Here is a 54,879-nt window from a genome sequence, read left to right on the forward strand (position 1 = left end):
GCACCACCGATCTTGAAGTCGGTGGGGTTTATGGAGCGCTTACGGATCTGTTGGCTTTAGCCTCTCCAATTGCCTACTCCAGCCCCTGCCTGAATCGGTTGAGCGGGGTGCAGAAATACCCGCCGGCCAGGAGGAAGAGGCTGGATGTAAACGGACGCAAAGATATACAGATCCTGATAGCCGTATAAGTGCCAATCCTAAAATCTGTGGGGGTCCGAAAAAAGAGTAATATTTGTAATATCCTCTCCGAAAACCAGCTACAGCCCGCGTAGATAAAGGCCTCCAGAGCTTTTGAGGAAAGGCGATATTTAAGCGATAGGAAGGCGATATTATTACCTTTCTATAAAGCTATATTTCCATTCTTTAAAACCCAATGAATCCGGGGGTTTGGCAGAAATATTACTTTTCATATCGCTTCATATTACCTTCCCTTGTAATACCGAGAGCCCAGTAAAACCGAGGCCTCCAGACCCATTGCCACCCCGTATAGCTGATATCGCTCTTTTTGAAACGACCACCCTCCCCTTAAGAATCAATCTCAATAAAACGACGTTTTTTCATAGAGCCTTGGTCGGCTGCATAAAGGCGAACCAAGTTGCAGATCGTGTTCAGCTCTGTGAAATCCATCAAATTCGCTAAAGCCCCCGCCAGCCATGGCTTGCAGAGAATTCAGCCTCTCTTCGCACACCATCAATCTCCGTTCAAAAAAGATCGCGTACGTTTTTGAAAACCCTCCGAAATCCACGTTTTAAAAGTTTCCACCCAATGAAACCGGGCACTCCAGCGTTATCCCTTCCATGACCGTCTTGCGTGCCGCCGTGCAACCGCCCTGCACTTTCTTTCAAAACTTTGCAATCTGTGAAATTGCCAATCCCCTGCAGAGCCCCGCGGCCCGCTTGGGCTGCAGGTTCGTTTGCACTACATCCGGATTTGCACAAAAAAAGGACGCAAAGCCCGTCGGCGGGAGGGGGATAAGTGCTTTTTCCGAAGTTTTTTTTATTCTGACGGGGATTTTTTCGCAATTGACCTCATGCGGCCAGATCTTCGTCATTTACCGGTGTGCCTGGCTGATCCACCAGTTCTGGCGGGCAAAAAAAAACCGCCTTATTAGGGGCGGTTTTCCGCAAGCGCAGTTAGTGGCTGGCTTGCTTTCCTCACAGGGCACTTTATCAAAGAGCTCGGCCCGGCGACTAATGGCTTTACCTACTTAAGGTGGTCAGACTCATACCTGTCTGGGCAATGAGTTCAGCCACTAATTTCTCTCCTAGCATCTGGTAACGGTGCCTAGAGGTGTTTAAGGTAGACATCAAACGCCATCAAACAGGAAATCCAAGCATGCTGCCCCTTGACGAATTAAATATAACAATTAGACGACAGATAAATGGTGATACGTCAAACGTGGAGTACTTGCTTGATGGTAAGCCAGCAAGACACAAACTCTTGCTTTCTAAAAGAGCAAAGCAAGCAGGAAACTTTAAACTAATCCATAAAGACCTTGAGTACGTCGAAAAGTCATTAGCCATATTGACCACAATCAACAGTTCGACTTTTTTCAATATAGACAGTAACGATGATATAGTTAAGAGATCTTTGTTTACTTCCAGCGTAATAACATACGGAAAATGCTTCGCTACTGGCGAGCTTAGAGGCGTTAAACTTGACATATCATTCATCAAAAAAATCTTCACCCCAAAGCTACTATCACGACACAAGAATATAATTGAAATTCGCAACAAATATATTGCCCACGCGAATACAGAAACGCACGAAAAAGCGCACACATTTATCGCATTCGACCATAATCCACCACCTAACCGTCAACCCCGGACATATACCCATGCGGAGTTCACAGCAGCCCCGCCCCTTGAAGTTACTCATGAGTTCTTGCAATTAACCACACTCTTAAAAAATCGAATAGAAGAAAAAATACGAGAACTTCTTGACGCCGTAATGGAAGAGCCAGAAACTAAAAAAATCATCATAGAGCAGGCGATTGCAGATCTACAAGAGCACAGCGACACAAATGGAATCGTTTGGAGTTTTATATAGCATCAAAAATGAAAAACCCGCTCGATACTCTCGATGCGGGCTTGATATGGGTGAGAGCGTCAGGGGGACAATCCTGTCCTTACTGAACTACCGACAGCTGAAACCGGGCCGCCGAGCCGTGCGCTACGCGGCGTCTCCAAGGGGAATCACGCCCCTTAGTGTTAGTGCGCTGGAACTATTTGGTAGTGAGCCTATGACTCGACCGCTCTCATAAAAAACACTCAACGTATCTGCGATTGAAATCCCCTACGGCAGCGTCGCTGGGCTGGTATAGGTATCGCCGTAGAACTTACCGCCCACCCCAAAGGCCTCCAGGAACATGGCGTAGTCGATGGCTTCGACCTCGGCGTAATCGCGACCGGATGCGGTCAAGTCCTCCATATAGCCCCGGTAAATAATCCGGCTTGGCGCTTTGTTGACCATGCCGCCCGCCCATGCACCGTCAGTACCCACCAGCAGGTTGATGTCCGTACCAGCACCCGGCCCGGTACCCACAACGCCCTGCACCCCGATGGAACCAAAACGGTTGTAGGGTGCTGCCAAAGGCTGGGCAGGTAGATCGCCGATGACTGGATCAGGTTTACGGCCTAACAGAGTTGCCCCATTCAGCGGCGACGGCAGGCCGCTTTCAAAGTTGAACAGCATGTTCGCAGTGGTCGCCCCAATGAAATGCATCGGTGACTGTGAGGATGTAGCCAGCGACTGGCGTGTAATGCGCGACCAGATGGACGCGTAGTATTTGTGCGTAGGGTTGGCCAGCACGTAATCACGGATAGCCGTAGCTGCTTTGATCCGGTACTGCGGGTTGCCGATCTGACCACCCGCCTGAGTGATGATGCCGTGCACGCCACCCTTGGTGGTGCGTTCAGACTTCCAGTACGCGCTGTTGACAGTCCCGCCGCCCACCACCAGACCAACAGCACTTTCAGCAACACCCAAAAGCGCAGCTGCCTTGTTGGCCAAGACATTGGGGATCGCCGCGTTTTGCGCTGGCAAGCCTGCGAACGCCCCAAACTGATGGTTGCCATCAAACAGAAACAGCGAACCGGCTGACTCGATTCTGTCCCGCGTAATGAGCTTGGGGGCGCTGCTGTCCGTGATGGTCACGCCGCGCAAACGTAGTAATTTACCCATGGTTATACCCACTCCAATTCTATAAGACGTTGAAAGACCACATGGCCCAGGATCGTGTAGCCCGCCGCCCCCCAATGCGTGGGGTCGACCCGTAGCGAGCTGGGCACGGTTCCGTTTGCCATATCGATGATGTCCTGCGCCGTGGGCGTGATGCCCGCGTCGGCCAGGCCGTACTTGACCATGTACTGACGGATCGGAATAAAGCGCCGACCAAACTCGGCAAACCATTGCGCATCTTCGGCATCCTGAGCCGAAGTTCCACCCGGCTTTGAGATCACTAGGTAACGCTTATCCAAAGCGGTCATTTGCTGAATGAGGGCCTTGGCGTCCTGAATGGCGCGGGTCGTGTCAGGGCCATTCTGGCCAATCCAGATAAGATAGATGTCACCTCGTGCCTCGATTCCGACATCGAGATACATCGGCATCGGGCGATTGGCGACGACTTCGGGCCCTGCTGTCGCGCGGGTGAAGTAATAGGTCAGGACACCGCTGGATTCTGTTCGCGAAAATGTCCCGGGCACCGCCCCCAAGCGACCGGTGTAAGTGAGGTAGCCTTGCTTAAGAGGTGCCGGCATTTGTCCATTGATCGGTAACAGAGTGATTTCAAAGGGCGTGGTCGTCGCCGGAATCACCTCTGCCACTGGCAGCACCATAAATGGGTACCCCCCCATCCGCGCCGTAATGGTCACACTCGTCTCGCCGCCCACACCCCGGTTCGTCACCGTCCCGGGATGCCCTGCTGCCGTCAGCAGACTTTGCAGCACGCCCGTGTACGTGGTGCCGTTGCCCCCGGCACCCTGCGTCATGGAATCGCCGGGCGCCGTAAAGTTGGGCCCGGAAACCATCTTGAGAACGCCTTGAGTCCCGGCGTTATAAGTGGACGGCGCGCCGCCGATATCGCCTGGCAGCTTTTCGATAATGCACTTCATCGCGTAAGCGCTCGGCTTGCCGTCAGACCCCGCCTCCAACCACAGGCGACGATCATTCTCGTCGGCGATGGCAAAGGACTGATCATTTAACTCCGAAAGCGCCTCGATACCGACCGCCTCAAGGGACTCTGCAATCGCTTTTCCGGTAATGCCTTCTGCAAGAACAGGGGAATTTTCTTGCGTCAGGGTCGCGCCGATTTTACGCGCCGCATAAGGGGTTGGCCCCCCATCCAAACCGGCTTCAATCCACAGTCGATGATCGTTATCGTCCACCGTGGAAAGGGCATACCCCGTCAAATCAGAGTCCATTTCCTCAATGCCAATTTCTTCAATAGCCTTCGAGTTCGGGTAGCTATCCAATGGCTCCGCGACCCCACCGCCTTTATTTTTGTAAATGGCCACGTATTTGTTCGGCTCAGGGCTGAGCACCTGAAAGTTTTCACCGGGTGAAGTGGTTGCCAATCCGTGAGCGATATCGTCTTTAACCCCCCCTGAAATAACTGCAGCGTCTTGGGCGGTCTCTGCACGCACGGCTGCCGCTTCAGCTGCTTCGACTGTTTCGGCCACATCATTGAACTGCAAGTGCAAGCGATAATCTCTAGCGCCGCTTACCACTCGTACATCGTACAAACCATTCGGTGCTGCGAGCTGAACCAAACCGTTCTGATCCGCAAAGAATGGGTTCACTAAAGCAATGCCATTGGACTTCAACATTCCTGGTACCGGGCTTTCAGTACCGCGTTGGTACAGATAACAGACCGCACCTGGAAGCTTGTTACCCTGGTCGTCCTGGGCAAAAAAGTTCTTTAATTCCACTTTGTATTCCTTCGATTAAGCGGTGATGGGCTTCAACTGCTCGGCCAGCGCTATTGCTTCGGCGGCCTTGGCGGTGAATCCGTCGGCATCTGTAGGGCTGGGATTTGGTCCAGGCACATGGGTATGGCTGGCCAGCTGCAGGTTCATCTGCTGCACCAGGTCAATCAGATCGCAGAGCACCTGCAGGACGTTCACCCCTTCGGACCCCAGCCAGGTCTTCTGAGCCAGGCTGCGGCGAACGCCTTGAATTCGCTCCTGCAGGTCGCCACCGATCGCGGCGTTGTACTTGCGGCCCACCACCAGGTTGAGGTCGCGGCCAGTGGCCTGATGTAGGTCGTCCACGGCGGCGAGACTGGCGGACCCGGCCGAAAGCAGCTTGAGCGCGCCCAGTGCCTCGATCTTCTTGATGCCGCCGACCGACTCGGTCGAGTGGTCGTCGACCTGCAGCGTGCTGCTCTGGTGCCGCTCGGTGTTGTTTAGGCTCTCGATCTCACGCTCGATCGACTGGTCCCGGATCCGGCCGTCCGTTTGACGTAGCCAGCTACCATCGGCCTCCACACGCTGCTGAGAGGCTTCGCTGTGCTGCCAGACTTGGTCGCCCTTGGGTACCTTCGGTAAGCTCAGACCGTGGGGCAGGATCGTTTGGATGTACGGCTTGTGTGGCAACCCGTAGGCAAATCCGACCACCACCGTAGTGCCCTCCTCCGGAAAGCCGAAGAAGCCCATCTCATCCCCACCCAACGGCACGGGCAGCGGCACGCCGGACAAGGTCGGCAGATCGGTGTCGGGCTCACCATCGACGCCCAGCACCTGCAGGTCCACAGCGAAGCGCGGGCGAAAGTCGTCGCAGATCCCAGCGCCGGTCGGTGCATCAGCCACACCGACCACCCGGGCAAAGCGCGGCAGGTGGTAAGCACCGGAAAGTTCAGGGAATGCGCGCTCCACGGCGCGGACGATCACGTCTTCCATCGGATGCCCATTTGATTGCCGGACAGCGTCACATGCGTGATGCGCTCGCCCTGGTTGATGGTTGCACCAGGACGCAGCCCGGGAAGCGCCGCGATCATTGCGCTCTGGTTGCCCTGGTAGTCGTTGAACAGCTCCACCGGCAGCAGCAGCGCCGATCGAGCGCCGAAGAAACTGTGAGCCCAACTGCCCACGAATACCTCGCCGTCGCCCTGCTGCTGCCAGATGAAGTCATCGATGGCGAACACCTTGGCCAGCGTGTCCATCGCCTGATAACCGCCGGCCAGGTTGTAGAAAAATGGGGCCTTGGTTCGGGTGTAGGGTTGGTCCGGCACACGGAACTTCAGGCCGGTCTGGTTGCTGATCTCACCTAGGACCGTGCGCAGGTCGGCATGACGCAGGTTCATCGGCAGCGGGCGGGCCAGAATGCCAGCCATCTCGCGACAGACCAGAACCTGCTCCACCTGGTTAGCCTGGGCGCAGCGCTCCACATACCCGAGAAAATGCCGCTGCAGCGGGTTGTCGTTGTAGCCCAGGTCCAGGGTGACCAGACCCTTGACGGCGGCCGGTGCCTGGATGGTGAAGGTCGCCCGGCCCGGGCTGCCGAGTGTCAGGCGCACATCGTCCTGGACCAGGTGGTAAGCCTTGCCGTCAATGCTCAGCACTTTGTGCAGCTTCATGCTCATGAGCCGCTCCCCAGCCACTGATCGACTTTCTTCAGAGTGGCCTCGAAGCCCGTCAGGCTCTGGGTTTGCTCGCTGCCGTCAGTACCGGAGGAACCGGCGGAACCGCTCACGGCTTGCCCCGGGGCAGACTGTTGGGAAACGCCATTACCGGCCCGGCGGGTCTCGACGCGCTCAGGGTTCGAGAGCTTTTCGGCCAAGGTGAACTGGATCCGCCAAGCGGCCAGGGTGTCGTCTTCGCGAGCGCTGACCCCGTCCGTGAATTGCACCTGGCGCACACCGAAGGCAGCGGCGGTGTCGTTCACGACTCTATAGGTCTTGAGCTGGCCACCGCCTTCCGTGGCTTCGGCCAGGCTCATCAGGGTGCGCAGTTGCTCGGCTTCTTTGTACCGAATCGTCAGTGCCACGGTCAGCGTTTTCGGTTTGAACCCGTTGTGCGCGGTGTCGCTGTTGCTGGTTTGGCCGGACAGGTCACCGCTTTCGATGCGCAGGCTGGCCGTCACCTTGAGACCGATACCGCGGATCTGTTCACCGTCGAGTAGCAGCGTCATAGACCAACCAACTCCCGAACGAAACTCAAACCTTTGAGCGAACCCACCAGCAACACACCGGCGGACAGTGGCCATTCATGTCCTGGAGCGTCACCGGACAGCAGATCGCGGCGCAGCTCGGCCGCGTTGCCGGGTCCGAGCAGGCGGGCGCACATCGTGGATTCGGCGGTACCGCCGGCGAGCAGGTTCTTGAGGTCGGCCAGCTGCTGATCGCGGGCCTGCGCCTGGGAGGCCTTGCGGCTGGCCAAGGCCTGCAGATCGGATAACGGCGAGCTGTCGGCCACATAGCTTTCCAGCATGGCCAACTGCCCCGCCATGCTCTGGCTGGCGGCTTTGGTGATCGTGCTGCGTTCCAGGGGTAGCGTTGACCAGCGCGGCAAGGTTCCAGCCGAAGGCAACTCCCACTTTTCCGCGTCCAGGGCGAACAATCGTTCAGCGCGCCGCTCAGCCCGCTGCAGGTCCGCGATTGGCATCAGTGCATTGAATCGCCCCAGGGTGGCGGCGAACTGGTCGTAACGCGTGCCCATGAACATCACCACCAGGGCGTATTGCTCGCCGCCGGGACGGTTGTCGTCGCTGGTGTCCTCGAGCTTGGCGCCGAGGTGACGCAGCAAGTTGGGGGCCGACAGGTAGCGCTGTAGACCCACGCCATGGCCCACATCGCTTTGGAAGGGGGTGACGGTCAGACACAACGGTGCCTCGCTCAACGACTCGCTGAGCGCAGCACGGCCGGATTCGACCACGCCTGCAGCAGCGGCGCCGACCGGTCCGGGCTCGGTGGTGGCCAGTGAACCCAAGCTCAGCAACCGCTCCGTCGTGCTGACCAGCTCGCCGCCGGCCATCGTCTTGGCCGCGTCAAGATCGCTCAGCCACTGGGTGGCCTGCTCGGGCCAACGCATCGTGACATTGGTCCAGGTCATACCGGCATCGACTCCCATGTCAGGGAGTTGATCGCGTCCAGATCCTGCGCCAGGCGTGCGGCCTGCAGCTGCACGATCAGGTCGGCCACCTTCTGCAGGCGCAGCATTTTGAACTCGGTGAATTCGTCGCTGACCTGACGCAACTGGGCGGCGGTGTGAGGCCGGAAAACCTTGATGCCTTGCTCGTCATAGCAGGCATAGGGTCCGTTCAGGCCACGCAGGGCCATACCGGTGAGGTTGACCTGGTCGTCCAGTTCGGTGGAGTAGCAGTAGCGTTCGCCCAGGGCGGTGGACCAAAGCCCACCGGTGATCTCGCGCTGGCAGGCACTGTTCAAGGCTATCAACTGTTCCTGGTAGCGCAGCTCAACCACCGCCGGTATGTCGTCAATCCAACGGTCACCGGTCCAGATCTGCCCCGGGCCTGGCACTTCCAGGGTGTAACCAGCCGGCAACGCACCCAGGCGATCGACCACGATCGGGGCGCGGGTCTGGGTGTTGTAAGCGGTCAGCCCCTGATAGGAGTCGATCAACTGCCAGCGCTCGCCGTCCCAGAGCGCGGCCTTGCGTTCAGGGATGACCGGCGGCGCAATCTCCACACAGCGAGCAGGAATCAACCAGACATCGGGCTCAAGCGGCGAGGCATCAGCGGTGGTTTCGCCGACGTAAATACCCAGGTGATCGGTTTGATAGACGGTTTTGATGGTCATGACTGGGCCTCAATACTTGATGCAGGCGAGGTAGGCGGTGTTGATAGGCCGGGTTTCAGCGCCACCCGTAGCGTTGACGGTGATGGCATGCGCGTGATCGCCCACGGCGTTGATGGTGATGTTGTGCGCGTGCGCGCCTGCTGATGTGGTGGTGGTTGCAAAGGCGGGGGCGTCAGTCCCGTTCAGCGGGTTTCGGGGTTCTCCCGGAGTGCCATAGTCCGCCCCGTCCGGGGTGAGGTCGCCGTAGTGGACGTTGTGGGTGTGCGCGCCCTGGGAGTCGCTCGAAGCACCGTGTGTATGACCGCCGGCGCCGGCGGAGCTGGCGGTGTGCCCGTGGCTCTGGAGAGATCCGTCCTGATCGCTACCCACCAGGCGGCCCACATCGATACCCCGGCCGTCGTCCCCAAACCGTGGAAACTTGGCGCGTGAATCTCGAAGATTGAACGTGGTGACGCCGTCGCCGACGCCGAACTTCGTGCCGATCTTGGCGAACAGGCGGGCATAGGCCACACGCGACACGGCCGCCCCGTTCTCTTTGAGCCAGCCAGGAGGTGCCGTTGCCGTGGAGAACAGGCCAGTCATCCCGACCATTTCTTCATCCATGACCAGCCTGAGCGCCTGCAGCGCTTTGGTCGTTGCCAGGATCTCGCTGCTGTTCGACGTCGGGTCGTCGCTCTTGGCGTTGGGCAGTTCGCCCAGGTCCACGTCGTCCTTGGTGGTTGCTCGAGCACGCAACAGCGGATAGTCACCCACGCGGGCGGCGAAGTGCTTCACCAGTTCCTGGGTGATCGGCTGGCTGGTCCGCAGGTCGGTGATTTCGCCCGAAGTGGCCACGCTGGCCACCTCCACCAGGTAGTGCTGGACACTGTTGTTGTCCTGGTAGTCCGACTTTGCATCGCCGAACACCACCTGCCAGGTGGCGAGCACATCGCTGGCGACTCGAGTCAGCGACACATCCAGCCAGGCCTTGGCGGGCAAGGCGGGTAGCTGGGTCAGCACGGGTTCAGTCAGCTGGACCCGAATACCCTCGACATAGGCCACACCAGCCTTGAGCTGGAACAAGTCGAAAGCGTTGCGTTCCATCTGCAGGCTGTCGGCCAGGAAGCAGGCGCGGCCAAACACGTCGCGGTTGCTCAACCGCTCGCGAGCATCGATGCCAGCCAGTCGCACCGTGAAGTCATGCTGCCAGGTGCTCGCATCCACCACGATGCCAGTCAACGCTTGGGCGCCGGTGAACTCCACCAGGAAGTTGCGAGTGAGGTTGTTGCCGATTTGCTCCGGCGGGATGTTCTTGCGCTTCTGCTGCAGCGGCACGTAGGCAACGGCGAACAGCACGTTTTCAGCCGTCTCCAGACCGATCCAGTTGAAGTCCCAGTCGCCAATGTCGGAACTGACCATCAAGCTGTAGATCACCTGGCGCGGGCTGACATAGCCTTTGCGGTTGACGTTGGCGGTGTAGACGATCTGCGCGGCAGGCGGCTTGCCGGCGGCGCGATCGACCACACTGGTCGGATCCAGACCAGGCACGTTCGCCAGGACGAAGCGCGCAACCTCCAGGACTTCCTGCGCCCCTTGTTTCTGGGCGATCAGGCTTTCGCCGGCGAGGGTAATGCTTGCTCCCATGGGTGCTCCTAAAGGGGGTCAGTAACAATGGTCACGATGGCCAGCTCGTTGATCTGCACCAGGCGAGGCGTTTGCTCGTCCAGGGCGGCGATCAGCGTTTGCTGGTCATCGTTGAAGTGGGCCACGCCAAAGCTCAGGGTCACCGGGGTGATGGTGACGAAGTCATAGCGGCGACAGGTTCGGCCGTACTGCTGCATCAGCACGCGCAGCAGCACTGGGTTTTCGCTCAGTTGGCTGTCGGTCAGGTGCAACAGCACCACGTCCCAATCCAGCCCGGGCATGCGCTCCTCGATCTCGACATAGCCAACGCCCAGGCGCTGGAAAATCCGGACCATGCCGGCCGTGCTACCGGCATCGACGGCGTTGATGAAGGCGTACTTGACCCGCAACCGATACAAGCGCTCGGGCTCGCCGTGGAAGCGCTGGATATCGCGCTGCCAGGCCAGCAGATCGAGCACGGACAGGTGGCACGTCTCGGCGTCCAGCTGCAGCAGCGGCCAGTTCAGCCAGCCTTCGGCCTTGCTCCACCACGACTGCGCGGCGGCCTTGAGCTTGGCCAGCTCCGGGCCATCCAGCCAAAACGGCAAAATCAACTTAAGCACCGATGGCCACCTCGACTCCGGACAGGCGCGGGATGGTCAATTCCGAGATGATGTCGGCGTTCTCGAAGCGCAAAGAGTCAATGCCCAGGAACTGCTCATGCAGCTCTTCGCCCAGGCGGCTGAAAGAAAACCGCGACTGCGGGTAGGTGACAGTCGGCTGGTAGTCGATGGCCGTGCTCTCGCGAAAGGCAGCGCGGATGAACAGCTCGATATCGCTGAGCAGTGCGGCATGCTGCTCGATACCCACCTGGGCCTTCGGCCAGACCGTCAGGCTGATGGTGTGCAATGTCTCGGGCATCTGCTGCACCAGGAGGTCATCGCCGTGGCCATGGTTGCCCTGGTCGCGGATGTAAGCATTGATTGTTTCCAGGTAAGTCGCCGCCGGCGCATCCGCTTCAAACAGCACCAGGGCATTGGCGCTGCCGGGGCCCCGGGGCGCGTTGTGCTCGAAGTAGACGCCATCAGGCTGCACGCCCGGAAAGGAGGCAATCATGGCGCGGTACACCGCATCGGTGTGCCACTGGTTGACCGCCGAGAACTGGTTGCGCGTGCGCAGACGCAGATCGTCGTCGTGCTCGGTATCTGCCCCGGGCATGGTCAGCCAGCCATCGGCGTTGACCACCTGGACCACGCCCGGTACCGGCTCCGGCAGAATGGAGAAATAGCCCGGTGCCAAGTTGAAGCCGCTGCCGGCTTCTTTGGCCACGGCCGGAACCAGCAACTGGGCCGCCCCATCGGCAAAGGTCGCTGCAGCGCTGGTCAGCAGCTCGTAAACGTTGCCGTTGATGGCGATCGACTGCACCCGGGTGCCGGCCGGAACTTCCAGCGTGCCGGCGATCGCGCTGCGGGTGAACAGCAACAAGCCTTCTGCCTTGGTGGATGGCTTGCGGGTGACGTCCACCGCCCAGGCCAGCATATCCAGCCACGCCTTCTCAGCCGTTTTCACGAAGAAGTTCGGCAGCACGGTGGCTACCAGGAACTCGATCAACCACATCACTGGCTTGGTCACCAGAGCGGTGACTACCCGCCAGAACGGCGACCAGGCGCCGGTGTTGCTCAGCTTGCTGCCCTGGGCGACCACTTCCGCTTCCCAGGCCTGGCGAAGTTTCGCCTCGGTGGTCGGGATGCCGGCATCGGCCAGCGCTTGCTTGAAATCTACGTCGCTCACAACACCACCTCGACGGATCCGAATGCTACGGTTTTTGCGGTGACCAGGTACTGACCAGGGGATTGGGTGATGATCCGGACGGTGCCCGGTACCAGGCGTTCATCGGTCTCCACCAGCAGCTCCAGCTGCTGGATGCAGTCGGCCTGGCGAAAGCGATCGCGCTCGGCGACCAGCGTCACCAACAGCCCGCTTTCGCGGATCATGTGGGCAATGTCCTGGGCGATGCTGGCCCGGTCCTCGACCAGCACGGGCTGGTTGGACGGGTCCAGCGTCAGGTCGTTGTTGGTGATCAGCAGGTCGATATAGAGGCTCATCCGGCCACCCCCATGCTGATCATGTTTTCCAGCTCCATCGGGGTCATGGGCTTGGCCGTGTGGATATTCACGTTCTCCACATGGGTGCCCTTATTCTGGGTCTGGGTGGTGTTCTGGATGGTCTTGAGCAGGCCGCCCTGGGGTACGGCTGTCGGCCGGTTCGGCGAGAGGCTGCCCACGCTGCTGTTCATCGACTCCTTGGCTGCCATGGCGCGATCGCCACCGTCAGGCAGCGAATCGGTCAGGCTGCCCAGGTGCGCGTCGATGCTCACGCCGGGGATCTTGTTCAGCATCTCGACCAGGCCATTGATCGCGTTCTGGAAGATCGACGCGATGCCGTCCCAAGCAGCCTTGGCCATGCTGGACCAGCCCCCCATGCTGCCGAACCAGTCCGATACGGCCTTCAACTGGTCGACCACCCACTTGAACGCCTCCGTGTTCATCAGCGCGGTGGTCCAATCGTCCCAGTAGTAAATGGCGGCAGCCACGGCTGCGACCAGGGCGACAACGCCCAGGACAATCAACAGGACCGGGTTGGCCATTAGCGCGCCGTTGGTGAGCCAGATCGCCGCCTGCCACAGCAACATCGCACCGCGAACCAGGCGACCATCGCAATCAGCCCAACGGTAAAGGCCGCGATCATGACCACGTGATAGAGGAACATCGCGATACTTTTGAAACCGGTCCAGGTCAGCACCTTCCAGATGGTGAGCATGGACAGCCAGACCATCTTGCTGGCCCCCACGGTGAAGGTCAGCAAGGCCATACCAGCGATCAGTCCCAACACCGTCAGCACGGTGATACCGACCACCCGCGAGATGTTCGGGAACAGCTGCGACCAGCGCAGCAGCGTGCCGGCGATCCCCGTCAGGCGCTCCATCAGTGGCGCAAGCATCGGAATCAACGCCTGGCCGAAGACGATGCGCAATGCCTGCACCGCCGCACCAAACTGCTGCCATGGGTCCACCATGGCCTTGGCCATGCGTTCGGCATTCTCCAAGCCGCGGACTTTCCCCAACTGTTCGATGCCATTACGCAGCCGGTCAGTGTCCTTGGCCAGGGCGCCGATCACCTGCGCACCCTCCCCGCCAAACGCATCCATCAGCTTGGCACCGGCGGATGCGCTGGTAAGGTCGCCATACTTGCCTTCCAACTTGGCCAAGATGTCCAGCATCGGCAGAGCCTTGCCCTGTTGGTCGGTGAATTTCATGCCCAGCTTTTCAGAGGCCGCACCGATGTTCTCGAAGAACGCCTTGTAGCGGCCGCCGGCATCGCCGCCTTCCATGGTGCTGCTGAGCGAGCCGATCACCGCCATCTGCTCGGCCAGGTCCACGCCGGCGGTGGTGGCGATCGCGCCGACTTCCTTGAAGGCATCCTTCAACTGGGCGCCATCGGTGCGAAACAGCTGTACCGCCAGCGCTGTCTGCCCACCCAGCTTCTCTACCCAGGTGTTCTTGCCCATGGCGTCCGCCTGGGTCTTCTGCAGGTTGTAGAGGGTGCCGACGTAGTCGCTCATGGTGTCGGCGTCGGACTTGGTGGCCTTGGCCAGCAGGTTGCTGGTGTTGGTGAACACCGCCAACTGGTTGCCGGCCAGACCCTTGATCGCGCCATCGATCTTGTACGCCGAGGCCACAAAGGCCTGGGCGTTCTCGCCGTAGTCCACGGAAAACTGCAGGGACTTCTGCTGCAGCGACGTCAGCGCGTCCTCAGCCACGCCCAGGGAGCGAACCTCGCCCAGGGCGCGGTTCATCTCCAGGGCAGGCTCCAGTGATTCAGTGATACCCGTGGCCGCGCCCCAAACACCGGCCAGGCCGACGCCCATCTGCTTGATGTTCTCCTCGCTCTGATCAGCGAGCTCGGAAAAGCTCATCTTCACCCTGGCCAACGGCGCGGTAACCTTGTCAGTCAAGGCAAGGATGAAATCGAGACGGGAGCTGCGATCTGCCATGGTTCTCTATCCGTTAAACGCATGGGCAATGCCGTTGGCTACGGCGATTTCCATGCGTTTCCAGTGTTCGTCTTCCAGCCACTTGGCCGTACCCATGTTTTCGATCGTGGGTTCTGCACCAGGTAGCCAGCGATTGGTCAGGGCCATCAACTGGCCCAGGCCGTCTTCCTTCAGGCGCTCAGCGTGGCTGAGCGCTTTTTTACGATGATGTCGATGTCAGGGGCATACTCCTCGAGCAGAGAGCCCACCAGCTGCATGGTCATGACCGGGTTTTTCAGAAGCTCCTTGAGGGTGGCGCGCTCGTCCTGGTGCACAGTGCCGACCAGGAGGTTGTGCGAGGGCGAGACCTTGTTGTTGGCGGTCATGCTGTTGAAGTACTTGGTCACGTCCTGCGGGGTCAGGGTGAAGTTGAATTCCTGCTCGCCCACTTCCAGGGTGATTTCGCGGCGTTCGGTCATGGCTGTTGTTCCATTGGTTCAGGTTTAAAGGGGTCCACAGCGGCTATCGCTGACAAACCTTGAGAATGTGGTCCTGCAGGCCCAGCACCATCGATCGGGTCAGGGCGAGCTGGTTTCGGAGGGTGAAATAATCCGATCGAGCGTCTGCTGCGAGTTCGGCGGTTCCTGCATCAGCCAGGCTGCCGGCGCCGGAATCGGTGGGCACTGGGGCTGGGCAGGTAGCTTTGACGCGCAGCCGCTGACGGCCATCGTCAACAGCGCGCTGCAGGCGAAGGTTGTTGTCTTTCTCATCGTTTAGCTCCTGGGTACGCTGCAGGTCGATTGCATCGCGATTGGCCAACATCTCGCCGCTGACCTTGGCGGCCTCGCGCAGGCCGGTCAGTTCGTACTGGGCGGTGTCGAGTTCGCGGCGCGCTTCGTCGCGCTGATCGGCCACCAGGTCGAAGCCGACCCAAGCCAATAGCCCAATCAGGAGCACGAAAAGCACCAGGCGCACGGGGGAAATAGTCATTGAATGCAAAGCTCCGCTTCCGCCAAGCGCCGGTTGTGCAACCCAGGTACGAACAACTTGCGGCCCTGGGCATCGGTGACATACGCCCAGACCGGGGTTTTGCCATCAGCGCCCCAGGCCAAGGCCTTGCAGCCTTCGGCAATGCGTCCGGCGTTGATCAGGCCCACTGCACGACTGGCGCAGGTGCTGGGCACGCCCACGTTGTGGCCATGGCTGCTCAGCGCGTCAAAAGTGTTTTGACCGACCTTGGGGTTGGTCAGGCAATCGGCCAGGGCAAGCTGCCCTTTCTCGATCACCAGCTGCTCCACCTCAGCGCAACGAGCCGCTGACCAGTAGTCACCGACAATCACGGGATAAGGGCTGGTGTGGCGGGTGATGCCCTTGCACACAGTGGGCAGACCACGGGCCAGCTTGTCCGGATACACGACGTTTTGACCGTCGCCTTCCCACTTGCCCAGAAAGCCGATCAAAGTGGCGCTGGCCAAGGCAATGGCGCCGGTGGCGATCTTGTTGCGCAGGTTCATAACTTGCGCTTCCAGTCGCGCAGCATCTGACGGTACTTAGGGGCCAACAGCAAAATCTGCAGCACCATGTAGAGCGCGGTCAGCATGTAGGCTACTGCCGACCAGTCGACGGCACCTGTCGCACCGGTAGCAGCCACGCCGATTGCCGGTGACGCCTTTACGAATGCAATGGCGGTGTCCTGAGCGGCCTGATTCGTGCTCATCGGCGAACCTCTTTCTCAAAAATTGACTGGCATGGCACGCAACGCAAGATCCCGCCGAGCGCCTGGCGCGCTTTTGGGATCTCGCCGTCACAGTCCAGGCATTCGCTACGGCTTGGCCCGTTCGGGCGCGGCTGGGCCAACTGGGCGGCAATAGCCTGGTCACGTTGGCGTTGCTCCGTTGCCTGGGCGCGATCGAACGGGCAAGTCATCAGCTCAGCCCCTCAATCTCGGTAGAGTCGAGATAAGGCACGCCATTGATGTGGACGAAGTCCGGGCTGGTGACGTCGAACGGCACCTTGTGCTTGGACGTCTCCCCGCCTTTGGTATCGATGTTGAGCAGGCTCGATACGCGCAACTTGCAACCGAAGGCCTCCACACGCAGCTCGTCCACGGGGGTCTTGGCGAAGAACACCATGTCGAACGTTTCCAGCGCCCGGAAACTGCCGGCAGTGCGTGCAGCGTCGATCAACAGGTTGAAGTTGGCGGTGTCGAATTCCATCTCGCCGCCGGCGGCCACGTCGCCGTCAACGTGCCCATTGGGCACGCCTCGCGATTGCGCCACGGCGGTGTTGTCGGTGATATCCAGGGTGCAGGTTTGGACGTGAATCAAGCTGTCGCCCAGGTTCACGTCGAAGTTTTTGCCGCCAATGCGTGCAGACATGCGGGATTACTCCGAATCGTCGGTGGAAAGGTCGAGGGCGATGTTGGCCGTCAGATCCTTGGGGCAGTTGTGCGGCCGCAGCGTGATGTAGGCCTCGATCTTGGTCTTGCTCTGCCAGACCAGGACAATGTCGCCGTCCTTGGGTGGCTGGATCTCGCCGGGGAACACCTGGCCTGCGAAGGTCACGGACTTGGCCATGGCCCGCAGCGGCGCCATCAGCGCGCTGGTGTTGGCGGCCATGCTGTTGGCCGTGTTGTTCAGGCGGCGATCGCCCACCCGCTGGATCAGCAGGATCCGCACCTTCCGCGCCGCCTTGTCGGCCAGGCGCAGGTACTCGACCACCTGGTAGTCGCTACCTGGGGCATCAAGCATGTTGGCGTCGGCCCAGAACACGCCGGGATAGTCCGGATAGGTCTGAGTGACCGAGAAACGCGCAGTGTCCAGCTCGGCGCGGATCGCGGAGGGCAACGGGATCGACTCGGAGTCGACCGGAACAGCGCCCAGGCCAAGCACGGCACCGGTGGCCACGCGCATGGGGCTGTCGGCAATGCTCACGGCCGCGTTGGCCAGGCGGCCAGCCAGCACGCCCTGGTCGTTGCCGTGCAGCAGCGGCACGACACACACACGCGGTGCCGCGATGCTGTCGGTGATCTGGCGTTGTTCGGCCAGGTACTGCGTCCAGGTCTGCACCAGCTGGATACCGGCGGTGGCCGCAATCACAAAGGCGCGGCGACCGTAGGTGTTGTTCAGAGCCACAGCCGCGTCATGCATGGCGGTCAGCTCGGCACCAGTGGTCACCGGCTTGGTGATGATAATCGCCTCGACCGAATAGCCTTGCTGCTGAGCGTGAGTCAGTGCGTCTTGCCAGTTGCCATCGGCAGCGATCGGCGCGGCCAGGCAGGCCCAGCGGTCGCCACCATTGGCGCGGGCAGCGGTGACCTGGGTTTTCAGGCTGCTGTCGGGAATGCCCAGCTGGACCGCAAGGTCGCTCTGGGTGTTAAGCGGAATGAGCTGGCCGACGTTTTTAGCGCCTGGCCCGATGAAGAGGAAATAGCGCTCGATCTCGGTCACGGCACCTTGGCCGAGGTTGAGATTGTTGACGCTGACTTTGCCGAGTGCCATGCAGTGCCTCGCTAGCGGGGTGAGTTGAGGATTTGTTGCAGCACCTGGTTGAGCAGCAGACGGGTGTCGCGCTCAGTGCTTGCGCCGAGGAACTGGCGTTTGGGCAGGGTGATTTCCCAGCTTTGCTTGCCGGTTGATTCGGATTGTTCTTCGCTGAGGATGCGGATCAGCAGCCCGGCCTGGGCGTAGTTCACATGCTCCAGGATCCAGGCCACCGGGGGCCGGCTCAGACTCTTCTTGCCCGCTTGGCGCACCTTGAAACCCAACCGACGCAGGCGCTTGGCCTGCTTTTCGGTAGCAGCCAGGCCTTCAGGAACCCGGTTCCAGCGCTTCATCTGGGCAGCGGTGCGACGTTCGGATGTGCCGTTATGCTGCTGGGCAGCGACCCAGCTGGTCAGCGCATTGCGCCAGCCCAGGACAGCCTGGTCAGGCGTCACGCTGGTGACCTGCAGCAGCTTGCCCAGGCCGGCTTCCATCTTCTTCTTGCCCTTCCCCGGATTCTTGCGAGCTTCGAAGGGCGAGCCGTCCAGGTTCTGCTGGTTGCGGATGTTCTTGCGGCTCATGGTGCGTACGCGCTTGCTGACGTTGTTCAGCAGCCGCCGGCGCAATTGCGGCGGAAGACTGAGCAATGCCAGTTGCTCACGCACGCCCAGTTGGCCACGCACGTCCAGCTCAAAGGTGCTACGCGCCATGGGTGGCCACCTCGCCCTGCTCCGCGACCCAGAGGACAAACGGGATGAATGACCAGGTGGTGTCGAACGCCTCGATCTCGCCGGCCGGATCTTCGGCGAGATACTGCGGTTCAACGAACTCCAGGGTGATTTCGACGTCGGCCAGGTCCTGGTCGAGCATCTCGATGGCGAATGCCGGAGCGGCCAGATCTTCATCGCGATCGGGGTCATTGCTGGCCAGCCAACTGCCCACCAATGCCATCAGTCGGCCAGGGTGATCGGCGAAGCGCTCCATGATGATGACAGCGCGATAGCGCATATCACCCATGTGCAGACCGGCCACGTCCGGCTTCCAGATCAGCTCCAGGTTGACCTGATCAGTGAAGCTGTCGAGCTGCTCAGGCAGTACCAGTTCGCGCTCGATCAGGTAGGTGGTAAGCGCGCGCAGCTTGTTCATAGCAGCGCCGCCGTGATGCGGCCACGGCCCTGCAGCGTGCGGACGGCCTGCTGACTGAAGGCCAGGAAGGTTTCCTTGCGCTCGGGGTCTTCTTTGCCGGTGTTCTCGGCGATTTCCCGGCGGGTGACGGTGGCGAACTGGGGCAGCAGGCTGGCTTTGGCGCGGGTGTAGACGGCGCGCTTGTAGAGCATGACCTTGTAGGCGTAGCCAAATTCGGCAGAGGTAGCCACGCCAGCTACAGCCTCTAGGTTCGATACTCCAGAAACCTGCAGGACGGATTTCACGGTGGCCAGATCGGTGTTCACCTCGATCATGGCCGTGGTCAGCTCAGTGACCAGCAGCTCAACCAGGTACTCCGCCGGCAGGCGGTACCCCTTCTGGAACTCGGACACGGAGAGGTTCGGCCAGAAGCCGTCATTCTCAATTGCCTGCTCCACAAAGGTGGTGGGTTTCCCGGAAAAGCTCATTGCTGGGCACTCAAATAGAGGCGAGAAAACTGCTTCAGTGGGTCAGGCCATAAATGGTTGGCTCACATCCACAGTTTCTCGCCGGGGGGGGTAGTCGGTTATTCGGTGGCCGGTTTGGCCGGTTGTTTTTTCAGTGCACGCAGGCAGTTTTCGACGCGGGTACCCACGCCGGCACTCGGATACAACTCAGTGGCGCGTTTAAAGTGCAGTAGCGCGGTTTCCCACTCTTTGGCCTCCATGGCGCGGATGCCGATCAACTTGTGGCACTTGGCTGGAATCTGCTCCGTCAGATCCCATTCACCATCAACACGGGGCAACAAGTCAGACAGGTAAGGCTCCGGGCTGCGCTTGGCGTTGTATTCCGCGTAAGCCCAATCGATCACGGCATCTGCGACAAAGGTCTGAATGTCGCGGCGCTTAAATCGCTCAGGCATCTCCTGCCCCTGCTCCATCGCAAAGTCGGCCAGCTCCAGGCCGTCTTCGAACTGTTCGGTGTCGAACAGCCAGACCATCACCTGCACCAGGACGCGATTCGGAAAGTTCATGCCCGATTCGCAGTAGCGCTGTACGTATTCCTGGTACTTGGGTAGCAGCTCGTCACGCTTGAGCGATTGGCGCCCAGCCAAGCCCTTAATGGCACTCAGCCGTTCAAGGTCTTGATCCAAGGCTGCTTCCTGCAACATCAGATGCTTGCGGGCATTGGCCGGGCTGCTCAGGGCATCGGAAGGCGAGTACGCCACCGGTGCACCTGCAGCAGCGGCTACTGCAGCAACACCCACGGCCAGGGTGCGGCGCTTATGCGCCAGGGCCAGACTCACGCCACCAGCTCCACGTTTTCGGTCAGCGCGAATTTCTCCAGCTGCTCGATCACGTAACCTTCATTGCGGCTGTTGTAGTCCTCGACGCGGGAGCGTTTCGGGTTATCCACCGTCTGTTTGCGCCAGCTGGAGTCCTGGAAATAGATCGACAGGTTGTCGAAGCTGGTGACCAGTACGGCATTGACGGGGAAGAACGGCACACTGAACGCCGGCATGCCGCCATAGGTGGCGATCACCTGGGCCTCTTCAATGCGTTCTTTTTCGGTAGGTACATCGCCTTGTTTGGCGTAGAGCTTGGCCTTGTCGGCTGCCAGCAGGTCGGTACCAATGATTGCTACCAGGTCGCCACCGTCGCGAAGGCGCTCGTCCACCATTTGCTTGGTGTCGTGTACCAGGGCATCGAGGTTGGCGTAGTCGCCGCCCACACCCAGCAGCACCTTGCCAGCAGTCTTGCCTTCCTTGAGCACCTGAGCCGGGATCTGTTCGCGGGCCTGCTGCAGCCAACCCTTGTTCACGTCCTGCAGCATTGGGTTTGCGGCGATATCGGTCTGCGCGGCAGCCGAGGTGCCATGGAAACCAATCATGATGCGGTCGAGAGCGATCTGCTTTTGCACAGCCGCGGAATAACGCTGGTGAAAGTCCGGAAACTTCGCCCAGGCGTCAATTTTCGCGTATGGCATCCCCACATCGGATTCGGTGGAATGCAGTTCGTAAGTGGTCTGGTCCAGCGCCGAAACATCTTTGGCAATGCGATCAGAGGTGTTGGTGTTGGTACGGCCAGTGACCGGACCGGAAACACCGATGAACACCTTCTGACCTTTGATCTCGGTCACCGGGATGATGTTGATGCGCTGCAGGAAGTCCGACTTGGCGGTGATCGCGTCGTTCAGTTCCTGGGCAATGGTCGGATCGACACTGAATTGCTTGCTGGCCAGCTCAACACCGTAGTTTTCGGCGATATCGAGCAGCAGCTGTGCAAACATCTTGGCGCCGTACGCGCTCAGAGAATACGCCATATCAAAGCACCCGCTTTTTGGTGGTCGCCGCTGGACCAGTGGTTTTTGGCAGCTGACGCCCGGTAGCGGTGTTCTGCAGGGTGGTGAACTGCTTTTGCAGGTTCGACAGTGCGGCCAGCACGGCCTTGTTGGAAGCACCGCCGTTACGAGCGAATTCGCGATCTGCTTCTGCAGTAGTGACGATCTCGTCCACTGCAGCACTCACGTCGTCGATCGGGGCTTGATCGGGTTCTGGTGCATCTGCGGCTGCAGGCTCAATCACGGCCTGAATGCCGGCGGCGACAACCAGCAGCTGCGCCAGCAGGGCTTTTAAGGCCGTTGCAGTAGCTTCATCCATTGGGGGTTTGCTCTCGGTTGGGGGGTCGGTTTTGTCGTCGGCTGCTGGGGGCTCGACAGCGAAGCGCTTGAATAGGCTGGTGATCATCGTCGCCAGCTTGACGAGCTCGCCTTGGGGCTTTTCTTCATTCAAGTTGCCCAGCTCAACAGAGGCGGCGTAGTACGCGGCTTTGTTGGTGCGGTTCGAAAAGTACAGTTCCTGGGTGCCCAGGCTTGCCGGTTGATCGGTGACGGCCAGGCCGGTGAGATAGGCTTTGCCGGAGTTTGCGAAGTTCGGGAGGATCTCGACGCTGGTGAACAGTTTTTCGCCCTGATCGTTGAGCCAAAGCAGCTTTTGGTTCGGCTTGAGCTGGGCTTCTAGCGCAACTTGGCCAGGCTCCAGATCATCTGCTTCCTCCACCAGGCGCACCGCAAATACAGTGCCGTGGGAGCCGCTCCAGCGTTCGTGCTCGGCCCAGATCACAGCCGTGTATTTGGATGGTGAGTACGTCTCAGCGACATCGCGCAGTTCCTGGGGAAGGATCTCTCGGCCATCTACGGTCGGGCCGCTGGTGGCGACACGTTTCCAGAACGAAACAAGGGAACGGGGCATGGGCGATAACTGCGCTCAATCGGTGATTTGAGCCGCCACGATATGGAGCCGTTGAGCTCTGAACAAACGATTCAACTGCGCGCTCCTCCTATATTCGACTTATAGGAGGAACGCGGAATTTAACACCGCGTTTACTGCGTTTTCGCCGCATAGACTGCGGCCCATGCTCTACTCAACCGAAGTAAAAGAAGCCGCTAAACGCCTGTTTCTACGCCGCTGCAAGGCGAAGGAAATTCAGGCGCAACTCAACCTGCCTAACATCCGGATCGTCTACTACTGGATTCGCCAGGGTGGTTGGGAAGACATGCTGTCGGATGAAGAACCGCTGACGGCGATCGGCCGGCGTATCACCCTGCTCCTGGACAAGACCACAAGTCTGAGCAAGGACGATCTGAACGAACTGGACCGGCTGACCAGCATTCGCGAACGCCTTCTGAAACAAGCGGCCAAACCATCGCTGGCACCAAACTCAGACGGTCCGGTTGAGCCCCAAGAACGCCGCCAGGCCTCACGTGGGGAGCGCTCCGGTCGAAGGGATAGTGGCGAGAAGAAACGAGAAAAGAAGGCCAAGAACGATATCAGCGGCCTGACCGAAGTGGACTTCCTGGATAAGTTCATCTCCAAGATGTACCGCTACCAGCAGGAACTGTTCGCGGCCAAGCAAAACCCGCTGACCTGCCGGATCCGGAACATCCTCAAAAGCCGCCAGGTGGGTCTGACCTACTATTTCGCCGGCGAAGCGTTCATGGACGCGGTGCTGTCCGGCGACAACCAGGTGTTCCTGTCGGCCAGCCGATCGCAATCGGAGATTTTCCGCAGCTACATCATCCAGTTTGCCCAGCAGTGGTTTGGCATCGAGCTGACCGGCAACCCCATCACCCTCAGCAACGGCGCCGAACTGCGCTTCCTCAGCACCAACAGCAGCACCGCCCAGGGCTACCACGGCCACGTTTATGTGGACGAGTACTTCTGGATCCGCGACTTCGAGAAACTCAGCACCGTGGCCAGCGCCATGGGCACCCACAAGAAGTGGCGCAAAACCTACTTCTCGACGCCCAGCGCGGTGTCACACCAGGCCTATCCGTTCTGGTCCGGCGAAGAGTTTCGCAACAGCAAGCGCGGCAAAAAGGCCGGCGGCACCTGGCCCGTCGAAGCGGCGTACACCCAGGGCGCGCTGTGTCCGGACGGCCAATGGCGCAAGACCGTCACCATCCAGGATGCCATCGACGGGGGTTGTGATCTGTTCGACCCCGAGCAGCTGCAGTTGGAGTACGACGAGGACAAGTTCCAGCAGCTGTTCTATTGCAAGTTCATCGACAGCTCGCAGAGCGCGTTCGGCCTGAAAGACCTGGAGCGCTGCTACTCCGACCTGACGTTGTGGGAGGACTACAAGCCCGACGACGATCGCCCCTACGGCAACAGCCCCGTCTGGATCGGCTACGACCCCAGCCGCACTCGCGACGACGCCACTTGCGTGGTCATTGCCCCGCCACTCGAAGCTGGAGCGAAGTTCCGCATCCTGGAGAAGCACAGCTGGCGGGGGCAGTCGTTCAAGTACCAGGCCGAACAGGTCAAGAAGCTCACCGAGCGCTTCAATGTGCAGCACATCGGCATCGATACCACCGGCATCGGTTACGGCGTGTTCGACCTGGTGCGCGACTTCTACCCACGGACAACGTCGATTCACTACAGCCTGGAAACGAAAAACACGCTGGTCCTCAAGGCGCAGGACACGATCCAAGGCAGCCGCATCGAGTGGGATGCCGGCTGGACCGATGTTGCCCAGGCGTTCCTGACCATCAAGCGCGGCACCACCGGCAGCGGCCAGATCACCTACAGCGCTTCGCGCACCGAAGCCACCGGTCACGCCGATATTGCCTGGGCAATCATGCACGCCCTGGCGAACGAACCCTTGAACACGAACAAGCGGCGCCGGAGCCGCTACATCACGAGCGGAACCCATGCCCAACCGACGCAAAAAGCACCAGGTCAATCAGCAGCCACGCCAGCAACAGCCAATGCGCATGTTCACCTTCGGGGAACCCGAACAGGTGCTCAGTGGCAACATCGGCGAGTATGTGGGGGTGTTTCCCAGCGACGACGGCGAGATCTACAAGCCGCCAGTGTCACGCACGGGTCTGGCCAAACTGTTGCGAGCCAACGCGCACCACGGCGCCATTCCGAAGTTCAAACGCAACTTGCTGTTGCGTGAGTTCATCCCTTCGGACGGCTGCAGCGCTCAGACCATGGGCCGCGCAGGTCTGGACTACATGGTGTTTGGCGAAGCGTACCTCTACCGGGATACCAACGCTTTCGGCCAAGTCCTGGAGCTGCAGCACCTTCCAGCGATCAACATGCGGGTCAAGGTAGGTGGCGGCTTCAGAATGCTGCTGCCGGACAACAAGTTTATGGACTTCGAACAGGACGAGATCGAGCACGTCATGGACTACGACGTGGAGCAGAACATCTATGGCATCCCGGACTACTTGGGCGGTCTGCAGGCGCTACTGCTCAACGAAGCAGCCACCCTTTTCCGCCGGCGTTACTACAGCAACGGCGCGCACGCGGGTTACATCTTCTACACCAACGACCCGGATCTGACCGAGGAGGACGAAGACAATCTGCGTGCCCAGATCAGCTCCAGCAAGGGTGTGGGCAACTTCCGCTCGATGTTCGTCAACATCCCCAACGGCAAGGAAAACGCCATTCAGATCATCCCGGTGGGCGACTTCCAGGCCAAAGACGAACTGGAAAAGGTGAAGAACATCACGCGCAACGACGTGATCGCCGCCTGGCGTATGAACCCCGCACTGGCCGGCATCATCCCGGAAAACAACGCCGGCTTTGGTGATATCGAAAAGATCGATCGGGTGTACACCAGCAATGAAATCCGGCCGATCTGTCAACTTTTCGACCAGGTGAACGACAGCTTGCGAGGTGACAGGCGAATTAGCTGGAGAAATCCTGATTATGCAGATGATTCAACTACATCCAGTGCTTAGCTAAGAGATTACCACTACATACTGTGGCAATATAGCGGCGATTGGTTGCCCTGGGGAGGGACACAATGCGAGTTACATGCAAATGCGGACACAAGGGCCGGATCGCTTCGCGAGAGCAGTTATCTGAGGATTTTTCGAAGCTGTACTGCCAGTGCCTGGACGCAAAGTGCGGGCACACATGGGTCGCGAATCTGACGTTTTCACACACATTGAGCCCATCGGCTCAGTCATTCGAAAGGATGTTGTTTGACCGCTTGAGGGATATGCCCAGGGCAAAACAGCGGGAGTTGTTTGAGCAGCTTGGATCACAGGCGGTGGCGTGAGGCGCAAACGCCGACTCAAGGTTGTCGGCGATCGGTTACATGGAATGGGCTATCAGCGATCGGGAATATCAGCTGATGGCGGGTTCTTTGGGGTTGGTCGCGAGTACTTTGGACATCCGCTTGAGTTGAAGTTGCTCCGGCTCATTCAACAGGCGGAACAGGCGGATAAGGCGACGTTCAATTTCTGACAGATCCAGCCATTCGAACTCATTGGTTTCAACGCTGACGAGTTCAGTTTTCGTGCGATCCAACATGCTTACTACTCCATAAGGTGCATTGCTGAATCGACGTTGACGGGGCTGGATCGGGCTTTAGTACAGGGGGTCGACGAATGACATACATGATTTGTTACAAGTTAATTCCGATGACGGGCGGCGTCGTCGGCCATGGCTTGCAGGAAACGACGAATCGCCTCCTGGTCGAATGGTGTGATGCTTCTGTATTGCTTTACCAGCAGGTCTTCGACGTTGCTGAGAGCGTCCACCGCCAACGTAGTGCGCAAGCCATTGAGAATATAGGGGACATCAAAACCGAACTGGCTCGCGACTTTGCTCAGGTAAGACGCTGTCGCATCACTCGTTCCAGCTTCGTAATTGGCTTGGGTCCGTTTGGCTATTCCAAGCGCATCTGCAATCTCGTTCTGCGTCAAAGCGCAACGCTTACGTTCTTCCTGCAGTCGGGAGCCTATCTCTTCGGAAAGGTGCAAAATTTTTCATCTCTTATATTTACAAATGCATCGTAGTGCATCATTCTGCATCTCACACCACATGAAAATGCACGGAACTGCACTATGCCTAACTCAAGCATCACCGAGCAAGCCCGACAACAAGCGCGTGAAACCTTAGATAAACGTGGCCAATCCGCAAAGGACTTTGCTGAACAGCATAATCTGAATCCCAGCACCGTTTACGCGGTGCTGAGTGGCCAAAGCCGTTGTCGCCGTGGGGAGGCACATCGCGCCGCCGTACTACTTGGAATCAAAGACGGCGTGATTGAACAGTAATGGTGCTGAGCCACAGGGAAAACCAGAACATGAAAAGTTCAGTTCTAAAGACTCGCCGGGAAGTAGTCAGCGCAATCATTTGCAGCTATCCAGGTGGACGGGAATGCGCTGCAGCACGGATCGGCTTGGCATTGAAAAAGTTCGATAACCACGCTTACGAGAACAACAACAGTCGCCCGCTATCAGACGCCCAGCTCTATCAGTTGGAGCAGGAGGCCGGCACTCAACATCTCCCAACGTACATCGCGACGATGTATGGCGGTTTGTTCGTTCCGGTGGCGGATCCCGAGAGCTTGGACAACGTGGAGATGTACACCCTCTCGGTACACGTCGCAGCCAAACGCGGATGTGTTGACCAAGAAATTGCAAAGGCGTTGGCGGACGGCTGCATTTCCGAAATCGAAGCGGAACACATCCTCAATGCCCATAACTTGCACATGGCAGCACGTCACGCCGAAGTGCTGGCAGCCATCGACCTGTACCGAAGTAAATCAGGGGGTGCTCAATGAACAACGTTTCCACAGATATGGATTATCAGGACACCATTCGCGCTGCCGCGCTGGCGTTCCTCGAACGTCACCAGGGAGAGCACCTGGGCGATCTGGGCCAGTTTCTTTCCCGGACAATCAATCACCTGGTCGAAAGCCTCGGAGTAAAAGAGTCTCTGGCTACGCACCTGGTGCACCACGCCCACAGCGACCTTGTGACGATCAACACACGCCAACGGATCGACCTGCAGGCGAGCAGTGACTACCACGTCGTGATTACTGACCCCATTCGTGGTTGCACCTGGTCAGTGCCCACCTACCTGATCTACGAACACCTGATTGCTGCCGGCCACGGCAGACGCCTCACCCCCGCCACCTAACACCCCTTTACCAATGTCCTGAGCCCCACACCCTGTGGGTTTGGGTGAGCTTTGCCTGATGCCGAGGTTTCACTATGGGAAACGCCGTGATTGTCACCACACAAATGCCTCCGGCCCACGCCGAAGCGCTACTGGCTGCCTTACGTGCGCAGTACCTGATGAGCCTAAACGAACACTGGTACGCAGACGAATATCGCTACGTCCCTCAGATCTCACGACACAAATCGATTCTCGAAAGATCCCCTGTGATGGCCGCCCAGAAAAGCCTGATGGCAGCCCTATCCCTCAGCCTTAAAGCAGTGAAGCAATCATGAGAGACGATCTCCGTCACGACGTCCTGCAGCGCATCGAGTCCGAATTCGGCCTTAAACACCGAGCCCCCACTAACTACATGCGAGGTGGGACTTGTCCAAAGTGCAACAAAAAAGAGCTGTACACCCGCTTCGATAGCCCATGGCAGCTCATCTGTGGTCGTCAGGAAAAGTGCGGCCACACGGTGCATGTAAAAGAAATCTACGACGACCTCTTTGAAGACTGGAGCAAGCGCGTTCCCGCCACTGAGAACGCCCCAACAGCAACTGCGCGTGCATACCTAGAGTTTTCCCGCGGCTTCAATATTTCATTGATCGGCGGTTGGTTTACACAAGAGACGTACTACTCCGCCCAGCACGATGCAGGCAGTGCGACGGTACGCTTCGCCCTAGAGAAAGGCGGATATTGGGAACGCCTGATCGACAAGCCTTCGCGCTTCGGCAAGATGAAGGCCCGCTTCAAGCCTGGGGAGTCCTACAAAGGTGTGTGGTGGTGCCCGCCATGCGTCGACGTGCTCGAGGCGAAAGAGATCTGGATTGTCGAGGGCATCTTCGATGCGCTTGCCCTGGTGCACCACAACATCGCCGCCGTATCAGCGATGTCATCTAACGCCTTCCCGACCGACTCTCTGCAAGCCTTGGTGGCGGCTCGCCCAGGCAACCTGCCAAAGCTGGTTTGGGCGCTTGATAACGAACCAGGTGCACACGCTTACACCAAGCGTTGGGTCCGTATGGCCCGTGAACTGGGCTTCACCTGCGAAGCAGCTCAAATCCCCCAGCGGGATAACAGAAAGGTCGACTGGAACGATCTGCACCAGCGTTGGCAGTTCCTGGACGAAGGCGAGAAGCGTGATGCTCAGGTCGACAAAGACATCACCACCGCCCGGCACCACGGTGCCCTGCTGATCGCTGAGAACGCCACCGAGAAGGCCCTGGTGATGTTCGACTGGAAGCGCCGCAGCGAATTCCACCTGGAGTTCGGCAACCGCCTGTACTGGTTCAAGCTCGACCTAGAGAAGTACAACAAGGCGATCCAGGAGCTCGAGGACAGCGACCACCACGATGACCAGCAGCTGAACAACAAACAAATGCGGGCCAAGGCCATGCAGCAGTGCGGCGCGCTGCAGCGCATTGCTACCTGCAACCCCAAGGCTCTGTACTACCAGGAAAACAAACTCACCGACGAGTCCTGGTACTACTTCCGAATCACATTCGCCCACGATGCTGCGCCGATTAAGAACACCTTCACCAGCTCGCAGATCGCCTCGTCTGCAGAGTTCAAGAAGCGCCTTCTCGGCATTGCCCCGGGCGGGATGTTCACTGGTACCACCCAGCAGCTGGATGCCTTCATTGAGGAGCAAACCGACGCCCTCAAAACCGTACAGACCATTGACTTCACCGGCTACACCCGTGAGCACAGTGCCTACGTATACGGCGACGTAGCGGTTCGCGATGGGAAGGTGTTCAACCTGAACGAGGAGGATTTCTTCGACATGGACCGGCTGAGCATCAAGACCCTCAGCCAGTCGGTACTCCTCAACCTGAACACGGACCTGGAGAAGTTCGACACCGAGTGGCTGGACATCATCTGGCAATGCTTCGGTGCCAAAGGTCTGGTCGCGCTCGCATTCTGGTTCGGTTCTCTGTTCGCCGAGCAGATCCGTCAGCACCAGAAAAGCTACCCCTTCATGGAAATCATCGGTGAGCCAGGCGCCGGTAAGTCCACGCTGATCGAGTTCCTATGGAAGCTCTGCGGTCGTATCGATTACGAGGGTTTCGACCCAACCAAGGGTACCCCAGTTGCTCGAGCACGTAACTTCGCCCAGGTCGGCAATCTGCCAGTGGTGCTGATCGAATCGGAGCGGGAAAAGACCGATGGCAGCCAAACCAAACAGTACGACTGGGACGAACTGAAAACCGCCTACAACGGCCGCAGCGTCCGTTCCACCGGCGTGAAGAACAACGGCAACGACACCCGCGAGCCTCCTTTCCGTGGCGCTGTGGTCATCGGACAGAACCACGCGGTGAACGCTTCCGAACCCATTCTGCAACGCCTGGTGCACATCGCCATGACGAAGGACGGACAGACCCCGCAAACCAAATTGCTGGTGGAAAAGCTCGAGCGTATGCCGGTCGACCGCGTCAGCGGGTTCCTGGTCAAGTCCACCATGATGGAAAGCAAGGTGATGGAGACCGTCCGCGAAAAGGGGCCCAAATACGAACAGCAGCTGCTGGCCCTGCCCGAGATTCGCACCGTCCGGATCGCGAAGAATCACGCCCAGTTGCACGCCCTGGTCGACGCCCTGGTGCACGTTATTCCGCTGAAAAAGCACCAGGTGGAAGCGACTCACACCGAGATTCAGAACATGGCCAAAGACCGCCAGCTGGCGATCAACGCTGATCACCCGATCGTCGTCGAGTTCTGGGAGCTGTACGAGTACTTGAACAGCACTGCAGGTGGGCTCAACCACTCCCGCAATGACGGCCTGATCGCGGTGAACCTCAACGACTTCGCCAAGGAAGCCGCAGAGAAGCGCCAGAAAGTCCCGGACCTGACTGAGCTCAAGCGCCACCTGAAAACAAGCAAGTGCCCCAAGTTCGTTGAGACCAACAGGAACGTCTGCTCGGCATGGGATACCGATGCCGCCGACAAACCGAAAACCGTGCGGTGCTGGATTTTCCAGGCTGGCTAAAACCACCAAGGGAGAAAGTGCAGATGACTGCCATCGCACTACTCGTCCCATTGAGCTGGGTGCTCTTGGGACACGAACTCACCTTGTAACCACCCTCCCCACCTTCTGCCGCCACGAACGGCATGGAAAAAATTATGGCCAATCGAAGCGCAGCTCAAGTCGCCCCCATCCTCCCGCGTTTCATTCGCGCTGGCGAGGCATACGGCTATCTCGGCATGTGCCGGGAAGAATTCAACAAAACCGTCCGGCCTCATGTTCGAGAATTCCCGATCGGAAGACAGGGTGTGGGCTTCGACCGACTTGAACTTGACGCGTGGGCCGACGCCTACATTCAAGCCATGGCGATTGATAAAGCAGCCAATCAGGACAACAATCGGCCCCGCAGCGAGCGCCAAGGCGGATCCAAAGGAGATACGCAATGGCACATAAAGCAATCACTGGGCTCCAGCAAATGCCGAGCGGCATCTGGAAAATCGACAAGAAGTACCGAGGTGAACGAATTCAAGAGAGCACTGGCACTCGTGACCGCGCCGAAGCGGAGCAGCACCTGATCTATCTCTTGGAACAGCGCCGACAAGAGAAGGTGTACGGGATCAAAAAGGTGAGAACCTGGCGGGAAGCGGCAACTCGCTTCCTGCTTGAGGTGAAGGATCAGGCGTCAATCCATATATCTGCAACCTATATGGCCCAGCTCGATCCGTTCATTGGGGATATGCCGATCACACACATCGATGACGACTCCCTGGCACCGTACATTCATTCCAAGCTGCACCCTGCCGAGGGCAAGCCTGTAACGAATCGCACGGTCAATATTGCCCTGCAGAGGGTAATCAGGGTTCTGAACCTGTGTGCACGCAAATGGCGGGACGAAGAGCGCAGACCCTGGCTCGATGTTGTGCCAATGATCTCGCTACTGGATGAGAAGACGAACAGCCGGAAGCCCTATCCGCTTTCATGGGAGGAGCAATCGATTCTGTTTGCAGAGCTTCCGGCACATCTGCAGACCATGGCTATGTTCAAGGTCAACACCGGGTGCCGGGAGCAGGAAGTCTGCAAGCTTCAATGGGACTGGGAGATTGCGGTACCGGAGCTGGATACCGTGGTGTTTTTGATTCCACCCGGGTTTGGCGGTCGAAGTGTGCGGTCTGGCGTTAAGAATAGGGACGAACGCCTGGTGGTGCTCAACACCGTGGCCAAGTCGGTCATTGAGAAGCAGCGAGGCCAACACAAGCTGTACGTTTCCCCTTTCGGCAAGCCAGACGGCGACGGAAACGAAACAACGGTTCACCGGATGAACGACTCAGCCTGGAAGAAGGCTCGCGTCAGAGCGGCGAAGAAATGGCAGGAGAAGTATTTACGGCCAGCACATGATGGCTTTTCCAGAATCCGCATTCACGACCTGAAGCACACCTTTGGCAGAAGGCTGCGTGCAGCAGGCGTGACTGAGGAGGATCGCAAAGCATTGCTCGGCCACAAGAACGGCAGCATCACCAGTCACTACTCAGCGGCAGAACTGGACCAACTGATTGAGGCTGCAAACAAGGTATCAGTAACCGACTCACGCGCACCAGCGCTGACGATCCTGAAGAGGAGGCAGGCATAGCAGAAAAACCCAAGGTCACTTGAAAAGTCACTAGGGTAGAAATGAAAAAGCCACCGAAAAGGTGGCTAAGTCATTGAAAAATATGGTCGGGACGGAGTGATTCGAACACTCGACCCCTAGCACCCCATGCTAGTGCGCTACCGGACTGCGCTACGCCCCGACTAGGCGTTACATCTATGTTGCGACTTGCTAGAACGTCGAGAAATATACCTTAAGCTTTTGAAATACGAAAGTATTTTAAAACCAGGTTTATTTGCGGAGTACCAGTAAAACATCCTCCAACTCTGTGATCGTTTGACGGATCAGTTGTTTGTATTGGGTGGTGTCATCTTTGGCTTCATCACCAGACAATCGCTGGCGTGCGCCTCCGATGGTAAAACCTTGGTCGTAAAGCAAGGCGCGAATCTGCCGGATCATCAGCACGTCTTGTCGCTGATAATACCGGCGGTTTCCGCGTCGTTTGACGGGGTTAAGTTGAGGAAACTCTTGCTCCCAGTAGCGCAGCACATGCGGTTTTACCGCACATAGCTCGCTAACTTCGCCGATGGCGAAGTAGCGTTTGCCTGGAATCGGCGGGAGCTCGTCGTTATGACTTGGTTCCAGCATAGGCCTCTACTCGGGCTTTCAACTTCTGCCCTGGACGAAAGGTGACCACACGGCGAGCCGTGATCGGGATTTCCTCTCCCGTTTTCGGATTGCGGCCAGGCCGCTGTCGCTTGTCACGCAAATCAAAATTGCCAAAACCTGACAATTTGACCTGTTCATTGTCTTCAAGAGCGTGCCTGATTTCTTCGAAAAACAACTCCACCAATTCTTTGGCTTCACGTTTATTCAGGCCCAGCTCTTCATAAAGACGTTCCGCCATTTCAGCTTTCGTCAGAGCCCCCATACGTCACTTCCTTAACGTGGCGTTCAACCTTTTTTCGAGCGAGGTGAGGATATTATGTGTCGCGGTGTTCACCTCATCGTCATTAAGAGTGCGCGATGGATGCTGCCAGGTCAAGCCAACTGCAAGGCTTTTTCTATGCGGATCAATGCCTTTACCCTGGTAAACGTCAAATAGCCTGAGGTCTGTCAGCCATTCACCTGCATTTTCACGGATTACGCTCAGCACATCACTGGCTGCAACATCGCGATCGGCCAATAATGCCAAGTCACGGCGCACTTCAGGAAAGCGAGATAGCTCGTGGAATCTCGGCATTTTACCCGAAGCCACTTCTGCCAATACCAGTTCGAAAAGGAATACTGGACGGTCAAGACCCAGCGTTTTTGCCAGCTCCGGGTGAATCGCCCCAACGTAACCGACTTCACGCCCGTCGCGCTCAATACGTGCAGTTTGGCCAGGGTGCAAGGCAGGGTGACTGCCAGCTACAAAGGTGAATGCGTCAAGTGCACCGGCAAAACCCAGCACCGCTTCTACGTCAGCTTTGACGTCAAAGAAGTCGACAACATCGCGACCTTGCGCCCAGCCTTCTGGCAAGCGACTACCGCAAATCACACCTGCAAGCATTGGTTCTTGCTTCAGACCTTCCAGTTGACCGACAAAACGCAGGCCACTTTCGAAGAGACGGACGCGATCTTGCTGACGGTTGAGGTTGTACTGCAAAGACTTAACCAAACCCGGCCACAAAGACGCGCGCATTGCTGCCATGTCGTTTGAAATTGGATTGGCCAACAACAAAGGCTCAACGCCCGGGCTGAACAATTCGAATTGCTTCGGATCAATGAAACTGTAAGTAATTGCTTCCTGATAGCCACGAGCTACCAGCAGCCGACGCAATTCTGGCAGTTCGCTTCGCGCTTCAGCTTTCGCTTGCGGTGCAAGGCGAGCTTGCGGGTAACGAACCGGTAGGCGGTTGTAACCATAAAGTCGAGCCAATTCTTCGATCAAATCAACTTCAAGGCTGATATCGAAACGATGGCTAGGCACTTCTACACGCCACTGCCCTGCCCCGTCAGCGGAGATGGCCAGACCCAAAGCACTGAGCAGACGCTCGACTTCAGTAGAATCAATTTCCAAGCCGAGCATCTGAGTGATGCGTGCAACGCGCAAAGTGATGGGTGCAATCGATGGCAGGTACTGTTCATTAGCAGTTTCTACGATTGGACCGGCTTCACCACCGGTGATTTCCAATAGCAAGCCTGTGGCACGCTCCATGGCTTCACGCGCCAGTTTCCAGTCCACACCACGCTCATAGCGATGCGAGGCGTCTGTGTGCAGACCATAAGAACGCGCTTTGCCCGCAACGGCAATTTGGTCGAAGAACGCACTTTCCAGGAACACATCACGAGTCGTCGCCGATACGCCGCTATGCTCCCCACCCATCACACCAGCAATCGCCAATGCACGGGCGTGGTCAGCAATCACCAACGTATCGCTACGCAGGGCGACTTCCTGACCGTCGAGCAGTACCAGCTTCTCACCCTCTTCAGCCATGCGCACGCGGATTCCACCATTGATCTCGGCGAGATCGAATGCGTGCAACGGCTGACCCAACTCCAGCATTACGTAGTTTGTAATGTCGACAGCGGCATCGATGCTACGAACGTCTGCGCGACGCAGGCGCTCAACCATCCACAGAGGCGTAGGACGGGACAGATCGACGTTGCGGATGACACGACCCAGATAACGCGGGCAAGCAGAAGGTGCCAACACGTCAACCGGGCGAACCTCATCGTGTACCGCAGCAACAGCGGCCACTACAGGACGAGTCACATCTGCAGCGTATAGCGCGCCAACCTCACGAGCCAAACCTGCCAAAGATAAGCAATCGCCACGGTTAGGGGTAAGGTCGACCTCAATGCTGGCATCTTCAAGCCCCAAGTAGGAACGAATATCTTCGCCTACAGGAGCATCGGCCGGCAACTCCATCAAACCATCGTTACCTTCGCCAATTTGCAGCTCTGCTTGCGAGCACAGCATGCCATTGGACTCAAGGCCACGTAGTTTGGCTTTCTTGATTTTGAAGTCGCCTGGCAGTTCTGCACCAATCATGGCGAACGGGACTTTCAGGCCGGGACGCACGTTCGGCGCACCGCAAACCACCTGAAAAGTATCCGAGCCATCGCTGACTTGGCACACACGAAGCTTGTCGGCGTCTGGGTGCTGCTCAGTGCTGAGCACCTCACCCACGACAACGCCACTGAATACACCGGCGGCCGGCGTTACGCTATCGACCTCAAGACCAGCCATCGACAAACGAGCAACCAGCTCGTCGCGATTTACCTGCGGGTTAACCCAACCACGCAGCCATTGTTCACTGAATTTCATCCTGCTCTCCTAAGAATTCGTTACGACTAGCGAAATTGCGCGAGGAACCGCAAGTCGTTGTCGAAGAACAGACGCAAGTCGTTCACGCCGTAACGCAGCATGGCCAGACGTTCAACCCCCATGCCGAAAGCAAAACCCGAGAATTCTTCTGGGTCGATGCCAGACATACGCAGTACATTCGGATGAACCATGCCGCAGCCCATGACTTCCAGCCAGCCCGTCTGCTTGCAGACGCGGCAGCCTTTGCCACTGCACATCACGCATTCCATGTCCACTTCAGCCGAAGGCTCTGTGAACGGGAAGTAGGAAGGGCGGAAACGTACGGCCAATTCTTTTTCGAAGAACACTCGCAAGAACTCTTCAATAGTCCCTTTGAGGTCCGCGAAATTGATATCGCGATCAACTAGCAGGCCTTCAACCTGGTGGAACATCGGCGAGTGAGTGATATCGGAGTCGCTACGATAGACACGGCCTGGGCAGACGATGCGGATCGGCGGCTGCTGCGATTCCATGGTGCGGACCTGTACCGGAGAGGTATGGGTGCGCAACAGCATGTTCGCATTGAAATAGAAGGTGTCATGCATCGAGCGGGCCGGGTGATGGCCTGGGATGTTGAGCGCCTCAAAGTTGTGATAGTCGTCTTCAACCTCAGGGCCTTCGGCGATGCCGTAGCCAATGTGGGTGAAGAACTGTTCAATACGCTCCAGAGTCCGGGTCACCGGATGCAGACCGCCTGAGGTCTGTCCACGGCCAGGCAGGGTCACATCAATAGACTCGGCAGACAGTTTGGCGGCCAGCTCGGCCTCTTCAAACAGCGCCTTGCGTGCATTAAGAACCTCTGTGACACGCTCCTTGGCAACGTTGATCAGGGCTCCCACTTGTGGGCGCTCTTCAGCCGGCAAATTCCCCAGGGTCTTCATCACCTGAGTCAATTCACCTTTTTTGCCGAGGTACTGAACCCGGATTTGCTCCAGGGCATTAATATCTTCAGCGCTTTGCACAGCCTCTAGTGCTTGAGAGACCAGCGCATCCAGGTTTTCCATGTACAGACTCCAGATACAAAATAGGGGAAGAGCTTGAAGGCTCTTCCCCTATTTAAGACGTTTAGCACCTGAGCCCACAGAGGTGAGCACAAGAACTGTCGGGGGTACTTAAGCCAAGGTGGCTTTAGCTTTCTCGACAATCGCAGCAAACGCCGCTTTTTCGTTCACTGCCAGATCAGACAGAACCTTACGGTCGATCTCGATGGAAGCTTTTTTCAGGCCAGCGATGAAACGGCTGTAAGACAGACCGTTGATACGTGCACCAGCGTTGATACGAGCGATCCACAGAGCGCGGAACTGACGTTTTTTCTGACGACGGTCACGGTAGGCGTATTGGCCTGCCTTGATTACCGCTTGCTTGGCAACACGGAATACGCGTGAGCGTGCGCCGTAGTAGCCTTTAGCCAGTTTCAGAATTTTTTTGTGACGTTTACGGGCGACAACGCCACGCTTTACACGAGCCATGAGTTACTTCCTCTAGTCTTAACCAAAAATTAACGAAGGCGCAGCATGCGCTCGACTTTTGCCACGTCGGACGGATGCAGCAAGCTGCTTCCGCGCAGTTGACGCTTACGCTTGGTCGACATTTTGGTCAGGATGTGGCTCTTGAAAGCGTGTTTGTGCTTGATACCGTTAGCAGTTTTCAGAAACCGCTTAGCAGCACCACTTTTAGTCTTCATCTTTGGCATGTTCGGATACTCCGCATTCAGTTGATAAACATAACCGCAAGGCCTGCCGTGCCCTGGTGGTTACTTCTTCTTTTTCGGGGCGATGACCATAATCAGCTGGCGTCCTTCCATCTTAGGATGCTGTTCGACGGTCCCGTATTCAACCAGGTCAGCTTCAACCCGCTTCAACAGTTCCATACCCAGCTCCTGGTGGGCCATCTCACGGCCGCGGAATCGTAACGATACCTTGGCCCTGTCCCCATCACTCAGGAAACGTACCAGGTTGCGCAGTTTTACCTGGTAATCCCCTTCCTCCGTCCCTGGACGAAACTTGATTTCTTTAACCTGGATTTGTTTCTGGTTTTTCTTCGCTGCGGCAATCTGCTTCTTCTTTTCGAAGATCGACTTGCCGTAATCCATCAGCTTGCAAACAGGGGGTACTGCATCAGCGGAAATTTCCACCAAATCCAGTTTGGCTTCTTCAGCCTTAAGAAGCGCTTCTTCGATCGGGACAATGCCAAGTTGCTCGCCCTCAGCTCCGATTAACCGAACCTCGCGTGCCGAGATATTCTCGTTGATCGGGGCTTTCGGTGCAGCTCGTTTATCTTGTCTCATTTCACGCTTAATAATAATTACTCCGAATCATGGCGACCACGCCGGGAAACCGCTTGTGCGAGGAATTCAGCGAATTGCGCGACGGGCATCGAGCCCAGGTCAGCACCTTCACGTGTACGCACAGCGACAGTCTGCATCTCGACTTCCCGATCTCCGATAACCAAGAGATAAGGAACCTTGAGCAAAGTATGCTCGCGGATTTTAAAGCCGATCTTTTCATTTCTCAAGTCAGACTTGGCACGAAACCCGCTCTGATTGAGAGTTTTTTCAACCTCAGCGGCAAATTCTGCCTGTTTATCAGTGATATTCATGATCACTACCTGAGTTGGCGCTAACCACGCAGGGAACGCACCTTCGTAATGCTCAATCAAAATACCGACAAAGCGTTCGAACGATCCGAGGATCGCGCGGTGCAGCATAACGGGATGCTTACGGCTGTTGTCTTCAGACACGTATTCTGCGCCAAGACGGATGGGCAGGTTAAAATCGAGCTGCAGGGTACCACACTGCCAGACACGACCAAGACAATCTTTTAGAGAAAATTCAATCTTCGGCCCGTAGAAGGCGCCCTCACCCGGCTGCAGGTCATACGCCAAACCGGCACTGTCGAGTGCTGAAGCCAAGGCACTTTCAGCACGATCCCAAAGCTCATCGGAACCTACGCGCTTTTCAGGGCGAGTCGACAGCTTGAGCTCGATATCTTTAAAACCGAAGTCTGCGTATACATCCAGCGTCAGCTTGATAAAGGCTGCGGACTCGGCCTGCATTTGCTCTTCAGTGCAGAAAATGTGTGCATCGTCTTGAGTAAAAGCGCGAACACGCATAATGCCATGCAAAGCACCCGACGGCTCATTGCGGTGGCAAGCACCGAACTCAGCAAGCCGCAATGGCAACTCACGGTAGCTTTTCAGGCCTTGGTTAAACACCTGAACGTGACATGGGCAGTTCATCGGTTTGATCGCGTAATCGCGGTTTTCCGACTCAGTGGTGAACATGTTTTCAGCGTAGTTAGCCCAGTGCCCGGACTTTTCCCACAGACTGCGATCCACTACCTGAGGCGTTTTGATCTCCAGGTAGCCGTTCTCGCGCTGCACTTTACGCATGTACTGCTCAAGTACTTGATACAGGGTCCAGCCATTGGGATGCCAGAACACCATGCCCGGCGCTTCTTCTTGAGTATGGAACAGACCCAGGCGCTTACCGATTTTACGGTGATCGCGCTTTTCAGCCTCTTCAATACGCTGGATATAAGCTGCCAACTGCTTCTTGTCGGCCCAAGCAGTGCCATAAATACGCTGCAACTGCTCGTTTTTGGCATCGCCACGCCAGTAAGCGCCTGACAGTTTGGTCAGCTTGAATGACTTGAGAAAACGCGTGTTCGGAACGTGAGGACCACGGCACATGTCGACGTATTCTTCATGGAAGTACAGACCCATGACTTGTTCGTTCGGCATGTCTTCGATCAATCGCAGTTTGTAGTCTTCACCGCGCTCAGAGAACAGTTCGATCACTTCAGCACGCGGCGTCACTTTCTTAATGACGTCGTAGTCTTTTTCGATCAACTGCTGCATGCGCTTTTCGATAGCGGCCATGTCATCCGGAGTAAACGGACGCTCATAGGCGATGTCGTAGTAAAAGCCTTCATCAATAACAGGGCCGATCACCATTTTGGCTGTCGGATACAACTGCTTGACTGCGTGACCGACCAAGTGAGCGCAAGAGTGACGAATGATCTCCAGCCCCTCTTCATCCTTGGGCGTAATGATTTGCAAGGTGGCATCATTTTCGATCAAGTCACAGGCATCAACCAACTTGCCGTTGACTTTGCCGGCTACAGTGGCCTTGGCCAAACCTGCGCCAATTGAAGCAGCAACCTCGGCTACTGAAACCGGGTGATCGAATGAACGTTGACTGCCGTCGGGAAGAGTAATAGTTGGCATGGCGCCTCCTCTCCTAGTGGTGACCCCTACCAAAGGTCACGTGGGTTGGGATGAGCCAGTACGCGATTCGGTGGTATACCTGCCTCACAGTGGCAGGAGCCTTACGGCCAACCCAAAACCGAACCAGAGTGACTGGAGTTCAAATTAAAAAAGGTAATGGCTCTGCTTCGTGGCTCAAAGAGCATGCACTAACAGAAAACTGCCAAGGGCGGCATGCTAGCACAGATGCCTTGGCATCTGCGCCTCCCCTCTCACTCACGCCAAACATCTTGGCTAAGTTTTGCAAAATGATGAACTTGAGCTTCATTATTCCCTCAGATAATGAGTGAAATCATTTCGCAATTAACGATCACAAGGAGCATCACATGCGCATGACTCACCTACTGGCTTTCGCAGCACCTCTCGCACTCCTGCTACCTTTGAGCGCTCAGGCTGCCTGGCCCAAGGATTTGAAAGCCAGCTACATGAAGGATTGCACTGCTGCGGCAGCGCCAAAAATTGGCGAAAAAGCCGCTCAGTCACATTGCTCATGTGGCGCAGATAAAATCGACAAAAACTTTACGACAGCTCAGATCAAAGAGCTTATGAGCCCGGACGGAGCAAAAAATCCTCCCCTTCAGCAGAAAGCACTCGACGTAATCGCAGAGTGCCGAGCTGCACCTCAGCCAAAGAAATAGGGTGTACGAAGGTGTTAATCAAGGCAAATACGGCCTGAAACCCAATCCAATCCAAAAAACACGTCTCATTTGCTGCTTTTTTTAAAAGCGATTTTGAGCCTGCAAGCCCCATAAAACGGGGCTTACAGACTTTTTAGACGTTGGACAAAAGCTAACAATGCGTCAATCTGAGGCTTAGGGGGGCTCCCAAACCGCACATTTCGACTATGATAGCCAAGTGTGCCCAGTTGGCCTGAGCAGCACAGTACTACTGAAAATATAAGTTTCTTGGAGATACACCATGTCTAATCGCCAAACCGGCACCGTAAAATGGTTCAACGATGAAAAAGGCTTCGGCTTCATCACTCCTCAAGGTGGCGGTGACGACCTGTTCGTACACTTCAAAGCTATCGAAAGCGACGGTTTCAAAAGCCTGAAAGAAGGCCAGACCGTTTCCTTCGTGGCTGAGAAAGGCCAAAAGGGTATGCAAGCTGCACAGGTTCGTCCGGAGTAAATCTCCCGCGAACAAAAAAACCCCGTCCATGTGACGGGGTTTTTTATGCCTGAAACTTCGCTAGGCGTGATTAACCGCAGTTAACACGGGTAATGATTGCGTTGTCATCAGCATTGAGATTCAAGCGATCAGAACGGTACTCCAGGGTCATGACGTCGTGTGGCAACAAGATGCGGGCGTTCTGAGCACCCGCTTTGATACGGGCTTGCTCCAGCAGACCAGACGATGCCTTCTGGCCAATTGCAAAAGCGGCTGCTTTGGCATCGCATCGCGTGTGCCCGGCCTCAGCCACAGGTGCCTTAACAGCGTCGCTCGTGCTGCTACACCCAGACAGCGCGACGACTGCCAACAATGAACCCAATGACACTAGCTTCCAAGACATGAAGCCTCCTTAAGATGAAAAGTCGGAACCCTTGCGACAGCTTTTACGCACATAGGTTGCATGGGGTCTGACAGCAAAATCCGATCAGCCCTAGGGCACGAGATTTTGCCCCACCGAATGCAAACTGCGCTCACCTAATCGTGACGAAATATGTACAAACGCCTAATAGACATCAATGTAGTCGAAAGGAGGATTGGGCCAGTTTTCTTTTAAGGCATTGAAAATCTGCATAACCCAGACTTCATCACTCGCTGCAACATTACCGACATACCCCGAACCTGCCGCCCACGTTTCGAGCCTAAACAGCAGCCCATCGATATCGACACCGCCCACCACACCTGAAGAAATATAGGCGACACCCTGCTTGGTAACGCGCAACTGAGTGTGCACATCATCACTGGCTGAGGCTAATAATTGGCTAACCGCTGAAAGGGTCAAGCTTTCTGGATTTTTTAAATCAATCTGCATACAGCCTCCCCATACAAAACGCTAGTGTGTCATGCAGCAGCGACATCTTGCGAAAGTTAAGACCCCGAGAGAGCAATGCCATGATTAATTTTGCTCTTCTGATCGCCTCAGGATGGCATTTTGCTAAAATTGCGCTTTCGACACCCTCATGAGATACCCATGACCACAGTCACCATTGATGCAGATATCAAAGCCAAATGGCCTCAAGGACAATGCTCCTACAGCCCAGGTAGCCCTGAAGAGCTAGCCATCATCGGCATTGATCTGTTGGTCAAAGAACTCGGTACAGAAGCCGCACGTGCTTTTGTCAGTCAGGTTTTCGAAAAGTACAAAGACCCCGAAACCTCAAAACCGGTTTAAGCACCGCACTCCCCCACACGTGCAATTGATTTGGTGTGCCACCCCTCTCAGGCACACCTTGGCTGAGACAATAACTGTGTAGCCATCTCGGTCAACTGCAGAGCCGACTGCACGACCGTCGCAAGCGCCGGATACACACAGCGGCTGACCAGCAATTCATACAGCCAATCCACGACAATTGCTCAAGCGTGCGGGCATTGCGCTCAGAGCGCTGTGCGCAAAAAAGCCATTGGCAAACCACTACCCAGTCGAATCTCCGAACGAATAGCACCTTCAACGTTCGGGAATCCGCACCGTTTCAATACAAGAAAAAATCCAATAGAAATATCTCCTTAAAAATCAATTATTTAACAACGTAACTAATCATTTCTGAATTTGGCATAAATAGTGCCTTGATATGGCCAGCACTTGCCCAGAGATGGCACGCGCCGCGCCAACCTGTGCAACTGTGCGCTCACCAATAAGAGAGAAAACAATGAAAACAGCTGTCTTGAAAACTATTGTTCCGGGCGCCTTGGCCCTTCTGTTGTCCCTGCCGACTGTGCAAGCTCAAGAGGCCGTCACCAAGCCAAATGTGGTCATTCTTGCAACGGGCGGCACCATTGCCGGCGCCGGCGCCAGCGCTGCCAATAGCGCAACTTACACCGCAGCCAAAGTGGGTATTGATCAACTGATCGCTGGCGTTCCGGAGCTGAGTCAATTGGCTAACGTGCGTGGCGAACAAGTTATGCAAATTGCCTCCGAGAGCATTACCAACGACAACTTGCTGCAACTGGGCCGCCGCGTCGCCGAACTGGCCGACAGTAAAGATGTTGATGGCATCGTTATCACCCACGGCACCGACACCCTCGAAGAGACCGCTTACTTCCTCAACTTAGTCGAAAAGACCGATAAGCCAATCATCGTTGTCGGCTCCATGCGCCCGGGCACTGCCATGTCCGCTGACGGCATGCTCAACCTGTACAACGCAGTGGCCGTTGCTGGTAGCAAAGACGCTCGTGGCAAAGGCGTACTGGTGACCATGAACGACGAAATTCAGTCTGGCCGTGATGTCAGCAAAATGATGAACATTAAGACCGAGGCGTTCAAAAGCCCTTGGGGCCCACTGGGCATGGTTGTAGAAGGCAAATCCTACTGGTTCCGCTTGCCCGCCAAGCGTCACACCATGGATTCTGAGTTCGACATCAAAACCATCAAAACCCTACCAAACGTGGGCATCGCCTACTCCCACGGCAACGTAGACGACACGGCCTACAAAGCTCTGGCACAGGCTGGTGCAAAAGCCATCATCCACGTAGGTACAGGCAACGGCTCTGTCTCGTCCCGCGTCGTACCGACCCTGCAAGAGCTGCGCAAGGATGGCGTACAAATCATTCGCTCTTCCCACGTAAATAACGGCGGCTTCGTACTGCGCAACGCAGAACAGCCTGACGATAAATACGACTGGGTCGTCGCTCATGACCTTAACCCGCAAAAAGCTCGCATCCTGGCCATGGTTGCACTGACCAAAACCCAAGACAGCAAAGAGCTGCAACGGATGTTCTGGGAATACTAAAACCCTCGCGCCAAGCGCTGCCCGGCGCTAGGCATCCCACCACTCATTCGCCCGAATGAGTGGTCTATATTGTTGATTTTCCTCTTGTTCGTGCACTAAACCTAAAAAACGCAGTCCGATCCTGGCAGTGAGAGATATTCAAAGAGTTGCCAAATCTCTCGCAGTTAAATACTGTATGCACATACAGCTAACCAAGGATCGCATCATGGCTAAAAAAGCGGCGAAAGAACCGACCCTTCCGAGCCCGTACGAAGTTTTCGGCATGCGCATACAAAAAATCATCAGCTCGCCTAAGGCTCAAAAAGACCGAATGGCGGTGCTGGACCGGCAGGAGGGTGACAACCCGGAATTCTGGGAGCGCTTGCTGGAAGAAATTTCCGAAAACGATAACGTCACCATCGCTCACCGTGATTGCGGCGGCGTCAATGTTTTCTGGACCGTACCTGAGGAAGACTGAGTCAATGAGGGTTCGTTTACTGGCATTTGCCAGCCTCTTTACTGTGTTAAGTGCACACGCCGCCGCCCCGCAGACATTCAGCGAAGCTAAAAAAATCGCCTGGAAACTCTACGAGCCTCAATCGACAGAGTTCTACTGCGGCTGCAAATACTCCGGCAACCGTGTTGATCTAAAAGCATGCGGTTACGTACCGCGCAAAAACGCCAACCGCGCAGCGCGTATCGAGTGGGAGCATATTGTTCCTGCCTGGCAGATTGGTCATCAGCGTCAATGCTGGCAAAACGGGGGACGAAAAAACTGCACCCGTAACGACGCGGTCTACAAAGTGGCAGAAGCCGACCTGCACAACCTTGTGCCGAGTATTGGCGAAGTAAACGGCGATCGAAATAACTTCAGTTTTGGTTGGCTGCCGACACAACCTGGCCAATATGGCTCGTGCCTGACTCAAGTCGATTTCAAGGCTAGAAAAGTCATGCCGCGTCCGCGCATTCGCGGAATGATTGCACGTACCTATTTGTACATGAGCAAGCGCTATAACCTGCACCTCTCCAAACAGGACCAGAAACTGTACGCAGCCTGGAACAAAACCTACCCGGTGCAGGACTGGGAGCGTCAGCGCAACCAAGCTGTGGCCTGCGTGATGGGTCGAGGTAATGACTTTGTCGGCCCAGTCAATCTCAAGGCCTGCGGCTAGCCACGCGTTGCTATGTGCCCTGTTGAGCCCGCAGGGCATGTAGCAACGCTTGAAGCCGTTGTTTGAGCTATAGCCCCGCGATTGCGTTCACGGCTAAGATTGCGAGCTAACTCTACTTCCTCAAAGTGGCGAACTTACAACATCTATTATCCTTCGTCTAACTGTCACAGCGAGCACAACAATGCGCCAGCGACCCGCCTCCCGATTACTCGTCATAAGCCCTGAAGATCGCGTGCTTCTTTTCCGCTTCACCCACAAGAAAGGAGCATTGCAAGGCCAAGAATATTGGGCCACGCCCGGTGGCGGGGTGGAGCCTGGAGAAACCTTTGAGCAGGCTGCCATTCGAGAGCTCTATGAGGAAGTTGGTGTAACTGCACACGACGTGGGGCCCGTACTCGCTCAGCGGTTGTTTGAGATGCAACTGCCGGAGGGTGAGTGGGTAATGGCCGATGAACGCTTCTTTATGGTCCGCGTTGACGCCCAACACGTGTCCGATGGCGGCTGGACAGACCAGGAGCGTGAAGTTATGACTCAACATACGTGGTGGTCGCGGATGGAGTTACAGCAAACATCAGCCCTGGTTTTCCCACAGGACTTACTGTCGATACTGGGTTCACATCTTCCGTGAACCTGTTACAAACGGGACATCAACGTCTGGGTTTTTCCCCACAAAAGAGGTTCAGGGTCATTCCCTCATGCGCTGAATCGTTTTTGTCTGTAAGTAGATGAGATTTCATGGATCTCATTTATTGCCGAACTGTTAGGCCTGAGCTATTACTCTCGGGATGATAAAACAAGCTCGATTTAACAAGAAACAACAGGTCGTCAATGAGCTCGTCCGCCAAATCGAAAACGGGCTTATGGAAGACGGCTATGTCTTGCCTGATGAAGATCAGTTGGCTCAAGAACTGGGTGTCAATCGCAATACATTACGACAGGCGCTGACAGAGTTGGAGCGACGCAAGTACATCGCTCGAAGTTCCATGGGAGGCTCTGTCGTAACCTTTGACGGCATACCGCTTGATCAGAAAAATGGTTGGGCGCAAGCACTGGCCAGCACTGGAGCACGCATCCATACCGAACAACTCAAACTTGAGTCCGTCGATCGCCCGGAGTTAACCCTTCGGTTTGGCCTGAGCCATTTCATCATGCTGGAGCGTCGTCGGCGCCGCAGCGATGGAACTGCTATTTCCCTAGAGCGTTCATTTATGCCAGCTACCGGCGGGCTTGAAGGGTTGCCACGAATTGGCATGATTGATGACTCGCTCACCATTACGTTGGCCGCTTATGGCTTTATCGGCGATCACGGCGACCAGTGGATTGGTGCCGAGCCACTCAACGAAGAAGATGCGCAGTTGCTTGGACGCCCCGCTGGCACGGTGTTCCTTAAAACTTTACGCACCACCTATGACCGACATGGTCGACTCATGGAGCATGTCGAAAGTTGGCTGGATCCCACGCACTTTCGTATGCATCACTCATTTGGAGCCTCGGCATGAAGTTGACTGAGCGCGCACTCGGCGCCTTTTATGGTCTGGCATTAGGCGACGCCTTGGGCATGCCCACCCAGTCCTTTAGCCGAGCGCAAATCCTCACACGCTTTGGTCCGATTACTCACTTGCTAGATGCGCCAGCCGATCAGCCCATCGCCCCCAACATGCCCGGGGGTTCGATCACCGACGACACTGAACAAGCCATTCTGGTCGCTCAATTGCTGGTGGAGGGCAACGGCAATATCGACCCCAGCACCCTTGCGCAACGCCTAATCAACTGGGAGGCCACGATGCAGGCCAAAGGCTCGCAAGACCTGCTGGGGCCCTCAACCAAACGCGCTATCGAAATGATTCTTGCAGGCCATAGCTCAGAAGAGTCCGGGCGTTATGGCACGACTAACGGCGCCGCCATGCGCATCACACCGGTGGGCATAGCGGCCGATATTAACCAGCCAGAATCATTCATCAAGGCTGTGGTTCAAGCCTGCCAGGTAACACACAACACCAGCCTGGGCATTGCCAGCGCTGCGGCGGTGGCCGCAGTGATCTCAAGCGGCATCAACGGCAGAAAACTTCAACACGCGCTCAATGCGGGCACTGAAATGGCCTACATAGCAGAACACCACGGCCACTGGATCGCTGGTGGTCGCATCGGGCCGCGTATTCGCTGGGCCAGACAGGCCAGTCATGAATGCAACCCCGACAACCTCGGCGATTTGCTGTACGACGTGATTGGCACCTCAGTCGCGTCTCAAGAGTCTGTGGTGGCCGCCTTTGCTCTTGCGCAACGGGTAGCCAGTGGCAACCTCAGTAGCTTCAGTGCGTTGTGCATCGCCGCCAGCATTGGCGGCGATACCGATACCATCGCCGCTATTCTCGGCGCCATGCTCGGCGCGTGTGCGGGCCTGGAGCACTGGCCGAACGCACTCATCCAGCAAGTCAAAGCAGTCAACAACCTACAGTTGGAGCCATTGGTACAACAGTTACTAACGCTACGCAGCGTGTAATAAACCCGCGAAGGACCGCAACACGCCAGGACTCACCCAGAGCCCCAACCTCTGCGCCTGGGAAGACAACATCCGCATGAGGAACAGCATCCCATGAGCAATCCCAACGCCGGGCACAGTGCCGGGCAACTGGAAACCCGTGGTATAGAACCCGTCCCCGAAAACGAGTGCAAGGGCAACCCGCTGCAACTGTTCTGGGTTTGGTTTGCGGCCAACATCAGCATTCTCGGCTTGCCGCTCGGCGCAACGCTGGTGGCCTTCCACCAACTGGCCATTTGGCAGGTCATCCTCGTTGCCTTGATCGGTGCAGCGGGCTCGTTCGCGGTGGTTGGCGTGATATCCATCGCCGGACGACGCGGTCGAGCGCCAAGCCTGACACTGTCGCGAGCGATCTTTGGTGTGCGCGGCAACATTGGGCCTACGCTGATTTCTCTGATATCACGCGTCGGCTGGGAAACCGTCAACACCACAACCGCCGCGTTTGTACTGCTGGCGTTGTGCGCAATCGTGTTTGGCACGCCCACCGAAGCTAAAAACGCACCACTGTTGACCCTACTCTTTATCGCGATTTTCACTCTGTTGACCCTGTCCGTTTCAGGAATGGGCCATGCCACCTTGCTGGTCATTCAAAAGTGGGCGACCTACCTGTTTGGTGCACTCAACCTGCTGGTGGGCGGTTTTCTGTGCGCCACCATTGACTGGCACGCTGTGTTCAGCACCAGCCCAGCGCCGGTCAGCTCAGTGGTTATCGGCATTGGGATCATGGCGGCAGGCACCGGGATCGGTTGGGCGAATGCCGGCGCTGACATGTCGCGCTATCAACATCGCAGCGTCAGCGCGACCCAATTGGTAGCCTCCGCGGCCTGGGGCGCAGGCATTCCGCTGGTCCTACTGATCACCTTGGGCGGCTTGTTGTCAGTCGGCAACCACGACCTCGCCTCAGCCACCGATCCCATCGCAGCAATCCGCAACATGTTGCCCGCATGGATGGCAGTGCCCTACCTGCTGAGCGCGTTCGGCGGCCTTCTGTTGTCCAATCACCTGTCAGTGTATTCGGCGGGGCTCACCACCCTGACCCTAGGGATCAAAATCAAGCGAGTACAAGCCGTTATTGTCGATATCGTGGCCATTTTTTGTGGTTCCATTTACTTCATGCTGTACGCCGATAGCTTTTATGGCCCCTTCATCACCTTTATTTCACTGACGGCAATTCCGATTACTGCATGGGTCGCGATCTTTGTCGTCGACCTAATCCATCGCCAGTACTACAGCGCCAAAGACCTGCTGGATGTCAGCCCCAGCTCCTTTTATTGGTACCACGGCGGTATTGAATGGCGGGCACTGAGTTCCTGGGCGCTGGCTCTCGTACTGGGCCTGTGCTTTACCCGGGTCGGCAGTTCAGATGCCGACTGGTTCGTCGGGCCACTGGCAGACTCATGGCTGGGCCATAACGGCCTAGGCTGGATCGTGACATTTGTCGTCGCAGGGGGGGTGTATGCGCTGCTCGGTGGCGCCAAAGACCGCCGACATGCTGTACCGGGGCCTGCCAATGTCTAGATTGCTGCACACCGGCCAAGTAATCATCGACTTGGCTATGGCACTCGACACCTTGCCCCGCTCCGGCGGCGATGCGTTAGCCAAAAGCGCCAGCTTCCACGCCGGGGGCGGCTTCAATACGATGGCGGCCGCGCAACGCAACGGGCTGAAAACCTATTACCTTGGCCGTCATGGCCAGGGGCAGTTCGGCGATATTGCACGTCTGGCCATGCAGGCGGAAGGCATTGAGGTCATCCAGCCGATTGATCCAAACATGGACACCGGGCTCTGTGTGGCATTGACCGAGGCCAACGCCGAGCGAACGTTTATTTCCTACATTGGCGCAGAAGGTGCTCTGTCGAGCGATGACCTTGCAACGGTGGCTGTTGAACCCGACGACTACCTGTATGTCAGCGGCTATAGCCTGCTCAATCCGGGCAAAGCCAGACCGCTGCTCACTTGGCTGTGTGGGCTGGATCGCAGCGTCCATGTCACATTCGATCCGGGGCCATTACTGCAAGATATCGACCCCACCTTGATCAGCGCTTTATTGCCCCGGCTGCACCTGTGGACCAGCAATCGGAGCGAAGCACAAGGTTTCACTGCCAGCTCCACGATTGCAGACGCCCTGCTCGCCCTGAAATCGCAGCTGCCCAGCGACTGCCTGGTGGTAGTCCGCGACGGCCCGCAAGGCTGCTGGATAAACGACGCTCAAGGGCCGCAACTGATTGCCGGCTTCAACGTTCACGCTATCGACAGCAATGGGGCTGGAGACGCTCACACCGGGGTCATGATTGCCGCGCTCAGCACAGGCAACACGGCGCTGGATGCGGCCAAACGTGCCAATGCGGCAGCCGCTTTGGCCGTCACCCGCCGAGGACCTGCCACCGCTCCACATGCCAGCGAAATCGACCTGTTTATAAAAAGCCCCCACACTCAGGCACACAATCAGTATTGAGACAGAGCAAATCATACAAAACGTTACCCGCAACCCGACCAAAGACTGTAAGCAAATAGCCATAAATCTGTAGCCAAATGCTGGAAAAAACTCAGGTTGCTGTTTTAACCTTACGCTTTGGCTCCATTCCAGCAACACCAGCGCCCGACAACTCCTACAGGATGCCGGGCCACTTGCGTGCAGGTCGGGCGGCGCCTCTCTTACTGTGTGACGATACTTTTGAAATTCATCATTATTGCTGTTTACGTTTTGTCCATCGCATATTGTAAGCGCGCGATTGATTTGGCACTACCTAACGGGATATTTGGCATAGCCTTTTCATGGTGGTAGCTCAGTTATTCGCGATTGATTTGGCACCTAATTTAACCAAAACAAAATATAGAGACTACGTAGGCGCAGTTGCTGGAATTTCGCTAGGTGTAAAACTGTTTAAGACCACACTACCTAAAAGCTTCTAGGCCACGAAGTATGCCAATAGCCACCTCGGCGACTCTGGCGGCCCCCATTTTATTAGGGTGCAACAGTGCCCCATCGTCATTGATATAGGTTCGGATGTTCAACGCATTCCAACCTGCATTACCCTGCACATCTACACACGGCAAGCCCCAGCGCTTGCAAGCAACCCGAATTGCCTCTGCGTAATCCAGCGTCGTCAAACCTTGCGTGTTGGTATATGCGTTTGGCCACCCGCGCTTGGCAAAGTCGTAAATTTCGCCATATGGAAGGGTGAACAGTGCCACCCTCTTGGCCGGGAAACGGGCCATCAACTTGCCGATCAGGGTATTAAGTGCGCCGTAAAAAGTCAGCGGATCAGTGGAATCCTGCGCGCCTAACGGGACGTTCTGCGCCCAGTCGTTAGTACCGGCCATGACTGTAACCAAATCCTGTGTGACCGGAATTGCGTTGATTCGGGTGTCCTGACACATAGCGGTGGTGTCTCCCACAGGACCTGACAGCTTCGTCCCACCAATCCCGAAGTTGGACCACTTTAACCCCAGGCTTGTTACTACGTCGGGCTGCCATGTCCCTTGCGCTGAGATGCTATCCCCCAAGGCCGCCCACGTTTTACCAGACCATTTGCTGGAACTCGCAGCGCCTGATTCTGAGTTTACCAGCGTCTCGCCATTCGGGCCTTCTACCTTCCAGCCGTAAGATTCAAAAGACGTTGATACGGCTCCTTTTTCCAGCTGGAACATATCCAGGTCGGTATGCCAGAGTGTGACTCGCGCATACGCTGCGCCAGCGGGGACAGCAAAAGTGAAGACGCCGCCTCCGTCATTTATCCCGCCCGCTATGACGGTAGAACCATCTGCGGCGAAGTAGCAGCTAAATCGCATTCTTCTGTTCGATACATATTGCTGTCCTGCTGTTACTGCGATTTTCTCTGTGGTGTCGTAGGTAGCCGAAGACGTCAGCGAGCCGCTAATCGGGTCAACTAGCTGACCAATAGTGGCCGCTGCTTTATTGAAAAGGTTTTTTCCTGCCTTAAGAAAATTGGTTTTTTCTCGCGTGACCGAGGCATCTTGCAGAGACGCAGTACCGACTGGTTCTTGAATCAACTTCTCGCCATTCGGGCCTTCTACCTTCCAACCGTACACCTCAAAGGATGTGGGTGCCGAGCCATGCTCAAGCTGAAATAGGTCTAAGTTGTTGTGCTCTAGGGTGATTCGCACATAAGCGGCGCCTGCTGGAGTCGTAAAACTGGAAATGTACTCGCTGGCTCCTCCTGATACCACGCCACCATCTGCGGCGAAGTAGCAGCTAAATCGCATTCTTCTGTTCGATACATATTGCTGTCCTGCTGTTACTGCGATTTTCTCTGTGGTGTCGTAGGTAGCCGAAGACGTCAGCGAGCCGCTAATCGGGTTAATGAATTGACCAATAGTGGCCGCTGCTTTATTGAAAAGGTTTTTTCCTGCCTTAAGAAAATTGGTTTTTTCTCGCGTGATCGAGGCATCGGCCATCGTCCTTCCACCTAAGGAGTTATCCTTTACCGCAAGCGGATCGAGAAATGCTCCTGCTATAAAAGGCTCAAAAGCGCTTTGCACTGAGCCGCTCTCTACCTGCGCAAATGCCCACTTGGATCCAGCACTAAACGAGCAGCGCATAAAGGCCGCCCCAGACGGAGCTGTCTGCGTTTTGTTCTGGTTGGCATCGCTAGTACCTGAAATGAAAACCTTTCTGGCGTTGTACCAGGTCCAATAATGCTTTTGCGAGGCGGTGTACACCTGTCCAGCGACGACAGGAATGAAGCCCGAACAGTTATAGGCGACGTTTGCTTGTAGGTCTCCCGCTATGGAATTAGGGAAGAATCCTAGCGCTACATCAGGTGCCGCAGGATTGAGTAAGTTCTTACCCTTGATCCCATTAACCTTCTTGTTGACAGCCTCTGCGTTAGGGTAGCGATCTACCTCAATCGCTACGCCAGCGCTGTTCTTGTACAAGATCAGGTACTCTCTCGACTCAGGGCTGGGCACGCTGAAGTAGCCGTCGTTATTGGTCCCTAGCAGCCCCAAAGCAGTGCTTGCGTAAGTCATCGCTCCAGCCGTCTGCGAAGCGACTTCAGCCAGAGACGCGGTTACTTTCGCCTGACCCAGCAACGCTTGCTTGGCAATCGTAGGCACAAGGCCAGACTCTGTAAGCACATCCTTTGAAGCGTCACCATTGATGTACTCGTGCTGTTTCCCGGCAGAGTCCTTGGCTTGGGCAGCAGCCTCCGCCAGTTGCCCGGCATAGGCCTGCAGCGATTCAATATCAGACATTTATGTTTCTCCAGGCGAAGAAATACCGCAGCGCTGGCCAGGTAATCGTTTGGGGTAGTTGCTGTTTGATGACTCGCAACGGACTAATATCCGGGGGCCTTGCCAATCGCACGCCAGTGAATCGTGGCGCTATATTTGTCGGTGTCGTTGAAGAGTTGGTATTGCGTGGCACTGATGGCTCGCGCACCTGCTGCGTTGCCGTCACCATCCTCAGCATTAGGCGTCACCTTGTTACCAAAGCAGTTGTAGACCTCTGCGAAGGGCGTCGGAAAATTGATGGCTGCACTCACGCTATCTGCGCCACATGCGCCGCTTCCCCATTGCTCTAGAAAGCCCGTGGCCTTATCAAGGTGCCAGCCCGTGGCCGCCATAAGCGCAGTATTTTTGTCTTGCTTGGTTGTCCCTAAGTTGTCTATCGCGGCTTGCTTCGCAACCAACGAGGTGTTTATGGCTGCCAAGAAGTCATTAATCGCTAACTTGGTGTAAGCATCTCCAATGCCATAACCGGCTAACGTAATCGCGTTGTTTGCCTTCTTCGAAAGCCACCAGTCCACTTCAGGCTGTGAATACGTCTCAAGCTTTGTATAGGCATCAAGAATGCCGTACCCGGCCAATGTCGTTGCTTTAAGTGGGAAGCTCGCCCCAAAGGCCTGAATGGCCTTGAGTAGCTGCGTGTTGTCGTTGGCATCAAGCTCAGGCAGGTAAGCCAGAATGAAGTTGGCCAGCTCTTCCTGAATCATGTTCAGCCACTCAGCCTTAAGTGGCGTTGGTGCCACTCCACCGGCAGCGGTGCCGTAGCGGAACAATCCCAAGACCGTGACTAGATCGGTCCAGCTGGAAATTCTTTGCATGCTATAGGTCCTCGATGCCGATCACGGCGGCGGGCACCACGTAATGGATGGCGTTAAACAGTTGGTCCACTTTGTCGGCAATGCCGTCGACGACTTCTTTGCCGTATCCGAAGACCACGTCTGTATTTCCCGGTCGGCGGTCGGTGATTCGAGACTCCATGGCCACGGCGGTGAATGCCGAAAGCGGCGCATTCATGCGCCAGGTGAAGGGCCAGTCGCCTGAGTAGATTGGATCGCCCGTGTTCAACAGGCCGACTACGGGAACCCTGAAGCTCTCGATGGTGGCTGGTACGCCGAAGAGAGAAGCCAAGCGGATGAAGTACGGAATGGACTGGCCGCCCAGGTCAGCCATGGCAGCCTCAACAGCCCGCACGCGCTCTTCCTGAGATGCACCGGCAGCCGGAGTCAGGTTGTAGGTCCGCTCCCAGTCGGTAATGTAGTCACCTGCCGTGCTGGGGAAAATAGCGCTCTCTATGGCTTCAAGGCCTTCCAGGGCATCGCCTAAAACAGTGCCTTCGGCAGTGAGTTGGGCCACTAGCACTTTGCCTTCGGGGTCATATGAGACCGGAGGTAGCAGCGTTTGAAGCTGCTCGATCAGGACATCACTCATCAAGGGCCTCCAAGGCAACGGTGCCGAGGCGAATCCAACTCACCACTGCGGGGTCGCTAGAGGAAGAGACATTGGTTGCAGGCGTGACCAGGTCGAAATCCACGACCCCGGCCAGGCTGCTAATTGCAGCTGTCAGGCGAATGCGATAAAGAGTTTCTTGCGGTATCAGCGGGTCGATGACGCCAGCAACCGCAGACTCAATAGGCCCTTGCAGGTCATCCAGCGCGTACCCTGTGGCCGGTGCCAAACGTAGCGCCAAATTGACGTCCAGGATGGCGGGAGTGAACACCCATATGTCCGCCCCGGCCGGTGCCACGCTGTCGATAAAGGCTTGGCAGGCAGCGATAATATCCGCCGACGACGGGCCCCCGGCCGAGGTGATCACCACATCAATGGCGTTGCCACCACGGCGCTTGGGAATGACCAGGACAGTGGATACACCGTCCACGGACAATGCCCAACGTCGATAGTCGGCCAGGTTTCCACCGCTCGGCGGGTTGCGCAGTACGTCCAAGTAACGGGCTAAAAGGCTCTCCTGCTTTTCATCGTCTGTGCCGCCCTTGAGTGCCTCCAAGGTACAGGCGCTGTCCACGCCCAAAGGCGGGCTGGTAAGGGTCGCGGCACCTGATAAACCGTTAAGCGCGGCTCCCGTGTCGATGGTTGCCACGGGAGCGACTGCGGTTCCGTTCGGGGCAAAGGTAACTGCCGCCGTCGTTGTAAGCACTGTGCCACTGGCGGTATGACGGGCTTGTGATCCGACGGGAAGTGGCACCCCCGCAGCGCCAGTGAGCGCGAGAGTGCTACCCGCTACCGTTGCTGATTTTGGGTACACATCACGTGTGGCCGCGTGCCTTTTGAGTTCGTCGAAGTCCGCGCTATCGGGGAAGATCTGCCTGGCAGTCCATGCCCCTTGCTGGTGAATGCCTTCGGCGACCGCAGAAACCGAACTGGCGCGGACATAGTGGTCGCTGTCACTGGTGATGTCGGCAT

At 56.9% G+C, this 54,879-nt stretch carries 64 protein-coding genes, 1 tRNA gene and 1 pseudogene (1 of these 66 only partly in view); 23 read left to right on the forward strand and 43 right to left on the reverse strand.

Annotation, left to right across the window (positions count from 1 at the left end):
* The coding region (locus B347_RS26795) for a hypothetical protein (RefSeq protein ID WP_033386806.1) at window positions 1–188 on the forward strand (188 nt) is incomplete at its 5' end.
* A gap of 1,147 nt (window positions 189–1,335) precedes the next feature.
* Window positions 1,336–2,049 carry a hypothetical protein gene (locus tag B347_RS25495; RefSeq protein ID WP_019407701.1) on the forward strand — a complete coding sequence of 238 codons (714 nt, stop codon included), beginning with the start codon at window positions 1,336–1,338 and terminating at the stop codon, window positions 2,047–2,049.
* A 246-nt stretch (window positions 2,050–2,295) separates the two neighbouring features.
* Here B347_RS25495 and B347_RS0100155 read toward each other — a convergent pair whose 3' ends face one another.
* The 26 genes and pseudogenes from B347_RS0100155 to B347_RS0100280 form a co-directional block, all read right to left on the reverse strand.
* Window positions 2,296–3,183: a hypothetical protein gene (locus B347_RS0100155; protein ID WP_019407702.1), complete on the reverse strand. Its 888-nt coding sequence runs from the start codon at window positions 3,181–3,183 to the stop codon at window positions 2,296–2,298.
* A gap of 2 nt (window positions 3,184–3,185) precedes the next feature.
* A complete protein-coding gene (locus tag B347_RS0100160) occupies window positions 3,186–4,928 on the reverse strand; it encodes an SGNH/GDSL hydrolase family protein (RefSeq protein WP_019407703.1) in 1,743 nt (580 codons plus the stop codon).
* A 15-nt stretch (window positions 4,929–4,943) separates the two neighbouring features.
* On the reverse strand, window positions 4,944–5,897 hold the full coding sequence (locus B347_RS0100165) for a hypothetical protein (protein ID WP_019407704.1): 954 nt from the start codon (window positions 5,895–5,897) through the stop codon (window positions 4,944–4,946).
* Entirely contained in the window at window positions 5,885–6,580 is a 696-nt protein-coding gene (locus B347_RS0100170; RefSeq protein WP_019407705.1) for a hypothetical protein, read from the reverse strand. The genes B347_RS0100165 and B347_RS0100170 overlap by 13 nt, the downstream gene beginning before the upstream one ends.
* Window positions 6,577–7,128, reverse strand: a complete 552-nt coding sequence (locus B347_RS0100175) for a hypothetical protein (RefSeq protein ID WP_019407706.1) — start codon at window positions 7,126–7,128, stop codon at window positions 6,577–6,579. Before B347_RS0100175 ends, B347_RS0100170 begins: the two co-directional genes overlap by 4 nt.
* Window positions 7,125–8,048: a hypothetical protein gene (locus tag B347_RS0100180; RefSeq protein WP_019407707.1), complete on the reverse strand. Its 924-nt coding sequence runs from the start codon at window positions 8,046–8,048 to the stop codon at window positions 7,125–7,127. The genes B347_RS0100175 and B347_RS0100180 overlap by 4 nt, the downstream gene beginning before the upstream one ends.
* On the reverse strand, window positions 8,045–8,755 hold the full coding sequence (locus B347_RS0100185) for a hypothetical protein (RefSeq protein WP_019407708.1): 711 nt from the start codon (window positions 8,753–8,755) through the stop codon (window positions 8,045–8,047). Before B347_RS0100185 ends, B347_RS0100180 begins: the two co-directional genes overlap by 4 nt.
* A gap of 9 nt (window positions 8,756–8,764) precedes the next feature.
* Window positions 8,765–10,378 (reverse strand): phage tail protein, encoded by a 1,614-nt coding sequence (locus B347_RS0100190; protein WP_019407709.1) that lies wholly within the window; start codon window positions 10,376–10,378, stop codon window positions 8,765–8,767.
* 8 nt (window positions 10,379–10,386) lie between these two features.
* The gene (locus B347_RS0100195; protein WP_019407710.1) at window positions 10,387–10,980 is read right to left on the reverse strand and encodes a phage tail protein; all 594 of its coding nucleotides are present in this window, start codon (window positions 10,978–10,980) and stop codon (window positions 10,387–10,389) included.
* A complete protein-coding gene (locus B347_RS0100200; RefSeq protein WP_019407711.1) occupies window positions 10,973–12,148 on the reverse strand; it encodes a baseplate J/gp47 family protein in 1,176 nt (391 codons plus the stop codon). Before B347_RS0100200 ends, B347_RS0100195 begins: the two co-directional genes overlap by 8 nt.
* Entirely contained in the window at window positions 12,145–12,462 is a 318-nt protein-coding gene (locus tag B347_RS0100205; RefSeq protein ID WP_019407712.1) for a DUF2590 family protein, read from the reverse strand. The genes B347_RS0100200 and B347_RS0100205 overlap by 4 nt, the downstream gene beginning before the upstream one ends.
* Window positions 12,459–14,410 (reverse strand): annotated as a pseudogene (locus B347_RS25390) (phage tail tape measure protein). The gene B347_RS0100205 and the pseudogene B347_RS25390 overlap by 4 nt, the downstream one beginning before the upstream one ends.
* Before the next feature lie 6 nt (window positions 14,411–14,416).
* Window positions 14,417–14,557 carry a DUF6890 family protein gene (locus tag B347_RS26640; protein WP_019407713.1) on the reverse strand — a complete coding sequence of 47 codons (141 nt, stop codon included), beginning with the start codon at window positions 14,555–14,557 and terminating at the stop codon, window positions 14,417–14,419.
* Window positions 14,558–14,580: 23 nt separating this feature from the next.
* A complete protein-coding gene (locus tag B347_RS0100220; RefSeq protein WP_019407714.1) occupies window positions 14,581–14,868 on the reverse strand; it encodes a putative phage tail assembly chaperone in 288 nt (95 codons plus the stop codon).
* Between the two features lie 43 nt (window positions 14,869–14,911).
* Window positions 14,912–15,379, reverse strand: a complete 468-nt coding sequence (locus tag B347_RS0100225) for a lysis protein (protein WP_019407715.1) — start codon at window positions 15,377–15,379, stop codon at window positions 14,912–14,914.
* Window positions 15,376–15,903, reverse strand: a complete 528-nt coding sequence (locus B347_RS0100230; protein ID WP_019407716.1) for a lysozyme — start codon at window positions 15,901–15,903, stop codon at window positions 15,376–15,378. Before B347_RS0100230 ends, B347_RS0100225 begins: the two co-directional genes overlap by 4 nt.
* Window positions 15,900–16,106, reverse strand: coding sequence for a hypothetical protein (locus B347_RS0100235; protein ID WP_019407717.1), 207 nt, complete (start codon window positions 16,104–16,106; stop codon window positions 15,900–15,902). Before B347_RS0100235 ends, B347_RS0100230 begins: the two co-directional genes overlap by 4 nt.
* Window positions 16,103–16,315, reverse strand: coding sequence for a TraR/DksA C4-type zinc finger protein (locus B347_RS0100240; RefSeq protein ID WP_019407718.1), 213 nt, complete (start codon window positions 16,313–16,315; stop codon window positions 16,103–16,105). The genes B347_RS0100235 and B347_RS0100240 overlap by 4 nt, the downstream gene beginning before the upstream one ends.
* The gene (locus B347_RS0100245) at window positions 16,315–16,767 is read right to left on the reverse strand and encodes a phage protein (RefSeq protein ID WP_019407719.1); all 453 of its coding nucleotides are present in this window, start codon (window positions 16,765–16,767) and stop codon (window positions 16,315–16,317) included. Before B347_RS0100245 ends, B347_RS0100240 begins: the two co-directional genes overlap by 1 nt.
* Before the next feature lie 6 nt (window positions 16,768–16,773).
* Window positions 16,774–17,889 (reverse strand): DUF2586 domain-containing protein, encoded by a 1,116-nt coding sequence (locus tag B347_RS0100250; RefSeq protein WP_019407720.1) that lies wholly within the window; start codon window positions 17,887–17,889, stop codon window positions 16,774–16,776.
* A gap of 11 nt (window positions 17,890–17,900) precedes the next feature.
* A complete protein-coding gene (locus B347_RS0100255; protein WP_019407721.1) occupies window positions 17,901–18,581 on the reverse strand; it encodes a phage virion morphogenesis protein in 681 nt (226 codons plus the stop codon).
* A complete protein-coding gene (locus tag B347_RS0100260; protein ID WP_019407722.1) occupies window positions 18,571–19,017 on the reverse strand; it encodes a phage tail protein in 447 nt (148 codons plus the stop codon). The genes B347_RS0100255 and B347_RS0100260 overlap by 11 nt, the downstream gene beginning before the upstream one ends.
* Entirely contained in the window at window positions 19,014–19,484 is a 471-nt protein-coding gene (locus B347_RS0100265; RefSeq protein ID WP_019407723.1) for a head completion/stabilization protein, read from the reverse strand. Before B347_RS0100265 ends, B347_RS0100260 begins: the two co-directional genes overlap by 4 nt.
* 98 nt (window positions 19,485–19,582) lie before the next feature.
* Window positions 19,583–20,302, reverse strand: coding sequence for a phage terminase small subunit (gpM, locus tag B347_RS0100270; protein ID WP_019407724.1), 720 nt, complete (start codon window positions 20,300–20,302; stop codon window positions 19,583–19,585).
* Entirely contained in the window at window positions 20,299–21,318 is a 1,020-nt protein-coding gene (locus tag B347_RS0100275; RefSeq protein ID WP_019407725.1) for a phage major capsid protein, P2 family, read from the reverse strand. Before B347_RS0100275 ends, gpM begins: the two co-directional genes overlap by 4 nt.
* A 1-nt stretch (window position 21,319) precedes the next feature.
* Window positions 21,320–22,246: a GPO family capsid scaffolding protein gene (locus B347_RS0100280; protein ID WP_019407726.1), complete on the reverse strand. Its 927-nt coding sequence runs from the start codon at window positions 22,244–22,246 to the stop codon at window positions 21,320–21,322.
* Window positions 22,247–22,409: 163 nt separating this feature from the next.
* Between B347_RS0100280 and B347_RS0100285 the strand changes: the two genes are divergently transcribed.
* From B347_RS0100285 to B347_RS25660, 3 genes are all read left to right on the forward strand, one after another.
* A complete protein-coding gene (locus B347_RS0100285; protein ID WP_019407727.1) occupies window positions 22,410–24,458 on the forward strand; it encodes a terminase large subunit domain-containing protein in 2,049 nt (682 codons plus the stop codon).
* Window positions 24,370–25,248 (forward strand): phage portal protein, encoded by an 879-nt coding sequence (locus B347_RS0100290; RefSeq protein ID WP_026013906.1) that lies wholly within the window; start codon window positions 24,370–24,372, stop codon window positions 25,246–25,248. The genes B347_RS0100285 and B347_RS0100290 overlap by 89 nt, the downstream gene beginning before the upstream one ends.
* A gap of 65 nt (window positions 25,249–25,313) precedes the next feature.
* Window positions 25,314–25,571, forward strand: a complete 258-nt coding sequence (locus tag B347_RS25660; protein WP_019407729.1) for an ogr/Delta-like zinc finger family protein — start codon at window positions 25,314–25,316, stop codon at window positions 25,569–25,571.
* A 68-nt stretch (window positions 25,572–25,639) separates the two neighbouring features.
* On the opposite strand, the gene B347_RS0100295 is transcribed toward B347_RS25660, so the two are convergent.
* Both B347_RS0100295 and B347_RS0100300 read right to left on the reverse strand, forming a co-directional pair.
* Window positions 25,640–25,825, reverse strand: a complete 186-nt coding sequence (locus B347_RS0100295; protein WP_019407730.1) for a hypothetical protein — start codon at window positions 25,823–25,825, stop codon at window positions 25,640–25,642.
* 101 nt (window positions 25,826–25,926) lie between these two features.
* The gene (locus B347_RS0100300) at window positions 25,927–26,277 is read right to left on the reverse strand and encodes a helix-turn-helix domain-containing protein (protein WP_019407731.1); all 351 of its coding nucleotides are present in this window, start codon (window positions 26,275–26,277) and stop codon (window positions 25,927–25,929) included.
* An 84-nt stretch (window positions 26,278–26,361) separates the two neighbouring features.
* On the opposite strand from B347_RS0100300, the gene B347_RS0100305 reads away from it, so the two are divergent.
* The 7 genes from B347_RS0100305 to B347_RS0100335 all read left to right on the forward strand — a co-directional run bounded on the left by B347_RS0100305 (window position 26,362) and on the right by B347_RS0100335 (window position 32,049).
* A complete protein-coding gene (locus B347_RS0100305) occupies window positions 26,362–26,574 on the forward strand; it encodes a DNA-binding protein (RefSeq protein WP_019407732.1) in 213 nt (70 codons plus the stop codon).
* A gap of 29 nt (window positions 26,575–26,603) precedes the next feature.
* Window positions 26,604–27,083 carry a YmfL family putative regulatory protein gene (locus B347_RS0100310; RefSeq protein WP_100218010.1) on the forward strand — a complete coding sequence of 160 codons (480 nt, stop codon included), beginning with the start codon at window positions 26,604–26,606 and terminating at the stop codon, window positions 27,081–27,083.
* Entirely contained in the window at window positions 27,080–27,442 is a 363-nt protein-coding gene (locus tag B347_RS0100315) for a hypothetical protein (protein ID WP_019407734.1), read from the forward strand. The genes B347_RS0100310 and B347_RS0100315 overlap by 4 nt, the downstream gene beginning before the upstream one ends.
* A gap of 74 nt (window positions 27,443–27,516) precedes the next feature.
* On the forward strand, window positions 27,517–27,756 hold the full coding sequence (locus B347_RS0100320) for a hypothetical protein (RefSeq protein ID WP_019407735.1): 240 nt from the start codon (window positions 27,517–27,519) through the stop codon (window positions 27,754–27,756).
* A complete protein-coding gene (locus B347_RS0100325; RefSeq protein ID WP_019407736.1) occupies window positions 27,753–30,446 on the forward strand; it encodes a toprim domain-containing protein in 2,694 nt (897 codons plus the stop codon). Before B347_RS0100320 ends, B347_RS0100325 begins: the two co-directional genes overlap by 4 nt.
* Before the next feature lie 134 nt (window positions 30,447–30,580).
* Entirely contained in the window at window positions 30,581–30,997 is a 417-nt protein-coding gene (locus tag B347_RS26800; RefSeq protein WP_237719089.1) for a hypothetical protein, read from the forward strand.
* Window positions 30,898–32,049, forward strand: a complete 1,152-nt coding sequence (locus tag B347_RS0100335; RefSeq protein ID WP_237719090.1) for a tyrosine-type recombinase/integrase — start codon at window positions 30,898–30,900, stop codon at window positions 32,047–32,049. Before B347_RS26800 ends, B347_RS0100335 begins: the two co-directional genes overlap by 100 nt.
* An 83-nt stretch (window positions 32,050–32,132) precedes the next feature.
* On the opposite strand, the gene B347_RS0100340 is transcribed toward B347_RS0100335, so the two are convergent.
* The 9 genes from B347_RS0100340 to thrS all read right to left on the reverse strand — a co-directional run bounded on the left by B347_RS0100340 (window position 32,133) and on the right by thrS (window position 39,586).
* A tRNA-Pro gene (locus B347_RS0100340) sits at window positions 32,133–32,209 on the reverse strand.
* Window positions 32,210–32,298: 89 nt separating this feature from the next.
* Entirely contained in the window at window positions 32,299–32,655 is a 357-nt protein-coding gene (locus B347_RS0100345) for a MerR family transcriptional regulator (protein ID WP_019407739.1), read from the reverse strand.
* Window positions 32,636–32,938 (reverse strand): integration host factor subunit alpha, encoded by a 303-nt coding sequence (gene ihfA / locus B347_RS0100350; RefSeq protein ID WP_002553164.1) that lies wholly within the window; start codon window positions 32,936–32,938, stop codon window positions 32,636–32,638. Before ihfA ends, B347_RS0100345 begins: the two co-directional genes overlap by 20 nt.
* Window positions 32,939–32,941: 3 nt before the next feature.
* Window positions 32,942–35,320 (reverse strand): phenylalanine--tRNA ligase subunit beta, encoded by a 2,379-nt coding sequence (gene pheT / locus B347_RS0100355; RefSeq protein ID WP_019407740.1) that lies wholly within the window; start codon window positions 35,318–35,320, stop codon window positions 32,942–32,944.
* Between the two features lie 26 nt (window positions 35,321–35,346).
* A complete protein-coding gene (gene pheS / locus B347_RS0100360) occupies window positions 35,347–36,363 on the reverse strand; it encodes a phenylalanine--tRNA ligase subunit alpha (protein ID WP_019407741.1) in 1,017 nt (338 codons plus the stop codon).
* Between the two features lie 108 nt (window positions 36,364–36,471).
* A complete protein-coding gene (gene rplT, locus B347_RS0100365) occupies window positions 36,472–36,828 on the reverse strand; it encodes a 50S ribosomal protein L20 (protein ID WP_003442184.1) in 357 nt (118 codons plus the stop codon).
* Between the two features lie 29 nt (window positions 36,829–36,857).
* Entirely contained in the window at window positions 36,858–37,052 is a 195-nt protein-coding gene (gene rpmI / locus B347_RS0100370; protein WP_002553160.1) for a 50S ribosomal protein L35, read from the reverse strand.
* 60 nt (window positions 37,053–37,112) lie between these two features.
* Window positions 37,113–37,664, reverse strand: a complete 552-nt coding sequence (infC, locus tag B347_RS0100375) for a translation initiation factor IF-3 (protein ID WP_169835808.1) — start codon at window positions 37,662–37,664, stop codon at window positions 37,113–37,115.
* Complete coding sequence (gene thrS, locus B347_RS0100380) at window positions 37,664–39,586, reverse strand: threonine--tRNA ligase (protein WP_019407743.1); 1,923 nt, start codon at window positions 39,584–39,586, stop codon at window positions 37,664–37,666. Before thrS ends, infC begins: the two co-directional genes overlap by 1 nt.
* Before the next feature lie 365 nt (window positions 39,587–39,951).
* Here thrS and B347_RS0100385 point away from each other — a divergent pair, with 365 nt between their 5' ends.
* Window positions 39,952–40,263: a hypothetical protein gene (locus B347_RS0100385; protein ID WP_019407744.1), complete on the forward strand. Its 312-nt coding sequence runs from the start codon at window positions 39,952–39,954 to the stop codon at window positions 40,261–40,263.
* A 280-nt stretch (window positions 40,264–40,543) separates the two neighbouring features.
* On the forward strand, window positions 40,544–40,756 hold the full coding sequence (locus tag B347_RS0100390) for a cold-shock protein (protein ID WP_003179963.1): 213 nt from the start codon (window positions 40,544–40,546) through the stop codon (window positions 40,754–40,756).
* A gap of 70 nt (window positions 40,757–40,826) precedes the next feature.
* Here B347_RS0100390 and B347_RS0100395 read toward each other — a convergent pair whose 3' ends face one another.
* The gene (locus B347_RS0100395; protein ID WP_019407745.1) at window positions 40,827–41,138 is read right to left on the reverse strand and encodes an I78 family peptidase inhibitor; all 312 of its coding nucleotides are present in this window, start codon (window positions 41,136–41,138) and stop codon (window positions 40,827–40,829) included.
* A 162-nt stretch (window positions 41,139–41,300) separates the two neighbouring features.
* Entirely contained in the window at window positions 41,301–41,606 is a 306-nt protein-coding gene (locus tag B347_RS0100400) for a hypothetical protein (RefSeq protein ID WP_019407746.1), read from the reverse strand.
* A gap of 159 nt (window positions 41,607–41,765) precedes the next feature.
* On the opposite strand from B347_RS0100400, the gene B347_RS0100405 reads away from it, so the two are divergent.
* From B347_RS0100405 to B347_RS0100445, 9 genes are all read left to right on the forward strand, one after another.
* On the forward strand, window positions 41,766–41,966 hold the full coding sequence (locus B347_RS0100405; RefSeq protein WP_019407747.1) for a hypothetical protein: 201 nt from the start codon (window positions 41,766–41,768) through the stop codon (window positions 41,964–41,966).
* 475 nt (window positions 41,967–42,441) lie between these two features.
* Window positions 42,442–43,521: an asparaginase gene (locus tag B347_RS0100410; protein WP_019407748.1), complete on the forward strand. Its 1,080-nt coding sequence runs from the start codon at window positions 42,442–42,444 to the stop codon at window positions 43,519–43,521.
* 205 nt (window positions 43,522–43,726) lie between these two features.
* Window positions 43,727–43,978: a DUF1654 domain-containing protein gene (locus tag B347_RS0100415; RefSeq protein ID WP_019407749.1), complete on the forward strand. Its 252-nt coding sequence runs from the start codon at window positions 43,727–43,729 to the stop codon at window positions 43,976–43,978.
* A 4-nt stretch (window positions 43,979–43,982) separates the two neighbouring features.
* Window positions 43,983–44,672: an endonuclease gene (locus tag B347_RS0100420; RefSeq protein WP_019407750.1), complete on the forward strand. Its 690-nt coding sequence runs from the start codon at window positions 43,983–43,985 to the stop codon at window positions 44,670–44,672.
* A 181-nt stretch (window positions 44,673–44,853) separates the two neighbouring features.
* Window positions 44,854–45,300, forward strand: a complete 447-nt coding sequence (locus B347_RS0100425; RefSeq protein WP_019407751.1) for an NUDIX hydrolase — start codon at window positions 44,854–44,856, stop codon at window positions 45,298–45,300.
* A 157-nt stretch (window positions 45,301–45,457) separates the two neighbouring features.
* A complete protein-coding gene (locus B347_RS0100430) occupies window positions 45,458–46,171 on the forward strand; it encodes a GntR family transcriptional regulator (RefSeq protein WP_019407752.1) in 714 nt (237 codons plus the stop codon).
* On the forward strand, window positions 46,168–47,172 hold the full coding sequence (locus B347_RS0100435; protein ID WP_019407753.1) for an ADP-ribosylglycohydrolase family protein: 1,005 nt from the start codon (window positions 46,168–46,170) through the stop codon (window positions 47,170–47,172). The genes B347_RS0100430 and B347_RS0100435 overlap by 4 nt, the downstream gene beginning before the upstream one ends.
* Window positions 47,173–47,265: 93 nt before the next feature.
* A complete protein-coding gene (locus B347_RS0100440; RefSeq protein ID WP_019407754.1) occupies window positions 47,266–48,729 on the forward strand; it encodes a purine-cytosine permease family protein in 1,464 nt (487 codons plus the stop codon).
* A complete protein-coding gene (locus tag B347_RS0100445) occupies window positions 48,722–49,666 on the forward strand; it encodes a PfkB family carbohydrate kinase (protein WP_026013908.1) in 945 nt (314 codons plus the stop codon). The genes B347_RS0100440 and B347_RS0100445 overlap by 8 nt, the downstream gene beginning before the upstream one ends.
* A gap of 440 nt (window positions 49,667–50,106) precedes the next feature.
* Here B347_RS0100445 and B347_RS0100450 read toward each other — a convergent pair whose 3' ends face one another.
* From B347_RS0100450 to B347_RS0100465, 4 genes are all read right to left on the reverse strand, one after another.
* Window positions 50,107–52,428 (reverse strand): SGNH/GDSL hydrolase family protein, encoded by a 2,322-nt coding sequence (locus B347_RS0100450; protein WP_019407756.1) that lies wholly within the window; start codon window positions 52,426–52,428, stop codon window positions 50,107–50,109.
* 83 nt (window positions 52,429–52,511) lie between these two features.
* Window positions 52,512–53,279, reverse strand: a complete 768-nt coding sequence (locus tag B347_RS0100455) for a gp53-like domain-containing protein (protein ID WP_019407757.1) — start codon at window positions 53,277–53,279, stop codon at window positions 52,512–52,514.
* Window position 53,280: 1 nt separating this feature from the next.
* The gene (locus B347_RS0100460; protein ID WP_019407758.1) at window positions 53,281–53,889 is read right to left on the reverse strand and encodes a putative phage tail protein; all 609 of its coding nucleotides are present in this window, start codon (window positions 53,887–53,889) and stop codon (window positions 53,281–53,283) included.
* Window positions 53,882–54,879, reverse strand: the 3' portion of a protein-coding gene (locus B347_RS0100465; RefSeq protein ID WP_019407759.1) for a baseplate J/gp47 family protein. The gene runs 73 nt beyond the window's last position; only the last 998 of its 1,071 coding nucleotides appear in the window; its start codon lies off the right edge, out of view — the gene reads right to left on this strand; it ends in the stop codon at window positions 53,882–53,884. Before B347_RS0100465 ends, B347_RS0100460 begins: the two co-directional genes overlap by 8 nt.

It is taken from the genome of Pseudomonas psychrophila HA-4 (genome assembly GCF_000282975.1).
Lineage (GTDB): Bacteria > Pseudomonadota > Gammaproteobacteria > Pseudomonadales > Pseudomonadaceae > Aquipseudomonas > Aquipseudomonas psychrophila_A.

Bases quoted from the DNA above. Each gene is read 5' to 3' on its own strand.
- B347_RS0100405 (WP_019407747.1), top strand. From the start codon at position 41,766: ATGACCACAGTCACCATTGATGCAGATATCAAAGCCAAATGGCCTCAA.
- B347_RS0100240 (WP_019407718.1), bottom strand. From the start codon at position 16,315: ATGACTTGCCCGTTCGATCGCGCCCAGGCAACGGAGCAACGCCAACGT.
- B347_RS0100430 (WP_019407752.1), top strand. From the start codon at position 45,458: ATGATAAAACAAGCTCGATTTAACAAGAAACAACAGGTCGTCAATGAG.
- B347_RS0100305 (WP_019407732.1), top strand. From the start codon at position 26,362: ATGCCTAACTCAAGCATCACCGAGCAAGCCCGACAACAAGCGCGTGAA.
- B347_RS0100235 (WP_019407717.1), bottom strand. From the start codon at position 16,106: ATGAGCACGAATCAGGCCGCTCAGGACACCGCCATTGCATTCGTAAAG.
- B347_RS0100185 (WP_019407708.1), bottom strand. From the start codon at position 8,755: ATGACCATCAAAACCGTCTATCAAACCGATCACCTGGGTATTTACGTC.
- rplT (WP_003442184.1), bottom strand. From the start codon at position 36,828: ATGGCTCGTGTAAAGCGTGGCGTTGTCGCCCGTAAACGTCACAAAAAA.
- B347_RS0100180 (WP_019407707.1), bottom strand. From the start codon at position 8,048: ATGACCTGGACCAATGTCACGATGCGTTGGCCCGAGCAGGCCACCCAG.
- B347_RS0100175 (WP_019407706.1), bottom strand. From the start codon at position 7,128: ATGACGCTGCTACTCGACGGTGAACAGATCCGCGGTATCGGTCTCAAG.
- B347_RS0100325 (WP_019407736.1), top strand. From the start codon at position 27,753: ATGAGAGACGATCTCCGTCACGACGTCCTGCAGCGCATCGAGTCCGAA.
- B347_RS0100245 (WP_019407719.1), bottom strand. From the start codon at position 16,767: ATGTCTGCACGCATTGGCGGCAAAAACTTCGACGTGAACCTGGGCGAC.
- pheS (WP_019407741.1), bottom strand. From the start codon at position 36,363: ATGGAAAACCTGGATGCGCTGGTCTCTCAAGCACTAGAGGCTGTGCAA.
- B347_RS0100420 (WP_019407750.1), top strand. From the start codon at position 43,983: ATGAGGGTTCGTTTACTGGCATTTGCCAGCCTCTTTACTGTGTTAAGT.
- B347_RS0100415 (WP_019407749.1), top strand. From the start codon at position 43,727: ATGGCTAAAAAAGCGGCGAAAGAACCGACCCTTCCGAGCCCGTACGAA.
- B347_RS0100310 (WP_100218010.1), top strand. From the start codon at position 26,604: ATGAAAAGTTCAGTTCTAAAGACTCGCCGGGAAGTAGTCAGCGCAATC.
- thrS (WP_019407743.1), bottom strand. From the start codon at position 39,586: ATGCCAACTATTACTCTTCCCGACGGCAGTCAACGTTCATTCGATCAC.
- B347_RS0100315 (WP_019407734.1), top strand. From the start codon at position 27,080: ATGAACAACGTTTCCACAGATATGGATTATCAGGACACCATTCGCGCT.
- B347_RS0100455 (WP_019407757.1), bottom strand. From the start codon at position 53,279: ATGCAAAGAATTTCCAGCTGGACCGATCTAGTCACGGTCTTGGGATTG.
- B347_RS0100410 (WP_019407748.1), top strand. From the start codon at position 42,442: ATGAAAACAGCTGTCTTGAAAACTATTGTTCCGGGCGCCTTGGCCCTT.
- B347_RS0100250 (WP_019407720.1), bottom strand. From the start codon at position 17,889: ATGGCACTCGGCAAAGTCAGCGTCAACAATCTCAACCTCGGCCAAGGT.
- B347_RS0100335 (WP_237719090.1), top strand. From the start codon at position 30,898: ATGCCGAGCGGCATCTGGAAAATCGACAAGAAGTACCGAGGTGAACGA.
- B347_RS0100450 (WP_019407756.1), bottom strand. From the start codon at position 52,428: ATGTCTGATATTGAATCGCTGCAGGCCTATGCCGGGCAACTGGCGGAG.
- B347_RS26800 (WP_237719089.1), top strand. From the start codon at position 30,581: ATGGCCAATCGAAGCGCAGCTCAAGTCGCCCCCATCCTCCCGCGTTTC.
- B347_RS0100265 (WP_019407723.1), bottom strand. From the start codon at position 19,484: ATGAGCTTTTCCGGGAAACCCACCACCTTTGTGGAGCAGGCAATTGAG.
- B347_RS0100255 (WP_019407721.1), bottom strand. From the start codon at position 18,581: ATGGCGCGTAGCACCTTTGAGCTGGACGTGCGTGGCCAACTGGGCGTG.
- B347_RS0100190 (WP_019407709.1), bottom strand. From the start codon at position 10,378: ATGGGAGCAAGCATTACCCTCGCCGGCGAAAGCCTGATCGCCCAGAAA.
- B347_RS0100170 (WP_019407705.1), bottom strand. From the start codon at position 6,580: ATGAGCATGAAGCTGCACAAAGTGCTGAGCATTGACGGCAAGGCTTAC.
- B347_RS0100345 (WP_019407739.1), bottom strand. From the start codon at position 32,655: ATGCTGGAACCAAGTCATAACGACGAGCTCCCGCCGATTCCAGGCAAA.
- B347_RS0100165 (WP_019407704.1), bottom strand. From the start codon at position 5,897: ATGGAAGACGTGATCGTCCGCGCCGTGGAGCGCGCATTCCCTGAACTT.
- B347_RS0100435 (WP_019407753.1), top strand. From the start codon at position 46,168: ATGAAGTTGACTGAGCGCGCACTCGGCGCCTTTTATGGTCTGGCATTA.
- B347_RS26640 (WP_019407713.1), bottom strand. From the start codon at position 14,557: ATGGCCCTGACCAATCGCTGGCTACCTGGTGCAGAACCCACGATCGAA.
- B347_RS0100440 (WP_019407754.1), top strand. From the start codon at position 47,266: ATGAGCAATCCCAACGCCGGGCACAGTGCCGGGCAACTGGAAACCCGT.
- B347_RS0100155 (WP_019407702.1), bottom strand. From the start codon at position 3,183: ATGGGTAAATTACTACGTTTGCGCGGCGTGACCATCACGGACAGCAGC.
- B347_RS0100295 (WP_019407730.1), bottom strand. From the start codon at position 25,825: ATGTTGGATCGCACGAAAACTGAACTCGTCAGCGTTGAAACCAATGAG.
- B347_RS0100285 (WP_019407727.1), top strand. From the start codon at position 22,410: ATGCTCTACTCAACCGAAGTAAAAGAAGCCGCTAAACGCCTGTTTCTA.
- B347_RS0100385 (WP_019407744.1), top strand. From the start codon at position 39,952: ATGCGCATGACTCACCTACTGGCTTTCGCAGCACCTCTCGCACTCCTG.
- B347_RS0100205 (WP_019407712.1), bottom strand. From the start codon at position 12,462: ATGAGCCTCTATATCGACCTGCTGATCACCAACAACGACCTGACGCTG.
- B347_RS0100395 (WP_019407745.1), bottom strand. From the start codon at position 41,138: ATGTCTTGGAAGCTAGTGTCATTGGGTTCATTGTTGGCAGTCGTCGCG.
- B347_RS25495 (WP_019407701.1), top strand. From the start codon at position 1,336: ATGCTGCCCCTTGACGAATTAAATATAACAATTAGACGACAGATAAAT.
- ihfA (WP_002553164.1), bottom strand. From the start codon at position 32,938: ATGGGGGCTCTGACGAAAGCTGAAATGGCGGAACGTCTTTATGAAGAG.
- B347_RS0100425 (WP_019407751.1), top strand. From the start codon at position 44,854: ATGCGCCAGCGACCCGCCTCCCGATTACTCGTCATAAGCCCTGAAGAT.
- B347_RS0100320 (WP_019407735.1), top strand. From the start codon at position 27,517: ATGGGAAACGCCGTGATTGTCACCACACAAATGCCTCCGGCCCACGCC.
- B347_RS0100445 (WP_026013908.1), top strand. From the start codon at position 48,722: ATGTCTAGATTGCTGCACACCGGCCAAGTAATCATCGACTTGGCTATG.
- B347_RS0100220 (WP_019407714.1), bottom strand. From the start codon at position 14,868: ATGACCGAACGCCGCGAAATCACCCTGGAAGTGGGCGAGCAGGAATTC.
- B347_RS0100230 (WP_019407716.1), bottom strand. From the start codon at position 15,903: ATGAACCTGCGCAACAAGATCGCCACCGGCGCCATTGCCTTGGCCAGC.
- B347_RS25660 (WP_019407729.1), top strand. From the start codon at position 25,314: ATGCGAGTTACATGCAAATGCGGACACAAGGGCCGGATCGCTTCGCGA.
- B347_RS0100390 (WP_003179963.1), top strand. From the start codon at position 40,544: ATGTCTAATCGCCAAACCGGCACCGTAAAATGGTTCAACGATGAAAAA.
- rpmI (WP_002553160.1), bottom strand. From the start codon at position 37,052: ATGCCAAAGATGAAGACTAAAAGTGGTGCTGCTAAGCGGTTTCTGAAA.
- B347_RS0100460 (WP_019407758.1), bottom strand. From the start codon at position 53,889: ATGAGTGATGTCCTGATCGAGCAGCTTCAAACGCTGCTACCTCCGGTC.
- B347_RS0100400 (WP_019407746.1), bottom strand. From the start codon at position 41,606: ATGCAGATTGATTTAAAAAATCCAGAAAGCTTGACCCTTTCAGCGGTT.
- B347_RS0100260 (WP_019407722.1), bottom strand. From the start codon at position 19,017: ATGAACAAGCTGCGCGCGCTTACCACCTACCTGATCGAGCGCGAACTG.
- B347_RS0100275 (WP_019407725.1), bottom strand. From the start codon at position 21,318: ATGGCGTATTCTCTGAGCGCGTACGGCGCCAAGATGTTTGCACAGCTG.
- B347_RS0100280 (WP_019407726.1), bottom strand. From the start codon at position 22,246: ATGCCCCGTTCCCTTGTTTCGTTCTGGAAACGTGTCGCCACCAGCGGC.
- B347_RS0100225 (WP_019407715.1), bottom strand. From the start codon at position 15,379: ATGACTATTTCCCCCGTGCGCCTGGTGCTTTTCGTGCTCCTGATTGGG.
- pheT (WP_019407740.1), bottom strand. From the start codon at position 35,320: ATGAAATTCAGTGAACAATGGCTGCGTGGTTGGGTTAACCCGCAGGTA.